General features: G+C 60.5%; 54 protein-coding genes and 1 pseudogene (2 of these 55 only partly in view). 30 read left to right on the top strand and 25 right to left on the bottom strand.

Going from position 1 to position 57,671, the window contains the following annotated elements:
• From eutC to P3G59_RS25635, 9 genes are all read left to right on the top strand, one after another.
• Positions 1–205, top strand: the final stretch of a protein-coding gene (gene eutC / locus P3G59_RS25595; RefSeq protein ID WP_277759454.1) for an ethanolamine ammonia-lyase subunit EutC. 620 nt of this gene lie to the left of the window's left edge; 205 of the gene's 825 nt are visible here — the last part of the coding sequence; its start codon lies off the left edge, out of view; its stop codon occupies positions 203–205.
• A gap of 115 nt (positions 206–320) precedes the next feature.
• Positions 321–782, top strand: coding sequence for a GNAT family N-acetyltransferase (locus P3G59_RS25600; protein ID WP_007910890.1), 462 nt, complete (start codon positions 321–323; stop codon positions 780–782).
• Positions 783–1,093: 311 nt separating this feature from the next.
• Entirely contained in the window at positions 1,094–1,744 is a 651-nt protein-coding gene (locus P3G59_RS25605; protein WP_034153744.1) for a DedA family protein, read from the top strand.
• 4 nt (positions 1,745–1,748) lie between these two features.
• A complete protein-coding gene (locus P3G59_RS25610; protein WP_277759455.1) occupies positions 1,749–2,561 on the top strand; it encodes a zinc-dependent peptidase in 813 nt (270 codons plus the stop codon).
• Between the two features lie 112 nt (positions 2,562–2,673).
• A complete protein-coding gene (gene ppa, locus P3G59_RS25615) occupies positions 2,674–3,201 on the top strand; it encodes an inorganic diphosphatase (protein WP_003205933.1) in 528 nt (175 codons plus the stop codon).
• A 223-nt stretch (positions 3,202–3,424) separates the two neighbouring features.
• The gene (locus P3G59_RS25620) at positions 3,425–4,171 is read left to right on the top strand and encodes a helix-turn-helix transcriptional regulator (RefSeq protein ID WP_277759456.1); all 747 of its coding nucleotides are present in this window, start codon (positions 3,425–3,427) and stop codon (positions 4,169–4,171) included.
• Positions 4,172–4,657: 486 nt separating this feature from the next.
• Entirely contained in the window at positions 4,658–5,833 is a 1,176-nt protein-coding gene (locus tag P3G59_RS25625) for a diguanylate cyclase (protein WP_277759457.1), read from the top strand.
• A 127-nt stretch (positions 5,834–5,960) separates the two neighbouring features.
• Entirely contained in the window at positions 5,961–6,518 is a 558-nt protein-coding gene (locus tag P3G59_RS25630) for a hypothetical protein (protein ID WP_277759458.1), read from the top strand.
• A 62-nt stretch (positions 6,519–6,580) separates the two neighbouring features.
• On the top strand, positions 6,581–7,015 hold the full coding sequence (locus P3G59_RS25635) for a hypothetical protein (RefSeq protein WP_277759459.1): 435 nt from the start codon (positions 6,581–6,583) through the stop codon (positions 7,013–7,015).
• A 24-nt stretch (positions 7,016–7,039) separates the two neighbouring features.
• Here the strand turns inward: P3G59_RS25635 and P3G59_RS25640 are convergent, their stop codons facing one another.
• Genes P3G59_RS25640 through P3G59_RS25665 form a run of 6 tightly spaced genes read right to left on the bottom strand, consistent with a single transcriptional unit; the run spans position 7,040 to position 17,235 of the window.
• Positions 7,040–7,852 carry a DUF2135 domain-containing protein gene (locus tag P3G59_RS25640; protein WP_277759460.1) on the bottom strand — a complete coding sequence of 271 codons (813 nt, stop codon included), beginning with the start codon at positions 7,850–7,852 and terminating at the stop codon, positions 7,040–7,042.
• 3 nt (positions 7,853–7,855) lie between these two features.
• On the bottom strand, positions 7,856–9,475 hold the full coding sequence (locus P3G59_RS25645) for a DUF2300 domain-containing protein (protein ID WP_277759461.1): 1,620 nt from the start codon (positions 9,473–9,475) through the stop codon (positions 7,856–7,858).
• Between the two features lies 1 nt (position 9,476).
• Complete coding sequence (locus P3G59_RS25650; protein WP_277759462.1) at positions 9,477–14,051, bottom strand: alpha-2-macroglobulin; 4,575 nt, start codon at positions 14,049–14,051, stop codon at positions 9,477–9,479.
• Entirely contained in the window at positions 14,048–14,698 is a 651-nt protein-coding gene (locus P3G59_RS25655) for a DUF1175 family protein (protein ID WP_277762204.1), read from the bottom strand. The genes P3G59_RS25650 and P3G59_RS25655 overlap by 4 nt, the downstream gene beginning before the upstream one ends.
• Positions 14,683–16,395 carry a DUF2138 domain-containing protein gene (locus P3G59_RS25660; RefSeq protein WP_277759463.1) on the bottom strand — a complete coding sequence of 571 codons (1,713 nt, stop codon included), beginning with the start codon at positions 16,393–16,395 and terminating at the stop codon, positions 14,683–14,685. Before P3G59_RS25660 ends, P3G59_RS25655 begins: the two co-directional genes overlap by 16 nt.
• A gap of 48 nt (positions 16,396–16,443) precedes the next feature.
• Positions 16,444–17,235, bottom strand: coding sequence for a DUF2135 domain-containing protein (locus P3G59_RS25665; RefSeq protein ID WP_277759464.1), 792 nt, complete (start codon positions 17,233–17,235; stop codon positions 16,444–16,446).
• Between the two features lie 397 nt (positions 17,236–17,632).
• On the opposite strand from P3G59_RS25665, the gene P3G59_RS25670 reads away from it, so the two are divergent.
• The 4 genes from P3G59_RS25670 (at position 17,633) to P3G59_RS25685 (ending at position 22,772) form a co-directional block, all read left to right on the top strand.
• A complete protein-coding gene (locus tag P3G59_RS25670; protein ID WP_003228627.1) occupies positions 17,633–17,875 on the top strand; it encodes an exodeoxyribonuclease VII small subunit in 243 nt (80 codons plus the stop codon).
• Entirely contained in the window at positions 17,872–18,759 is an 888-nt protein-coding gene (gene ispA, locus P3G59_RS25675; protein WP_277759465.1) for a (2E,6E)-farnesyl diphosphate synthase, read from the top strand. The genes P3G59_RS25670 and ispA overlap by 4 nt, the downstream gene beginning before the upstream one ends.
• A 91-nt stretch (positions 18,760–18,850) precedes the next feature.
• Complete coding sequence (gene dxs / locus P3G59_RS25680; protein WP_277759466.1) at positions 18,851–20,749, top strand: 1-deoxy-D-xylulose-5-phosphate synthase; 1,899 nt, start codon at positions 18,851–18,853, stop codon at positions 20,747–20,749.
• 139 nt (positions 20,750–20,888) lie between these two features.
• Positions 20,889–22,772 (top strand): TonB-dependent receptor, encoded by a 1,884-nt coding sequence (locus P3G59_RS25685; protein ID WP_277759467.1) that lies wholly within the window; start codon positions 20,889–20,891, stop codon positions 22,770–22,772.
• 110 nt (positions 22,773–22,882) lie between these two features.
• On the opposite strand, the gene P3G59_RS25690 is transcribed toward P3G59_RS25685, so the two are convergent.
• The 12 genes from P3G59_RS25690 to nrdR form a co-directional block, all read right to left on the bottom strand.
• Complete coding sequence (locus P3G59_RS25690; protein WP_277759468.1) at positions 22,883–23,683, bottom strand: cobalamin-binding protein; 801 nt, start codon at positions 23,681–23,683, stop codon at positions 22,883–22,885.
• The gene (locus P3G59_RS25695; RefSeq protein ID WP_277759469.1) at positions 23,683–24,102 is read right to left on the bottom strand and encodes an MFS transporter; all 420 of its coding nucleotides are present in this window, start codon (positions 24,100–24,102) and stop codon (positions 23,683–23,685) included. Before P3G59_RS25695 ends, P3G59_RS25690 begins: the two co-directional genes overlap by 1 nt.
• Positions 24,099–24,716, bottom strand: coding sequence for a GTP cyclohydrolase II (ribA, locus tag P3G59_RS25700; RefSeq protein ID WP_016984117.1), 618 nt, complete (start codon positions 24,714–24,716; stop codon positions 24,099–24,101). Before ribA ends, P3G59_RS25695 begins: the two co-directional genes overlap by 4 nt.
• A gap of 221 nt (positions 24,717–24,937) precedes the next feature.
• A complete protein-coding gene (locus P3G59_RS25705; RefSeq protein ID WP_277759470.1) occupies positions 24,938–25,690 on the bottom strand; it encodes a transporter substrate-binding domain-containing protein in 753 nt (250 codons plus the stop codon).
• Positions 25,691–25,728: 38 nt separating this feature from the next.
• A complete protein-coding gene (locus P3G59_RS25710) occupies positions 25,729–26,232 on the bottom strand; it encodes a phosphatidylglycerophosphatase A (protein WP_007910933.1) in 504 nt (167 codons plus the stop codon).
• Positions 26,229–27,194: a thiamine-phosphate kinase gene (gene thiL / locus P3G59_RS25715; protein ID WP_277759471.1), complete on the bottom strand. Its 966-nt coding sequence runs from the start codon at positions 27,192–27,194 to the stop codon at positions 26,229–26,231. The genes P3G59_RS25710 and thiL overlap by 4 nt, the downstream gene beginning before the upstream one ends.
• An 18-nt stretch (positions 27,195–27,212) precedes the next feature.
• Positions 27,213–27,713 (bottom strand): transcription antitermination factor NusB, encoded by a 501-nt coding sequence (nusB, locus tag P3G59_RS25720; protein ID WP_277759472.1) that lies wholly within the window; start codon positions 27,711–27,713, stop codon positions 27,213–27,215.
• Positions 27,710–28,186, bottom strand: a complete 477-nt coding sequence (gene ribE / locus P3G59_RS25725; protein ID WP_003228649.1) for a 6,7-dimethyl-8-ribityllumazine synthase — start codon at positions 28,184–28,186, stop codon at positions 27,710–27,712. The genes nusB and ribE overlap by 4 nt, the downstream gene beginning before the upstream one ends.
• A gap of 91 nt (positions 28,187–28,277) precedes the next feature.
• Positions 28,278–29,369, bottom strand: coding sequence for a bifunctional 3,4-dihydroxy-2-butanone-4-phosphate synthase/GTP cyclohydrolase II (gene ribBA, locus P3G59_RS25730; protein WP_277759473.1), 1,092 nt, complete (start codon positions 29,367–29,369; stop codon positions 28,278–28,280).
• A 16-nt stretch (positions 29,370–29,385) separates the two neighbouring features.
• A complete protein-coding gene (locus P3G59_RS25735) occupies positions 29,386–30,051 on the bottom strand; it encodes a riboflavin synthase (protein WP_277759474.1) in 666 nt (221 codons plus the stop codon).
• A 47-nt stretch (positions 30,052–30,098) separates the two neighbouring features.
• Positions 30,099–31,232 (bottom strand): bifunctional diaminohydroxyphosphoribosylaminopyrimidine deaminase/5-amino-6-(5-phosphoribosylamino)uracil reductase RibD, encoded by a 1,134-nt coding sequence (gene ribD / locus P3G59_RS25740; RefSeq protein WP_277759475.1) that lies wholly within the window; start codon positions 31,230–31,232, stop codon positions 30,099–30,101.
• Complete coding sequence (gene nrdR, locus P3G59_RS25745; protein ID WP_007910946.1) at positions 31,229–31,693, bottom strand: transcriptional regulator NrdR; 465 nt, start codon at positions 31,691–31,693, stop codon at positions 31,229–31,231. The genes ribD and nrdR overlap by 4 nt, the downstream gene beginning before the upstream one ends.
• Positions 31,694–31,821: 128 nt before the next feature.
• Between nrdR and P3G59_RS25750 the strand changes: the two genes are divergently transcribed.
• From P3G59_RS25750 to trxA, 3 genes and pseudogenes are all read left to right on the top strand, one after another.
• Positions 31,822–32,286, top strand: a complete 465-nt coding sequence (locus tag P3G59_RS25750; RefSeq protein ID WP_103303777.1) for a YbaY family lipoprotein — start codon at positions 31,822–31,824, stop codon at positions 32,284–32,286.
• Positions 32,283–32,841 (top strand): annotated as a pseudogene (locus tag P3G59_RS25755) (50S ribosomal protein L11 methyltransferase). Before P3G59_RS25750 ends, P3G59_RS25755 begins: the two are co-directional and overlap by 4 nt.
• A gap of 184 nt (positions 32,842–33,025) precedes the next feature.
• A complete protein-coding gene (gene trxA, locus P3G59_RS25760; protein ID WP_277759476.1) occupies positions 33,026–33,898 on the top strand; it encodes a thioredoxin in 873 nt (290 codons plus the stop codon).
• Positions 33,899–33,986: 88 nt separating this feature from the next.
• Here the strand turns inward: trxA and P3G59_RS25765 are convergent, their stop codons facing one another.
• A complete protein-coding gene (locus P3G59_RS25765) occupies positions 33,987–34,346 on the bottom strand; it encodes a hypothetical protein (protein WP_277759477.1) in 360 nt (119 codons plus the stop codon).
• Positions 34,347–34,480: 134 nt separating this feature from the next.
• Here P3G59_RS25765 and P3G59_RS25770 point away from each other — a divergent pair, with 134 nt between their 5' ends.
• From P3G59_RS25770 to P3G59_RS25805, 8 genes are all read left to right on the top strand, one after another.
• Complete coding sequence (locus P3G59_RS25770) at positions 34,481–35,062, top strand: PAAR domain-containing protein (protein ID WP_277759478.1); 582 nt, start codon at positions 34,481–34,483, stop codon at positions 35,060–35,062.
• Complete coding sequence (locus tag P3G59_RS25775) at positions 35,059–36,009, top strand: CHAP domain-containing protein (protein WP_277759479.1); 951 nt, start codon at positions 35,059–35,061, stop codon at positions 36,007–36,009. Before P3G59_RS25770 ends, P3G59_RS25775 begins: the two co-directional genes overlap by 4 nt.
• Positions 36,006–36,572 (top strand): hypothetical protein, encoded by a 567-nt coding sequence (locus P3G59_RS25780; RefSeq protein ID WP_277759480.1) that lies wholly within the window; start codon positions 36,006–36,008, stop codon positions 36,570–36,572. The genes P3G59_RS25775 and P3G59_RS25780 overlap by 4 nt, the downstream gene beginning before the upstream one ends.
• A 158-nt stretch (positions 36,573–36,730) precedes the next feature.
• Positions 36,731–37,330: a DUF2796 domain-containing protein gene (locus tag P3G59_RS25785; RefSeq protein ID WP_277759481.1), complete on the top strand. Its 600-nt coding sequence runs from the start codon at positions 36,731–36,733 to the stop codon at positions 37,328–37,330.
• A 140-nt stretch (positions 37,331–37,470) separates the two neighbouring features.
• Positions 37,471–38,181, top strand: coding sequence for an ABC transporter ATP-binding protein (locus P3G59_RS25790; protein ID WP_016984101.1), 711 nt, complete (start codon positions 37,471–37,473; stop codon positions 38,179–38,181).
• 1 nt (position 38,182) lies between these two features.
• Positions 38,183–39,448, top strand: coding sequence for an ABC transporter permease (locus P3G59_RS25795; RefSeq protein WP_277759482.1), 1,266 nt, complete (start codon positions 38,183–38,185; stop codon positions 39,446–39,448).
• An 11-nt stretch (positions 39,449–39,459) separates the two neighbouring features.
• A complete protein-coding gene (locus tag P3G59_RS25800) occupies positions 39,460–39,978 on the top strand; it encodes a DUF3299 domain-containing protein (RefSeq protein ID WP_277759483.1) in 519 nt (172 codons plus the stop codon).
• Between the two features lie 194 nt (positions 39,979–40,172).
• A complete protein-coding gene (locus P3G59_RS25805) occupies positions 40,173–40,871 on the top strand; it encodes an OmpW family outer membrane protein (RefSeq protein WP_277759484.1) in 699 nt (232 codons plus the stop codon).
• A gap of 379 nt (positions 40,872–41,250) precedes the next feature.
• On the opposite strand, the gene P3G59_RS25810 is transcribed toward P3G59_RS25805, so the two are convergent.
• Both P3G59_RS25810 and P3G59_RS25815 read right to left on the bottom strand, forming a co-directional pair.
• Positions 41,251–42,183, bottom strand: coding sequence for an NAD-dependent epimerase/dehydratase family protein (locus tag P3G59_RS25810; protein WP_277759485.1), 933 nt, complete (start codon positions 42,181–42,183; stop codon positions 41,251–41,253).
• A complete protein-coding gene (locus tag P3G59_RS25815) occupies positions 42,176–43,060 on the bottom strand; it encodes a sugar nucleotide-binding protein (RefSeq protein ID WP_277759486.1) in 885 nt (294 codons plus the stop codon). Before P3G59_RS25815 ends, P3G59_RS25810 begins: the two co-directional genes overlap by 8 nt.
• Before the next feature lie 298 nt (positions 43,061–43,358).
• Between P3G59_RS25815 and P3G59_RS25820 the strand changes: the two genes are divergently transcribed.
• Positions 43,359–47,654 carry a DEAD/DEAH box helicase gene (locus tag P3G59_RS25820; RefSeq protein ID WP_277759487.1) on the top strand — a complete coding sequence of 1,432 codons (4,296 nt, stop codon included), beginning with the start codon at positions 43,359–43,361 and terminating at the stop codon, positions 47,652–47,654.
• Between the two features lie 105 nt (positions 47,655–47,759).
• Here P3G59_RS25820 and P3G59_RS25825 read toward each other — a convergent pair whose 3' ends face one another.
• Entirely contained in the window at positions 47,760–49,853 is a 2,094-nt protein-coding gene (locus P3G59_RS25825; RefSeq protein WP_277759488.1) for a mechanosensitive ion channel family protein, read from the bottom strand.
• 409 nt (positions 49,854–50,262) lie between these two features.
• Here P3G59_RS25825 and P3G59_RS25830 point away from each other — a divergent pair, with 409 nt between their 5' ends.
• The 4 genes from P3G59_RS25830 to P3G59_RS25845 are packed head-to-tail and all read left to right on the top strand — an operon-like array spanning position 50,263 to position 54,240.
• Positions 50,263–51,189 (top strand): DUF72 domain-containing protein, encoded by a 927-nt coding sequence (locus P3G59_RS25830; protein WP_277759489.1) that lies wholly within the window; start codon positions 50,263–50,265, stop codon positions 51,187–51,189.
• A complete protein-coding gene (locus P3G59_RS25835; protein ID WP_277759490.1) occupies positions 51,186–51,983 on the top strand; it encodes an endonuclease/exonuclease/phosphatase family protein in 798 nt (265 codons plus the stop codon). The genes P3G59_RS25830 and P3G59_RS25835 overlap by 4 nt, the downstream gene beginning before the upstream one ends.
• Positions 51,980–53,254, top strand: coding sequence for a cardiolipin synthase ClsB (clsB, locus tag P3G59_RS25840; RefSeq protein WP_277759491.1), 1,275 nt, complete (start codon positions 51,980–51,982; stop codon positions 53,252–53,254). Before P3G59_RS25835 ends, clsB begins: the two co-directional genes overlap by 4 nt.
• Positions 53,251–54,240 carry a lysylphosphatidylglycerol synthase domain-containing protein gene (locus P3G59_RS25845; protein ID WP_277759492.1) on the top strand — a complete coding sequence of 330 codons (990 nt, stop codon included), beginning with the start codon at positions 53,251–53,253 and terminating at the stop codon, positions 54,238–54,240. Before clsB ends, P3G59_RS25845 begins: the two co-directional genes overlap by 4 nt.
• 93 nt (positions 54,241–54,333) lie before the next feature.
• On the opposite strand, the gene P3G59_RS25850 is transcribed toward P3G59_RS25845, so the two are convergent.
• The 3 genes from P3G59_RS25850 to P3G59_RS25860 all read right to left on the bottom strand — a co-directional run bounded on the left by P3G59_RS25850 (position 54,334) and on the right by P3G59_RS25860 (position 57,471).
• Entirely contained in the window at positions 54,334–55,089 is a 756-nt protein-coding gene (locus tag P3G59_RS25850) for an alpha/beta fold hydrolase (protein WP_277759493.1), read from the bottom strand.
• The gene (locus tag P3G59_RS25855; protein WP_277759494.1) at positions 55,079–56,188 is read right to left on the bottom strand and encodes a DUF3182 family protein; all 1,110 of its coding nucleotides are present in this window, start codon (positions 56,186–56,188) and stop codon (positions 55,079–55,081) included. Before P3G59_RS25855 ends, P3G59_RS25850 begins: the two co-directional genes overlap by 11 nt.
• A 281-nt stretch (positions 56,189–56,469) precedes the next feature.
• On the bottom strand, positions 56,470–57,471 hold the full coding sequence (locus tag P3G59_RS25860) for a GlxA family transcriptional regulator (RefSeq protein WP_277759495.1): 1,002 nt from the start codon (positions 57,469–57,471) through the stop codon (positions 56,470–56,472).
• Positions 57,472–57,572: 101 nt separating this feature from the next.
• On the opposite strand from P3G59_RS25860, the gene P3G59_RS25865 reads away from it, so the two are divergent.
• Positions 57,573–57,671: the 5' end (the start) of a cysteine hydrolase family protein gene (locus tag P3G59_RS25865; protein WP_277759496.1), read on the top strand. It continues 456 nt past the right edge of the window; the window shows 99 of its 555 coding nt (coding positions 1–99); its start codon is at positions 57,573–57,575; its stop codon lies beyond the right edge, outside the window.

Here is a 57,671-nt window from a genome sequence, read left to right on the forward strand (position 1 = left end):
CTACCGCAATTGCATTTCCAATGTGCGGCTCGAAGGCTTGAGCTACGGCATGGCGGCGCATCGCTTGCTGTACTTGATGCGAGAAGCTTGTCGCAGACAGCTGTCGGGCGTGAATCTGAAGGACGAAGCACAGATTCAGACGCTGGAGTCGGACGCCGGTGCGGACATGAAAGGAAACTTCCTACTCAGCCCGCCCCCTGCCTGAACCGTTTCCGCATTGCGTTTCTGCGCAGGTTTCAGGCAGGATCGATGCACGGCCGCACGGGTTTCCCATCGCCGTCAGAGCAGTTGAAGACAGCCACTTGAAGACGAGACCTATCATGCGGATTATTCAAGCGACCCTCGAACATCTGGATTTGTTGACTCCGTTGTTCGTCAAATATCGCGAGTTCTACGGTTCCCTGCCTTACCCGGATTCCTCCCGCGCCTTCCTCGAAAAACGCCTGCGCCGCAAGGAATCGGTGATCTATCTGGCGCTGGCCGATGATGACGACAAGAAGCTGATGGGGTTCTGTCAGCTATACCCAAGCTTTTCTTCGTTGTCACTCAAACGCGTGTGGATCCTCAATGATATCTATGTCGCCGAAGATGCCCGCCGCCAACTGGTCGCCGACAACCTGATCCGCACCGCAAAAAAAATGGCCAAGGAAACCCAGGCCGTGCGCATGCGCGTATCCACCAGCAGCAATAATGAAGTCGCGCAGAAAACCTACGAATCCATCGGATTCAAGGAAGACACTGAATTCAAGAACTACGTATTGCCGATCAGCGAAGAGCTCTGAAAATCAAAAGATCGCAGCCTGCGGCAGCTCCTACAGGGCAACGCATTCCAAATGTAGGAGCTGCCGAAGGCTGCGATCTTTTTGCTTTTGCCTGACGCTCGACCGAGTGTTACCGCCCTCATCAAGCTCGACGCCCGCCTGACAAATATTCACACCCCGACATCCCCCGCTACAAAACCAACGCGCTTTTCATCTTTCCGACCGTATAATCCCGATCTTTCCGGCTTGTAAGAAAAACTACACCCCGCTGTAGGCTTACACGAAGTCATCCGCACAGGCCTGCCGAGTCGGGCCGCCATACAGGTGCCCCCATGGATTTCAACCCGCTCGACCTTATCCTGCATCTCGACGTGTACCTCGATTTGCTGGTGAACAACTATGGTCCATGGATCTACGCCATTCTGTTTCTGGTGATTTTCTGTGAAACCGGTCTGGTGGTGATGCCATTCCTGCCGGGTGATTCGCTGTTGTTCATTGCGGGTGCCGTTGCCGCTGGCGGTGGAATGGATCCGGTACTCTTGGGCGGCCTGCTGATGCTCGCGGCCATACTGGGCGACAGCACCAACTACGTGATCGGACGAACGGCCGGGGAGAAGCTGTTCAGCAACCCGAACTCGAAAATCTTCCGTCGCGACTACCTGCAGAAAACCCACGACTTCTATGACAAGCATGGCGGCAAGACCGTAACGCTGGCGCGCTTCCTGCCGATCATCCGAACCTTTGCACCATTCGTCGCCGGTGTGGCGAAGATGCCGTACGCGCGCTTCTTCGGTTTCAGCGTGTTGGGCACCATCCTCTGGGTCGGCGGTCTGGTGACGCTGGGCTACTTCTTCGGCAACGTACCGTTCATCAAGAAAAACCTGTCCTTACTGGTGGTGGCGATCATTCTGCTGTCGCTGGTGCCAATGATCCTCGGCGTGGTTCGCAGCCGTTTCGGCGGCACCAAAGCGCAATCGCACTAAGCCGATGTGGTCGCTGCGCGCCTGGCGACGCCGGCGCCTTCTGGCGAAGCACCCGATTGCCGACGACATGTGGCAACGGGTGCGCCATCACCTGAGCTTTCTGGATGGCATCAGCGCTGCCGAAGATCAGTGGTTGCGCGAAGCCTGCGTGCTGTTCCTCGAAGACAAACACCTGAGCGCCCTGCCCGGCGTCGAACTGCATCAGGAACAACGCCTCCTGCTCGCCGCCCAGGCGCAATTACCCCTGCTCAATCTGGGCGACCTGAACTGGTATCAGGGTTTTCACGAGATTGTTCTGTATCCCGACGACTTCCTCAGCCCGCAACGTCATCGCGATGCCAGCGGTGTCGAGCATGAGTGGGACGGTGAACACAGCGGCGAAGCCTGGCAACAGGGGCCGATCATCCTCGCCTGGCCGGGCGTGATGGCCAGTGGCGGCTGGGAAGGCTATAACCTGGTCATCCACGAACTGGCGCATAAACTCGACATGCTCAACGGCGACGCCAACGGCCTGCCGCCACTGCACGCCGACATGCGCGTCAGCGACTGGGCCGAGGTGATGCAACACGCCTACGACGACCTCAACCGCCAGCTCGATCGCAACCCTGACGCCGAAACCGCCATCGACCCCTACGCCGCCGAGAACCCGGCCGAGTTCTTCGCCGTCACCAGCGAGTACTTTTTCAGCGCCCCGGATCTGTTGCACGAGGCTTATCCACAGGTGTATGCGCAGTTGCGGCTTTTCTACCGCCAGGACCCGTTGAGCCGGTTGCGGCAACTTCAGGCCACAGACCCGGTCTATCAGGCGCACGACTAAGGTCTGCACGACTTTCGGTACATGGCGTCGACGGCAGAATATGCCTATAATCGCCGCCACTTTTTGGTCAATCCGGCCAAGTGTTTTTGGTCAACTACGGGGGCAACGCCCAATGAGCTACAGCAAGATTCCGGCTGGCAAAGACCTGCCGAACGACATCTACGTCGCGATCGAGATCCCGGCCAACCACGCGCCGATCAAATACGAAATCGACAAAGACAGCGATTGCCTGTTCGTTGACCGTTTCATGGCCACCCCAATGTTCTACCCGGCCAACTACGGTTACATCCCGAACACCCTGGCTGACGACGGTGATCCCCTCGACGTACTGGTTGTGACCCCTTACCCGGTTGCTCCAGGCTCGGTAATCCGCGCGCGTCCAGTCGGCATCCTGAACATGACCGACGACGGCGGCGGCGATGCCAAAGTCATCGCAGTCCCACACGACAAGCTGTCCCAGCTGTACGTCGACGTGAAGGAATACACCGACCTGCCGCCACTGCTGATCCAACAGATCGAGCACTTCTTCGCGAACTACAAGGATCTCGAAAAAGGCAAATGGGTCAAGATTGAAGGCTGGGCCGGTGCAGACGCCGCCCGCGAAGCGATCACCAAGTCGGTTGCCGCCTACAAAGGCTAAGCACCAGCGCTACGCGTGAAGCTTGAAGAAAACCCCGGTTGATCCGGGGTTTTTTGTGCTCGGGAAAAGCCGTCTTAAACAGAGTGTTTATGGCGGACTACAGAAAAGTTTTAGCCTGTGTAATTTCCCACAAGATCGTCTTACATCCCGTCGCAAAATTCAGCCCGTTTTTGAACGTCCGGTTTATTCAAACCGCTCTGGCACGGCCGTAGACTCCGTGTTTATGAGAAAGAACACTAGCGGTCCAAGATTCAAGGCACTCCTGGAAGCTGCGAACATCTCGACGACGGGTTTCGCAAAGTTCTGGGGCACGGAAGCCCAAAATGTCCACAACTGGTACACCCGGGGCGTCCCGGCGTATCGCATGGAAGAAGTCTCACGCCTGCTGTCCGTCAACAGCGAATGGCTGAAAACCGGCGAAGGCGCAAAAGAGCTGCCGAGCCTCGCTCCGCCTGCCAGCAACGGCGACAGCTTCGACGCCCACGATCCTCAGGGCGCCTACCGATTTATCCATCCCAACGACATCGAACTGGCCTTCTTCAAAGAAACACCCCTGACCAACGGCTCCGACAAAACCCACGTCATCCAGGACCCGGACCTGTCCATCCGCCTGCTGCGCGCACCACTGGATCAACTGGAAATCCGCCACGCCGACGCCATCTGCGCGCACATGATCGGCAACAGCATGGCCGAACGCATCGAAGACGGCTCCATCGTCGCCATCGACCGCAGCCTGACCCAAGTGGTAGACGGCGAGATCTACGCCATCGAACACGACGGCATGCTGCGCATCAAATACCTGCACCGCATGCCCGGCAACGGCCTGCGCCTGCGCAGCCACAACAGCGCCGAATACCCGGACGAAGTGTTCCGCCCGGCGCAGATCGAAGAGCAACGGATTCACATATTGGGCTGGGTGTTCTGGTGGTCGACAGTGAGCAAGCGGCGGCCGGTGGTGCCGTTTCTATGATCTAACGGCCCACAAAGCCCCCTGTAGGCGTGCGCCTGCTCGCGATGAGGCCCTGATAATCGGTACAAATCTCGAATTTGTTCGACTGCGGTCGCTCTAAACCGCACTTCAGGCTGGGAATCCCAAGCAAAACTCAGTATCCTGCGCCCCACATTTGCGCATCGACCCGCCCCGCGGCTCAGAGAGCGCCCGACGCGGCAGACCAACGTCTGACCAAGTCCCACAGCCGGACGCAGATCCGGATGTACGTTTTGAAGGCTGGCGCGGTTTACCAAAAATAAACCAAGCCAGTCCCCGAGAAGCCGGCCACAAGCCGGCTTTTTAATGTCTGCAAAAAAGCACAGTTACCTTGGTGAGCCCGACTCAACACTTGCCAATCCCAACCCCCTCAGTGCTAAATCCCGCCCAACAACCACCCCCTCTGTTTTTACCCGCATTCCCGCCGCCGGCCGGACTCCGGTATTGAGCCTCACGGGAATCCATGGAATGGCCCTGCATATCCCGACCCTGCTGGTCGTTTCAGTCTTCGTCTTTTTTCTGATGGGGCTTTTGACGCTGCACGCCTGGTATCGCGAAACCCGCGAGTCGCCACTGGCGTACCTCGGCAGCATGATGCTGCTTGGCGCCATCGGCGTGGTATTGGTCAGTTGGCGTGATCGAGGCGTCGACTTCATTCCCATTGTGTTCGGCAATGTTGTTCTATTGCTGAGTGCAGCGATGAACTGGACGGCCATGCGTACGCTGGTCGGGCGCAAGCCTTCGGTGTCCGGCATTCTGGCGGGGGCGTTCGCCTGGCTGACCTTGTGCCTGATTCCCGCCTTTTACGAGTCGATGCCGAATCGGGTTCTGGTCTACTCCTTGCTGGCATTCAGTTACGGCGTGCTGACAACGCTGGAGCTCTGGCGCAGCCGCCACACTCTGGACGTCGCGTTTATGCCGGCGCTGGTGCTGACCGTTTTGCACACGGTGTTCTACGCCGTTCGCAGTGCGACCGATGAAGGGCTGCCGGTGACAAAGGCGCTGCTGGGCAGTGGCGAAGGCGTGCCGTTTTTCTCGTTCATGCTGTTCGAGTCGATGCTGTATGTGATCGGCATCGCCTACATCACGCTGGCGATGGTCAAGGAGCGTGCAGAACTCAAGCTCAAAGCGGCGGCGTTCAGCGATCCGCTGACTGGCATTGGCAATCGTCGCGCGTTCATGATTAACGCCGGGCAGTTGCTTGCCGAAAGTCAGCAACACGGCGAACCGGCAGCGTTGTTGCTTTGCGATCTGGATAACTTCAAGCGCCTGAATGACACTTATGGCCATCCCGTTGGGGATCAGGCGTTGATTGCGTTCGGCCGGATCATGCTCGAGAGCCTGCGCAAGGAGGATGTTTGCGGGCGGATCGGCGGTGAGGAGTTTGCTTGCCTGCTTAACGATTGCGATGAGCAGACCGCACTGGAAATTGCCGAACGGATCCGTCGTTCCTTCTCGCAACTGTCGATTCTTGAGCCTGGATTACTCAGCGTCAGTATCGGCGTGGTGACCACCCGCGAATCCGGTCATGACCTGTCACGCCTGCTCTCGGAAGCTGATCAGGCGCTGTACGGCGCCAAGAATCAGGGGCGCAACCGCGTGCAGACGTTGCGTTCGTTGTACCTGAGCCTTACCGATCATTAAAGCTCAACAAACGACCATTCCAATAAGCCATTAGCACATCCGCCCTAATTGCCCCAGTCGGCACCCACCACTAAATTTCCATTCTGTTTTTGTGCATCACAAAAGCGCCAAGGAATGGAGCAGCACCATGTCATCGTTTTTCAAACTGAGTAAATCCCTCGCTTTACTGACCGCACTATCGTCTGCCACTGCAGCGTTAGCGGAAGAGCCGAACCCCATCGGCGACTGGTGGATCATTTATGGCAACGGCGTCCCGCACAAAAACATCATGTATGTCGCCGACAAAACTTCTGTGGTGCCGTCGACACTTACCAAGGGCGCGCAGATGTTGGCGGTGACGCTGGTGTATGAAGAGCCGGGCAAGCCGATGATTGATGCCTACAACCTGGAAGTTCAGTGCAAGACCAACAAGGTGCGGTTTGTTAATGGCCAGTCGGTGGATCGAATTGCCTACATGCTGCGTCACCTGAAAGTGAACCAGCAATGGCAGCAGCCGAAGGAGTTCTGGGTACAGCGCGCCCTCGCATTCGTTTGCACCCCAGAGAAAAAAGACATGATTGCCGTGGGCAAAATGGAGCATTTGCAGATGATCCAGGGCATGCAGCAAATGTTCTTCAAACTGGCACCGATTCAAGAGAAAGGCCAAATGATGGACAACCTCGACTCGATACTGGGCAACAAGTAACAGCCTGACTGTTTAACTCTCCAGCGCGCTATTTCGTCGCGCACATGACATCGGGAGTCATGATGAATCAATGGACTAAAACGTTACTGACGCTGCTGCTAACAGCCACAGTATCAATGGTGAATGGCTGCCACCTGATTGCGCAGTCGCGCTGGGAAGGACGGGATGTTCAGGAAGCACTCGATTTGTTCGGCAAACCCGACTCAATGAAAAAACAAACCACTGCCAGCGGGGAGAATCTCGCCGTTCTCACGTGGTACAAGTCCTCCAGTTGGACTACCACTGAAGCGGCCGGTACTTCCATGAATCACACCGGCAACGGCATGGTGTACACCGAGTACTACGATACGGTCGGGCATAGCTCTGACTGCAAAGTGGAAGCCACCGTCAATAAAGCCAAAAAGATCGTGCTGTTCAGGATCGAGGACGGCAAGATCATTCACGGCAAGTGCATCAACGTTCCATTCGTACCCGGTTACATTCCGCCCGGATTCTAGTGCTGTCCCTGAGCCAGTACCTGCTCAGGGATAACTGAACGACTTCACCAACGTCAGCTCACCCACCGCACGCATCGGGATCAGAAACGTCTCCATCTTCTCGCTGGGTGTGCCTTCTTCGGTAATCACCGTCACCTGCGCCGTGGTCAGCGGCTGCATCGCCTCATCGCCGCCATCCTCATCCCCGCGATACCCACCGCCGTAGTAATTCACATACACCAGATACTGGCCCTTGATCGGCGCCGGCATGGCGAAGATTTCCGGGCCGTAGCCGGTGGTGACGTCGACGTCGAGCGCGGCGCCGTTGGCAGCGGTGCGGTTGCCGTACCAGATATGCGCGCCGTCGGGGGTGACGAGGTGCAGGTCGAGGTCGGTGCCGTCACTGTCCCACGCCAGCAGTACGCGCAGTTTGGCCGGGGTGGCGCCGCCGCTGCTGTTGAGGAACTGTGTGCGGTGGCGTTGCTGGCCGTCGGGGCTGCGCACTTCGACGCTGTTGCTGCCGTTGGGGAAGGAAAACGGGCGATCGAAGTGGCCGCTGTCGTCGATTTTCAACGGCATGCTGACGCCGTTGACGATCAGACGGCCGGGTTCGTTGTCCTTCCGCGCAGCTTTGATCTCGCCGCTGATGCGTGCGGTATTGGCCTGGCCGACCGGGGTGTTGACCGACGAGGCCGGGTAGTTGACGGTCTGGCGGAAGCTTTCGCCCTCGCCTTCCGGTGCGCCGCTACGCCAGCCGCCAACCGGGGTGTCGAGTTTGACGCTGTCGGCGGCGATGGCCGGCGCTAGCGCGGTCAACGTGCAAAGCAGCAGCAAGACCTGTGGATAACGGAGTGTCATGGTCTATTCCAGCAAAAGGTGACGGGCGAGCCCTTCGATGTAGGTTTCATCCTGGCCGTTGGGGTGTGCGGCAAAGGCCAGGTGCAGATATTCGTGGGTCAGGTCGAGGCGATCCTGCAGGGTCAGTACGCCGCGTACATAGATGCGCTGGCGCTCACGGTCGACGAAGGGACGGCCGAACGCCAGTTTGCACACGGCGAAGGTGCTGACTTCGTTGTAGCCGGTTTCGCTTTCCAGTGTCGGGCGCCAGCCGCGTCGCTGTTTCTGCAGCCAGTCTTGCGCGGCGGGCAATGTTTCGCAGGAGGCGACCGGGTTGTCCCAACGACTGAGGCTGGCGCGCGGATAGGCGTGCAGCAGAATCGCGTCGTAACGTTGACCGGCATTGGCTTGCTCGACGGCTTGTTGCCAGGCGAGTTTGTCCGGGCCGGGCTGATCGGAGTGATAGGTGACGGTGCTGCCGGCCAATACCAGGTCTGCCGTCCATGCAGCGATACTGCGTGATTCGCTGGAGGCCGGACGCGGGGCGACGCGTTGGCGATTGCTGCTGTCGTCGATACTCAGGCAGTCGCCGTTGCGCGTGGCGTTTTGCAGCAGATACGTGCGAATCGCCACGGCCAACGCCTTGGCTGCTTCGCCAGGTTCGGGTTTGGCTTCACGGTCCAGTACTCTCGCGACGTACTCTTCGCGATCAAGCCTTGCGACGAGTTTGTCGTTGAGCAGAAACAGTTCGCCGTCACTGTGGATATCCAGCGCATTGCCGTTGGCGAATTCGACGCGGTAGTCGCCAAGCAATGGGCCGGAAGTCATGACCCGCTCACCGCTCAAAACCCGTGAAACCGGATAGCGCGAGAACAACCCGACTTCAACGCAACGCCCCGCTTCCGCCGGCCATGCTGCTGGCAACACCGTCGCCAGTGCCTGGCCGTAATGCCGCAAAACCATCTGGCTGGTGCCACGGCCCCCTGCCCAGACCGGCGAACCATCAGCCGTCCAGCCAGCGAATCCACCCTGTCGCGATTGCGGATCCTGATCGCCGAGCCAGCTCCAGGTTTTCACCCGCAGACGCCCGCCCAGTTCACCGACGACATTGCCGTCCGCCGCGTTCAGCACCACGTCGAGCAGTACTCGACGCGCCTGATCCTGCGCCGGTAACGAGGCCAGGACCTTCAGCAACTCAACCACGGAAACCCGTTGGGCCGGTTGCAGCGACGGTAAATCCAGCAACCACGACGGCGCTTGCCGCGCCTGCCAATAGCTTCTCCAATCAGCCGCCGCAATGCCCAATCGCGCAGGTTCGAAAAACAACCCGCAGGATTTCACCAGCGCCTGATCACGCTCGATCTTGCCGCCCGCCGCGCAGCAATAAACCTCGTCCTTCGATTGCCCGCGACATTCATACGCCGGTTCCCGCGCACCGGTGTCCACCAGCCACGCATAGACAAACAACTTCCACAGACTGCCCAGTGGCGTATCCAGTGATGATGGCAACGGTTCACGGGCGATCAGTTGCATCTGACTCAACGACAGCAACTCGCCCTTGTACGCCACGCGCAACGGCTCATCCTGCGCCGTCGCCAGCGCAGGGATCACACACATCAGCAGCCACAGCAGCGGCCGGGTCATGTCAGTTGACCGTGACCTGACCGAGGGAGGCTTTCGCTTCCTGGGCCTGATGCTGCGGCGCGTACACCTGGGTGAAGCGCACCGGCGGCAGGTTGAACTGGCCCTTCTGCGAGAAACGCACCAGATGGCGCAGGCGCAATTCGCCGCTCAGCGCATCGACAGGCACCGCGTAAGCCAGTTGACCCGGTTCGAAGCGCGCTTTCTCCAGCGCGGCTGGTTCGGTGCCGTCCTTGCCCTGCAACTTGATGCCCCACGTCGTGCGCTCGACATCGGCGCCCGGTGGCAGCGGCACTTCGAGCATGCCGTAGCGCAGCGGTTTCGGCGCTTTGCTGGTGAGGATCACTTCGTCCAGATACAGGCTGTCGCTGGACAACGGCTTGGTCCCGACCGGCTTCAGTTTGAAGGTGAACGCCTCATCACCCGGCACCAGTCGCGACAGGCGACGAGTGATGGTCACGGCCATCGGATCGACCGCAGGTTGTTGGGTCTGGAAGCTCAACGCCGCACGAAGCGGACGCTCTTGTGTGCCCGACACGGTCAACACGCCTAGCACTGGCGACGCGCCCTGCCAAGTCCAGTACATCTCACCGGTTGCACTGTAGTTTTTCTTCCAGCCTTCACCCGGCGTCAGGGCAATGGTCGGCGACGCTTGGGCGATGCTGCGTTGCAGCCAGGTCAGCGCCAGCGCACGTTCGAGCGTTGATTGCTGTGGCAGCAGACGTTGCAGCAGCGCCTGCGCACGGGCCTGATCGAACGGTTGCAGCGACAGGTTCAGCGCTTCGGCAAACGGCTGCGAACTGACGGACAGACGCTGTTGCGCAGCAGCCACTTGGCGATTGAACGCATCCGGCAAGGCAACTTTCGACTGCGTGGCCAACGAAGCGGTCAATACCCGCGCCGCCGCCAGACCGAGCGCCGAATCCGGGTCGCTCATCACCAGACTGTCCTGACCATCGTCCATCAGCGTTTCGGCGTTGCCCTCACCCGCCTTGGCCAGATCCTCCATCAAACCGCTGAGCAACGTGTTCACCGGTAAATGCATCTGCCTGGCGAACGACAGAATCAGCGCCCGTTGCAGCAATGGCGTGTTCGGCGCTTGCTTGGCGTACACCTCCAGCACCCGCTGCCAGTGCTCCGGCGGCAAGGTCAGCGCCAACACTTGGCTGGCGTTCCAGTCGGCGTAGTACGCGTAGGCAGTGAGGAACGCATCCGGCTCACCGTCGTAGCCCCACCAGGTGAAGCTCGCCGACGGCCCGGCCATTTGCACCAGACGCAGACGACTGTTCTGCATGATCAGGCGCAAGCGATCGCGGATCTGCGGATTCGACGCCAGCGATGGGTAAGCAATACTCAGTGGCAGCAATCGACTGGCCGTCTGTTCAACGCCGCCGTACGGATAACTGAGCAGATCGTCGAGTGCGGAACGGAACAGCGCTTGCGGACTGTCATCCAGGCGCAGGCGAATGTCCGTGGCGTCGCCTGGCAGGCTCAGCGGTGTATCACCGCTGGCCACGTCGAGGCTCTGGGTCTGCGTCACTTGCCAGCCATCACCGGTCGCGCTCAGGCGCACGGCGAGGGAATCCGCAGTTTTGCCGTCCTGAACCAACTCCGCCGTCCACTCGCCGGAAGCCAAGGCGAACGCCGGCAGCGGCAGGTAATTGATGCCGTTGTTCAGGGTCACCGGCAGGCGTTGTTCGGCGCCAGCGTAATGCGTGACCAGTTCAGCCTTGACCGGTTTTTCGGCCTGACTGAACGCGAACACGCCGAGTTGCGGCTGATCGCCCTTACGGAATTTGCTCGGCCCGCTCCACTTCAGGTACAGCGGTTTTTCCGAACGGACGAACTGCTTCTTCTGCCCGACCTGACCGTCATCGGCGATGGCGCGAGCAGTGATGCGCCAGCGGGTCAGCGAGTCCGGCATCTTGAAGGTAAAGCGGGTTTTGCCATCGGTACCGGTCAACAACTCCGGCTGCCACGCAGCGGTGTCGACGTCTTCCCGGCGCGGCCGCTCCAGCACTTTCACCCCGCGCTCGCTGCGGTTGGCTTTACCCGGCGCGCCTGGGCTGCCCGGCAGCGCCACGTCGTAGCTGATGAACGACAGGCTGGCGCTGGTGCGCACGTTGTTGCGGCGCGGGTGATAGAAGAACTGGTCAATGGTCGGCGCAACTTCCGGTTGCAGCGCGTAGACCATTTCGTCGACGACGCTGACGGTCAGATGCGCCGGCACCGCTTTGCCGGCGAACTGCGTGGTCAGGTCAACCGTGACCGTATCTCCTGGCAGATACAGCGCTTTGTCGGTGCTGATCGCTACGTCGATTTGCGGCGCGACCACTTTGATCCCGGCGTTCTGGAAGCTGTACTGACCGCCCTTGGTGTAAAGCACGGAGAAGGTCAGGTTCGGCGCAAAGTTGTCCTTCACCGGGATGCGCGCGCGGTATTGGGTATCGCTGAGTTTTTCCAGTTTCAGCCAGTCACCACCCTTGGCCAGCAGCGCAGTGGCTTCGACCTTGTCGCGCTCCAGCGACAGCAACGCATCGCTGACCGGTTCCGGGAACGTGATCAGCGCCAGGGCTTCATCGCCAGCCTTGTATTCGGGTTTATCGAGGACGATTTCTACGGTGCCCGGCACCGCTTTGACGCCATCGCCGGTAACCGAATGGCCGGTGGCGCCGAGGACGCGACCGTGTTGATCTTTCAGCGAAAGGTTGTAGGTACCCGGACGATCAAAGGTCAGGTTGAAGCCTTTATCTTTGGCCGCCAGTTTGCCTTCACCCGTAGTCTGATCTTCGAGACGAACCCAGCTATAGCTGCTCGGCACGACGGCCTGGCTTGGCTCACTGCCAGCTTCATTCAGATAACCGAACGCAACCTTGTCGCCGACCGCGCTGAAGCGTTGCGGCGCGCTCAAACGGAAGCTCGCCGCACCACGGTCGATAAGGATTTCCTTGGTGGTTTTGACCCGATACGCCGCGCCATCGCTGGCAAACACGGTGAGCATGTAGCGGCTTGGTTTGTCAGCGGCCGGCAGGTCGAGGCTCGCGTTGCCCTTGCTGTCGGTGGTCAGTTCGGTGCTGGTCAGTTCTACCGGGAATTGCCCGAGGTATTGCAGCTCGTTGTCGACCATCGACAATTGCTGGGCACGCAGGCTCAGGGTCAGTTTGGCGTTGGCCACCGGTTTGCCGTCGGGGTATAGCAACACCAGACTGCCTTTGACCGGCTCGCCGGTACGGTAATCCTGTTTGGCCAGGTTCAGCGAGATCTCGAAGTGCGGCTTGATGTACTCCGCTACGCGGAAAGCGCTGCTGTAAGCCTGATCCTTGTAGTTGAAACGAATCTCGTAGCCGCCTGCTACCGCGTTGTCCGGCAGCTGGAAACGGCCCTGAGTACCGGCCTTGGAATCAAGTTTCAGGTCGAGGTGTTGCAGCTCGGTGCCGGTGGCGTCGAGCACGCTGACGGTCACATCCGCCGCGCCTGGCAACACCGAATCCCGCGCATTCTTGAACTCGCGACCGACGATTTTCAGCGACACCCAGTCACCCGGGCGATACAGCGGCCGGTCGGTGAAGGCATAGAGTTTGGTGTCGTAGATTTCGCTGTCGTAATAGAAGTTTTCCGAGACGAACACGCCGCCCTCTTCGTCCTCGCCGATGACGAACGAACGCTCGGGGCTGACGTGCTTCAGGCGCAGCAAACCATCGGCATCGGTGGCACCGCTGCTCATCACGCCGAGGCCGTCGGTCCACAGCACATTGACCTTCGGCACCGAACTGCCTTCGTGTTTGCGCGCAGCCCAGACCAGCAATTCATCGCCGGCAATCTTGCTCACCGCGACGGTGTTGGAGACGAAGACCATGGTGGTCGCGCGGTACTTGCCGATCAGCGCTTCGACCAGATACAGACCCGGTTTCAGATTGCCCAGCGGGATATAAACGTTGCCCGGCGCAACGCTGACGAAGTCGCTGGAAGAACCGGCCAGATTGACGCCGGCCGGTGGCTGAATCGGCTTGGCCTGCCACAGCGGATAGCGGAACTGGCTGACCACCGGCAGACCCGGGATCAGCGCAAATTGCGGCTGCGCGTCGTACGGCGTCGGTGCGGCGATGGCGTTGCCCATCTTCAGTTCCGGCACCTCGTCGGTGACCTGTTTACGCGATTCATAGGAGAACGCGCGCTGCATCACCCGACGGGATTTGCGGTACCAGTTGTCCCACAGGTACGCGAGGGTGTTGGACAGGCCTTCGCCCTTGAACTGGCCATCGCTGACCACCCGGTGCAGGTTCTTCTGGCGCTTGAGGAAATCCAGCGGTTTGTCGATGCGGTACACGCGAATGTCGGCGCCGCCATAGGGTTCCATGCGGAAACGGCGATAGTCACGGCCCGGCGCTTCGAGGCGCACCATTGCCTGTTCGTCGGCAGCGAAACTGCTATCGGCGAGCAGGAAGAAGCTTTCACCGGAGACCGGCGTATAGCCGCTCGGCTCGACCGAATCTTCGGCGCTGACGGTAGCCACTGGCAGCAACAGCGCCAGCAGCAAAGGAATTCGGGAGCAGAGTCGCAACATGCGGGCACCGGTCATTGGGAGAGAAAGTTCAGTCGATAGACGCCGATGAAGTTGGGGTTGGCTGCGTCGGGTATCCATCGGGTGTCCTTCCATGTCATGAGTTGCTGCAGGCTTGCCGAACGCATGCCGTTGTCAGTCGGGGTGGTGGTGCCAGTGTGATAGGCGATGTAGCGGCCCATCCAGATCATCAGGTGCTGGTCGTCGCCCTGATCGAAAAACATCAGATCACCGGGCCGCGCCTGCGACACGTCGCGGCTGACCAAGTGGCTGTTGAACTGAATCAGTTTGATCGCGTTGACGTACGGCCCGACCTTGCCACCGCCCTGCTGCCATTGCTGGGCGAGCTTGCGTTGCTCATCGCTGAGCGACAGCTCCGGCGGCAAATAGCGATTGGACAGGCCATTGTTGCGCAGCCATTTGTCGTCGTGGACTTTCAGCGCTTCGTTGGCGGCGAAACGTACCAGCCCGGCACAGTCCTGCTGATACCAGCGCGGACTCGGGCCTTGGCTCAGTTGCTCTTGGGCAATACGCACGAACCAGGCGCGGAATACCTGGGATTGCGCCGGATCCAGCGCCGGCGCTTCAACGGCGCGGGCGCTCGCGCTCAGCAACAGCGCGAGCAAGCCGAGGCTGCGAATCAGTGTCGTCACAGCGCTTTCCATTCCAGCGGCAGCCATTGCCAGTGGCCGTCAGGTTCGCTGCCTTCGGGCAAGGTCAGGGCATATTTGCCATAGCCACCGAGGGTGCGCAGCTTGGGGATCAGGTAGGTTTGCGCGGCGTTGTAGAACACCGGCTCCATGTCCTGCGGCAGGCTGTCGAGGGTTTCCTGCTGCATCAGTTGCGCCATCGAGTCCGGGCCGAAATAGATCGGCATCAACACATCTTTTGGCAGCACGTCGGCCATCGGCGGGAAGCGTTTGTCGAGGGTTCCGAGGGCTTTGTCGACGAGTTTGTCGTCGAGGGAAAACAGCAGCGTCGAACCGTGACGGGCGAGGCTGACTTTCATGAACGCCTTGCCAGAAATCGCGTCCGGGTTTTCCGCCGTCTTCGCCGCATACGGACCGAAGTTGGAACTGACCTGACGCTGCCAGACGTGGTTCTGGCTTTCCTGCCTCTCGACCACCGGGAAGACGTTTTCGTCGACGTTGGCCTCGAACGCACCGACCATTGACCCGAACAGTTTGCCGAGATCGCCGTCGAGCTTGCTGCTGTCCTCGTCTTTCAGACTGGCCACCAGCAACGGCGTGTACAAACGCGAATCAGCGTACCAGCACAGGCCTGCCGCGCCAGCCACGTGTTCGGTGAGGGTTTGCGCCACGGCCTCTTCGGCGCCGAGTTTCACCAACAGCGGCTTCTGCGGCTCGGCCGCGACCGGCAGGGTTACGCAGGCACTGGCACCCAGCGGCATGGCTTGCCAGACCGGTTTGAAATCGAAGTCTGGCTGGTTATCCAGTTCGTCCATGGCCAGGTAGCTGTGCCAGCCCTTGTCGTCCATGTCGAAACGCAGCCCGGCGAAATTCGGGATAAAGCGTTGATAACCCATGGCCAGTACGCTGGAGTTAACCGACAGGCGCTGTTTGGTTTCCGCGGTTTTCGCCGGCAGGCCGAACGCTTCAGGGAACAGTTTTTCGCCATTGAGCAACGCCGCCAGCGCTTGTGGCGAGACGTGACCGGACTCTTCAGACACGCCGCTTTCCGGGTCGGAATACTTGGCCGGATTGGACAGCACCACCAGTTTGTCGCCGTGGGAGGCGAACAACAGGGCTTTGCTGGCGTTGTAGGTCAGTTGGTACAGCGGCACGCTATCTCCGCCAACTTTGAGTTCGCCCATTTGACTGAGCTGCGTGTCGTCCAGCGCGACTTTCGCCAACGGTTCGAGCAGTTTCGCCAGACCGCCACGATCCATTACCAGCAGGAAATCCTTCAAGCGACCATCCGCCCCGCGCCACAGCGCGACATCGGCCGGTTGATCGAAAAGCTGCTCGATCAGGCTGTCCTGCAACTTCAGATCATGCTCGTAGATGATCCGGCGCAGACTGCCGATCAAGCCAAGGCGATCAGCATGGGTCTCGTAATAGAAGACGAAATCTTCGGTCAGCGTGGCCTTCAGGAACGGCACGGTCAGCAGGTCTTTGGGCAACTGGCTCAGGGAGCGAGTCTCCAGCAACGCATCCGGACGGCTCAGGCCAAGCTTGTCACTCGCCAACTCCGCCGGCGGCGCCTTGGGCTTGAGCAGCAGCCAGCCAAAACCACCCGCCACGCCGGCCACCAGGCACAACCCGGCCAGCAGCAACGGCCAGCGCCGCGAAGGTTTGGCCGCTGGCGTATCGGCAGCCGAAGTCACAGTGTTATCGCTCATCTTCTCGCTCATTTCCCAAAGCTCAGGATTTCATCCGTGGCGGAATGCTTAATAGTTGAAAGTCTTGACCAGCAGCAGATCACCGATCGCCCGCAGCGGCACGATGAACGTTTCGCGTTTTTCGTCGACGGTGTTTTCGTTGAGCACCAGCGTGATTTGCGAGGTGATCACCTCGTTCTGGTTGCTGGTCTCCTCGAAGTTATAGCCGCCGTTACCGAAGTTGCCCCAATAGTTGACGTAAACCAGATAGGTGCCATGCAGCGGCGCGGTCATGGTGAACATTTCCGGGCCCGGACCATCGACGCCATCCGGGTCCAGACCGCCGCCATTGCTCAGTGCCGGCTGCGCCCAGAAGGCATGCTGACCGTCGGGCGTGACAATGTGCAGATCGAGTTCGGCTTTTGGATCGTCCCATCCCAAGACAAGACGAATCCGCGCCGGCGTGCGCAGGTTATTTGCTTCATAAAATTGCACGCGCTTGAGCGACTGGCCTTCGGCGCTGATCACTTCGACGCTGTTGGAGCCGGCGCCGAACGCGTACGGCCGGGCGAAACGCCCATCGTCGTCGGTGTACAGATTCAGTGGATTGCCATTCACCGCAAGGCTGTGCGGCGGGCGCATGTGCCCGATGGCCTTGAGCTGGCCCTGGATCATCGTGCGATTGCGCTGGATGCCGCGATCGATCGGCGGCGTCGGGTAGGCGACTTGCGGGTTTTCCGTGCGATCGAGCAGACCGTGATAGCGCCAGCCACCCACCGGTTCCGCCAGCTCGGCCGTCGGCGCGGCCCACAGCGCGGGCGCACCGGCCAGGCCGATCAGCAGCAAAAGAAATGAACGCATGTGATGCCTCCTGCCATGCCTGAACGAAACCTTGCACCCGATCCTCGGTACTTCACAGCGGTGAAAACTGCGTTTCGTCTGAAAGACCCGTGACTATGGGGTCGTAGAAGGCGCGAAGATTAGCCATTTGGCAGTTTTTTAACAATCGGATACATGTGCATTTGCGGTGGGAATCACGCAGTTTTATTGGCCGTGAGCCGAATAGCACGGTTATTCGACTCACAAAATGAGCCGAATAAGCCTGAATAACCACAAATCCTGTGGCGAGGGAGCTTGCTCCCTCGCCACAGAGGTTTATACGGCCCTTGGCGATACCTGCGCAGGCCCTGCTCATTTGCCCATACCCCCCCTATCTGCTAGTGTCGCGCCGGTTTAACGTCAACCGGAAATCGCCGCCATGGCCCGCAAAAAAGCTGCACTGGATTTCGAACAGTCCCTCGCCGACCTGCAAACATTGGTCGAGCGTCTGGAGAACGGTGAATTGTCGCTGGAAGACTCGCTGACCGCTTTCGAGCAGGGCATCGGTCTGACCCGTGACTGCCAGGCAGCGCTGGCGCAAGCCGAGCAGAAGGTGCAGGTGCTGCTGGAGCGCGATGGCGAACTCGCCGAGGAACCCTTCGACGCGGAACAGCCAGAATGATTGCAGCGTATACGGCGACCAGCCAGGCCCGGGTCAACGTGGCGCTGGAGACCCTGTTCAACGCACCGTTGCCGGAATTGGCGCGGCTTTATGAAGCCATGCGCTACAGCGTGATGAACGGCGGCAAACGCGTGCGTCCGCTATTGGCCTACGCGGCATGCGAAGCGCTCGGTGGCAAGGCTGAACAGGCCAACGGCGCAGCCTGCGCGGTTGAGCTGATCCACGCGTATTCGCTGGTTCACGATGATTTGCCGGCGATGGACGACGACGATCTGCGTCGCGGCCAGCCGACCACTCACAAGAAATTCGATGAAGCCTGCGCGATCCTCGCCGGTGACGGCTTGCAGAGCCTGGCGTTCAGCGCCCTGCTCGACCCGCGCCTGAGCGACTGCAGCAGCGACATCCGTCTGCAAATGGTCACCGCCCTCGCCCAGGCTGCGGGCCCGGCGGGCATGGTCGGCGGTCAGGCCATCGACCTCGGTTCGGTCGGCCTCAAGCTCGATCAACAAGCCCTCGAACAGATGCACCGGCACAAGACCGGTGCGCTGATTGAAGTCAGCGTCAAACTCGGCGCCCTTGCTAGCGGCCGTGCCGAGCCGGATGAACTGCGTGCCCTGCAGACTTATGCACAGGCTATCGGCCTGGCCTTTCAGGTGCAGGACGACATTCTCGACGTCGAAAGCGATACCGAAACCCTCGGCAAACGCCAGGGCGCCGACATTGCCCGTGACAAGCCGACCTACCCGGCCCTGCTCGGTCTCGACGCGGCCAAAGCCTACGCGCTGGAACTGCGCGATCAGGCCCTGCACGCCCTGCGACCGTTTGACGCGGCAGCCGAGCCCTTGCGCGAGCTGGCCCGGTATATCGTCGAGCGCCGCAGCTGACGGCGAATCCGCCAAAAAAGACCAACGCGTGGGCAGGGGGCGATGCATCAGGTAAACTGCCGCATCTTCTATACCTATAACGATTCGCCTGATGCCCACGACGTTTCATGAGATTCCCCGCAAGCGCCCGACCACGCCCCTGCTCGACCGCGCGAATACGCCGGACGGCCTGCGCCGGTTAGGCGAAGCCGAGCTGGAAACCCTGGCCGATGAGTTGCGCCTGGAATTGCTCTATACGGTCGGTCAGACCGGTGGGCATTTCGGTGCCGGCCTGGGCGTGATCGAGCTGACCATCGCGCTGCATTACGTCTTCGACACGCCGGACGACCGGTTGCTGTGGGACGTTGGCCATCAGGCGTACCCGCACAAGATCCTCACCGGTCGCCGCGAGCGCATGGGTACGCTGCGCCAGAAGGACGGCATCGCTGCCTTCCCGCGCCGCGCCGAGAGCGAGTACGACACCTTTGGCGTCGGCCACTCCAGCACCTCGATCAGCGCTGCGCTGGGCATGGCCATTGCCGCCCGCCTGCAGAACAGTGATCGCAAGGCAATCGCCGTGATCGGCGACGGCGCGTTGACCGCCGGCATGGCTTTCGAGGCGCTGAACCACGCGCCGGAAGTGAACGCCAACATGCTGGTGATCCTCAACGACAACGACATGTCGATCTCGCGCAATGTCGGCGGCCTGTCGAATTATCTGGCGAAGATCCTTTCCAGCCGCACTTACGCAAGCATGCGCGAGGGCAGCAAGAAAGTCCTGTCGCGCCTGCCCGGCGCCTGGGAAATCGCCCGTCGTACCGAAGAATACGCCAAAGGCATGCTGGTCCCCGGCACCCTGTTCGAAGAGCTGGGCTGGAACTACATCGGCCCGATTGATGGCCACGACCTGCCAACGCTGATCGCCACGCTGCGCAACATGCGCGATCTGAAAGGCCCGCAGTTCCTGCACATCGTCACCAAAAAAGGCAAAGGCTTCGCCCCGGCGGAAGTCGACCCGATTGGCTACCACGCCATCACCAAACTCGAACCACTCGACGCCCCGGCCGCTGCGCCGAAAAAGGCCGGCGGGCCGAAGTATTCGGCAGTGTTCGGCGAGTGGCTGTGCGACATGGCCGCTGCCGATCCACGCCTGGTCGGGATCACCCCGGCAATGAAGGAAGGCTCGGATCTGGTCGCGTTCAGCGAACGCTTCCCGCTGCGCTATTTCGACGTAGCGATTGCCGAACAACACGCCGTGACATTCGCGGCCGGCATGGCCTGCGAAGGCGCAAAACCGGTGGTGGCGATCTACTCGACGTTCCTGCAGCGCGGTTATGACCAACTGGTGCATGACGTCGCGGTGCAGAACCTCGACGTGCTGTTCGCCATCGACCGCGCCGGTCTGGTCGGCGAAGACGGCCCGACTCACGCGGGCAGCTTCGATCTGTCGTACCTGCGCTGCATCCCGGGCATGGTCATCATGACCCCGAGCGATGAGAACGAACTGCGCAAAATGCTCACGACCGGCCACCTGTACAACGGCCCGGCGGCAGTGCGTTATCCGCGCGGCAACGGCCCGAACGCAACCATCGAAAAAGACCTCGAGCCGATCGAAATCGGCAAGGGCATCGTCCGTCGTCAGGGCAGCAAAGTCGCTCTGCTGGTGTTCGGCGTGCAACTGGCCGAGGCGCTGAAAGTCGCTGAGAAGCTGGATGCCACCGTGGTCGACATGCGCTTCGTCAAACCACTGGATGAAGCGCTGGTACGCGAGATTGCCGGCAGTCACGAGTTGCTGGTGACTATCGAAGAGAACGCGATCATGGGCGGCGCCGGTGGTGCAGTCAGCGAGTTCCTGGCACGGGAGAACATCCTCAAGTCGATGCTGCACCTGGGCTTGCCGGATATCTACGTCGAGCACGCCAAACCGGCGCAGATGCTGGCCGAGTGCGGGCTGGATGAGGCCGGGATCGAAGCGTCGATTCGCGAGCGTCTGGCCTTACTCGACAAATAAACGCATTACCCTTGTGGGAGCGAGCCTGCTCGCGAAAGCGGACTGTCAGTCAATACATTGCTGACTGATACACCGCATTCGCGAGCAGGCTCGCTCCCACATTTGATTTGTGTACACCTGAAACACCAGTGGACTGTCCATGAACCTCTCGCGCTTCGCCCTGCCCTTCTTCCTGCTGCCAGCCGCCAATGCGTTCGCCGACACCTTCGAACGCGACCAAGCGCTGAAGCTGCCTGACGTGCTGATCTCAGCCAACCGCCAGGTCGAAGCCCGCAACGACAGCAGCGCCGCCAACACCGTGTTCACCCGCGAAGACATCGACCGGCTGCAACCGAGCGATGTGCCAGACCTGCTGCGGCGCGTGCCGGGCGTACAGGTGGCGCAGGCCGGCGGGCGCGGCAGTCTGCCGGGGATCTACATTCGCGGCACGCAGTCGGCGCAGAGTCTGGTGCTGGTCGACGGTCAGCGCATCGGCAGTTCGACTTCCGGCGACAGCAACCTGCAGCATCTGAACATCGAGCAGATCGAGCGCGTTGAAGTGCTGCGCGGTTCGCGTTCGGTGATTTACGGCAGCGATGCGATTGGCGGGGTGATCCAGATCTTCACCCGCCGTGGTACCGAGCAGGGTTTGCAGCAACGGATGCACGTCGGTTTCGGCAGCAACCAGAGCTGGGAGCGCAGTGTCGGCTTGTCCGGTGGCGATGAGAAAACCCGCTTCAACCTTGGCGCCAGTCTGGATGAAACCGCCGGGGGTGACCGAACCCACGAGTCGTATCCCAGCGATGGCGATCACGATGCTTACCGCAATAAATCTGTCAGCCTGAGCCTCAGCCATGCGCTGACCGATGACATCGAAGTCGGCGCCAATCTGCTGGATAACCGTGGCAAGGGCGAGTTCGACAATCCGTTCGGCCGCTTCGACATGACCACGTTCGAGTCTGTACAACAGCAGCCTTACAGCGATTTCGACGTCAGCAGCGTCAGCAGTTACATCGACTCGCGGGTCAACGAAACCTGGAAAACCCGCGTCGAATTCGGCCATACCGAGAACCGCGAGAAGACCCTCGACAAGCTCAGCGACGAACGCACGGTGTTCAACACCTACCGCGACTCGGTGAACTGGCAGAACGACCTGACCCTCGATGCACGTAACAGCCTGATCCTCGGCGGCGACTGGTACGAAGACCGGGTCAACAGCAGCACCGCGTTCGATGAGGACAGCCGCTGGAACCGCGCCGCGTTCATTCAGCATCGTTATCAGGCCGACAGCTTCTCCACCGAACTGGGCCTGCGCCATGACGACAACCAGCAGTTCGGCAGCCAGAACACCTGGAGCGGCACGTTCACCCTGCCGCTAAACCCGGACAATGATCTGTTGCTGAGCTACAGCGAAGGCTTCCGCGCGCCGACCTTCAACGACCTGTACTACCCGGACTTCAGCAACCCGGATCTGAAACCGGAAACCTCGAAAAGCTACGAGTTGCAATGGCGCAGTCAGTTAACCGATAGCAGCCGTCTTGAAGCCTCGATTTACCGTACGGATCTGGAAGACGCGATCATCTTCGGCAGCAATTCACGCCCGGAGAACGTCGCGTCGGCGCGAATCAACGGCTTTGAAGCGGCGCTGAAACAGGAGCTGTTCGACTGGCAGAGCAACCTTGGCGTATCGATCATTGATCCGCGAGACCGCGACAGTGGCCACACCTTGGCGCGTCGTGCGCGGCGTACGTTGAGTTGGGACCTGGATCGACAGTTTGATCAAGTCAGCCTCGGCGCCAGTTGGCAGGCGGTCAGCAGCAGTTATGACGACCTGAAAAATGAAAACCCGCTGGGCGGTTATGCGTTGTTCGGCTTGCGCAGCAGTTGGGCACTGACCCGCGAGATCAAACTGGATCTGAAGGTCGATAACGTTTTCGACAAAGGCTACAGCCGCGCCAATTACAGCTATGACGGCAGCCAATACGGGTATCGCGAGGAAGGACGGGTGTGGATGTTTGGCGTCACCTGGACTCCACAGCTTTGATTTGAATCTTCGGTGATTTGACTGGCCCCTTCGCGAGCAGGCTCGCTCCCACATTTGGAATGCGATCCCCCTGTGGGAGCGAGCCTGCTCGCGAAGAAGTCACTCCGATTTCAGCGGTCAGGCGCGATCAATTGGCAGAGTTTGGCGGTGGCGCTGATCATTTGGCCACTTGGGCGTTCAAGGCCTTTGTCGGTGACCAACAGCAGCTTCCCCTCTTTGACCGCCGCCACTTGCGGCCACGCCTTCCAAGCATTCAGTTGCGCCTGATCCCCCGCCAGAATCACCTCGGGATTGCGCTGCAGCACCGCCTCGATACTCACCTGCGGCGCCGGCAGACTCAGATCGCCGAACACATTACGCGCCCCGCACACCTCCAGCGCATCGCTGATGATCTGCCCGCCACCGACGGTGTACAGCGGTTTGTCCCAGACCTGATAAAACACTTTCAACGGCCGGTCCCGGCGATAGCGCTGACGAAGCTGACCGAGCTGATCGCGCAGTTCTGCGGCCAGTTTCGCCCCGCGCTCGGGCCGGCCCAGTTGCGCAGAAATGGCTTCGATCTGCGCAGAAAGCTGGTCCAGACTGTGGGGTTCGGCGACATAAGTCGGGATATTCAGTCGCTTGAGTTGATCACGTTGCGCCGGGCCGACACTGCCGGGCCAGAGCAACAACAGATCGGGTTTGAGACTGAGCAGTCGCTCCATGTCGAGCTGGCCATAACGACCAACGGAAGGCACGCCCGCAAGCGCCGCCGGGCGCTCGCCGGCATCCAGTACACCGACTAGCAGGTCGGCGGAATCCAGCTCAACGACGATTTCAGACAGAGACGGCGCGAGGCTGACCACGCGCGGACTGGCCAGCGCCGGGACGCTGACGGCCAGCAGCAAAACCGCCAGCCAGAGACCGCGCATCAGCCGAGTTGACGCGGGATACGGTAGAGGTAGAACAGCACCGCCGTGGACAACGCCAGCAACATCAGCGGTACCGCTTCGAGACCGACAAACACCGCCAGTGCACCGATCCAGGCCGGCAAGGCAGCCGCGAGAAAAGCCGTGCGACGACGGGCGGCGAGGGCAATCCACGCGGCCGGTTCATCCGCGGTATCGAGGGCTTTTTGCGTGGCGATCAGCGCGTGTTTGTAACGGCCGAAAAACTTCAGGCTGACAAACATCGACGCGACGCCAGCAATGAAAAACGGCATCGCCAGTACCGGCAGAATCCCCTCGCCCTGACCGAACAGTGCGTTGAGGACGAACAGCGGCACCAGCGCCAGTGCGAGGTATTTCCACCAATCGACTGACAACCGGCGTCGCACCTGCCCCCGCGTCACGCGCGATCAACCTCGCCCTGATGCTCGTTGCCCATCATGTGGTCGAGCTTGCTGGCCTTGGTCGCCAGGTAGAGCTTGTTGTGCGGGTTGTGACCGGTGTGCAGCGGCACACGCTCAGCGACGGTGATGCCCATGTCGGTCAGGGCTTTGACCTTGCGCGGGTTGTTAGTCATCAGACGCAGGGATTTCACGCCCAGATGTTCGAGCATCGGCAGGCACATGGCGTAGTCACGCTGGTCGGCGGCAAAGCCCAGACGCTCGTTGGCTTCAACGGTGTCGGCGCCGCCGTCCTGCAACTCGTAGGCACGGATCTTGTTCAGCAGACCGATGCCGCGACCTTCCTGACGCAGGTAGAGCAACACGCCACGGCCTTCACGGGCGATGGCTTTGAGGGCGCCTTCGAGTTGCGAACCGCAGTCGCAACGCTGACTGAACAAGGCGTCGCCGGTCAGGCATTCGGAGTGCAAACGGCCGAGTACCGGGGCACCATCAGCAATTTCACCCAGGCTCAGCACAACGTGCTCGCGACCGGTGGCTTCATCGAGAAAACCGTGCATGGTGAATTGCGCAAAAGGCGTTGGCAGCTTGGAAGCGGCGACAAAGACGACAGGCACCGGTGTGCTCCTGATCTAAAGAGTCTGAAAATTCGCAGGCCGGCATTGTAACAGCAGGTTCCTACAGACGCTTAGGCTGAATTATCGGGCATAACGATCAAAAAGTTTGATCACTCCCGATCGACAGGGATCCCTGCAGGAGCTGTCGAGTGAAACGAGGCTGCGATCTTTTGATCTGGCTTTTAGAATCAAGATCAGAAGATCGCAGCGTGCCGCAGCTCCTACAAGGGATTCGTCGCGCCCGTAGCGAACGGATACGGCTGCTTCCACTTCTCGAAGATCGGTTTCAACTCGCCGCTCTTCACCAACGCCTCCATGCGCTGGTCATACAGCGCCATCAGCGCCCGCGCCTGTGGCGTGTCGGCAAAGCCGAGGAACAACGGCAGCTCGGCCAAGTGCGAATAGCGATACTGCGCCGGATCGGCTGCGGTTTTCACCACGGCTTCAATCTCGGTCAGCGCATCGATGTAGTAATCCGCCCGCCCTTGCTTGAGCATCGACAGAATGCCGGTGCGCCGCTCGATCTGGTTGTAACGCTTGATATTCGGCAGGTAGTTTTCGTAGCGATAGCCCCGCACCCAAGCCAGGCGATACTTGCCCAGCGTCGCCTGGGTGGGCGCCGGATTGCTCGCCAGCCCCAACGCATAGATGTGATCGGAATCAAAATTCCAGCGCGGGTACAGCACTTGATCGGCTTCATCGCGATAAGAGCCGACCAGCGCATCGACCTCTTTCAACTGCACCAGCCCAACCGAACGGGTGTACGGCACCGTGCGAATGTCCAACTTCACCCCGACCGGCTCGAACACCTTGCGCAACACGTCCCAGCCCAGACCATGGCCGTCAGCGGCGGTGTAGTCTTCCCAGTCTTCGCTGGCCAGATGGATGACCGCCGGCGTCGGCGCAGCTTCCTGCGCACCGGCCACTGTGCCCAGCAAAGCAAAAAACACCAGCGCCAACCAGCGTCGAGCCATCCCTAGTCCCCTCACTTGCCCCCTGATATCCCTTGGAATCAGGCGAAAATCCACACCAGGCCCTGCATGGCCAGCCAGGCGAACACACCGGCCAGTACGTCGTCGAGCATGATGCCGACGCCGCCATGCACATGCCGGTCGATCCAGCGAATCGGCCATGGCTTGAGAATGTCGAAGAAGCGGAACACCAGAAAACCCGCGAGCAACCAGTACCAGCCTTCCGGCACCAGCCACAGGGTGATCCACATCCCGACCATCTCGTCCCAGACGATGCCTTCGTGGTCGTGTACCCGCAGATCGTCAGCCACTTTGCCGCACAGCCAGAAGCCGAACAGCATGGTGATCCCGAGCATCAGCCAGTAACCCCAGTCGGGCAACATCTGCCACAACGGAATAAAGGGTAGCGCAACTAACGAACCCCACGTGCCCGGGGCTTTCGGCAGGGTGCCGGAACCAAAGCCGAACGCGAGGAAATGCCAGGGATTACGCCAGACCGACGGCGGAACGAATTCGGCCGGAACCTGTTTCGGGTGATCTGTCACGGTGTCTCCTGAAAATGTTGATAACCGCGGATTTGCGGGGTGATGTCGTGCCCTTCGCGGTCCAGCAAGACCACGCCCTGCCCCTCTGCGACGCGACCGATCACATGGACCGGCCAGCCATTGGCCAGCAGCGCCGGCAACTCGATGGACGGCAGGGTGAACGCCAGGACGTAATCATCGCCACCGCTCAATGCTGCACGCTCGGCACCGCGCTGACCGAGAAATGCCACTAATGCATCCGACAGCGGTACGCGCTCGCGTTCAATCTCAAGCCGCACCTTTGAAGCCAACGCAATGTGGCCACAGTCGGCGAGCAAGCCATCGGAGATATCCAGCGCTGATGTGGCTTTGCCACGCAGGGCCTGGCCGAGGGCGAGTTGCGGTTGTGGCGACCAGTAATGATCGAGCAGCGGTTGGGCGATGTGAGCTTCGGCCTCACGCTGACCGAGTACCAGAGGCAAGGCGCCGGCCGCATTGCCCAGCTCACCACCGACACATAACAAGTCACCCGGTTGCGCGCCACTGCGGGTCAGCGCCTGACCCGCAGGCACGCGACCAAACACGGTAACCGTCAGGCTCAACGGCCCGCGCGTGGTATCGCCGCCGACCAGCGCAACGCCGCAGCTCTGCGCCATACGGTTCAAACCGTGGGCATAGGCTTGCAGCCAATCGGCGGTCACCGTCGGCACAGTCAGGGCAAGGGTAAAGGCAACGGGCGTGGCGCCCATGGCGGCCAGATCGCTGACCGCAACGGCCAGCGAGCGCTGACCGAGCAGAAACGGATCGCAGGGGTCGGCGAAATGCACACCGGCCACCAGCGTATCGGTAGAGATTGCCAACTGTTCCCCGGGGGGAACAGCGAGCAAGGCGCAGTCGTCGCCGATCCCCAGAGCAACGCCTTCGCCGCCCTGCGCACAAGGCGCGGCGGCGAAGAAGTTGCGGATCAGCTCGAACTCGCCCATTGAAGTATCAAGCGCGTTTCAGCGCTTGAACGCCTTCACTTCAGCTTCACGCAGGCGCGGGGCCAGCTTGTCGAGCACACCGTTGACGAACTTGTGGCCGTCGGTGGAACCGTAGACTTTCGCCAGTTCGATCCCTTCGTTGATCACAACGCGGTACGGCACGTCGACACGCTTGAGCAGTTCCCAGGTCGACAGGCGCAGTACGCACAGTTCAACCGGGTCCAGCTCTTCGATGGCCAGGTCCAGGCACGGCGCCAACGCAGCGTCGATCTCGGTCAGATTGGCCGGAACACCGTGCAGGATGTCGTGGAAGTAGCTGGCATCGGCGAAGGTGAAATCGTTGTCGACGCGAAACTGCGCTTCGATTTCGTTCAGCGAAGTACTGGCCATGTGGCGCTGATACAACGCTTGAGTCGCCAACTGACGGGCAGCGCGGCGCTTTTCACTTTTCGAAGGCTTGCCGGCGTCCGTTGGACGCGGATCGCGCGGATTGAAACGATCGCTTTCGTCGCTAATCACTTGGCCTCCAACTGCGCCAGCAGGCTGACCATTTCCAGAGCGGACAGGGCAGCTTCGGCACCTTTGTTACCGGCCTTGGTGCCGGAACGTTCGATGGCTTGCTCAATGGAATCAACGGTCAGGACGCCGAAAGCGACCGGCACGCCGAACTCCATGGACACCTGGGCCAGGCCCTTGGTGCATTCGCCCGCCACGTATTCGAAGTGCGGAGTACCGCCACGAATGACCGCACCGAGGGCGATGATGGCTGCGAATTCACCTTTCTGGGCGACTTTCTGCGCAACCAGCGGGATTTCGAAGGCGCCAGGTGCGCGGATGATGGTGATGTCGCTTTCGCTCACGCCGTGGCGAACCAGGGCATCAACTGCACCGCTGACCAGGCTTTCAACGACGAAGCTGTTGAAGCGGCCCACTACCAAAGCGTAGCGGCCTTTAGGGGCGATGAAGGTACCTTCGATGGTCTTCAGGGTCATTCGTCAGTTCTCTTAAAGAGCCGGGACGCGTCTGCTACGCGTCCCTCAGTGATTTATTTGCCGCGAATTCGGGTCCGGAAACAACCGGTCATTATTCGGAGGGCACGTATTCTACAACTTCCAGATCGAAACCGGATATCGCATTAAATTTCATCGGTGCAGACATCAAACGCATTTTGCGCACACCGAGGTCTCGCAGGATCTGCGAACCGGCACCGACAATGCTGTAAGTCGTCGGTTTTTTCGGCGCGGCCTGATCGCCGGTTTCACGGATATGCGCAAGCAACACGTCGCCATCGAGCGGGTGACCGAGCAACAGCACCACACCGCTGCCCGCCTCGGCAACCGCAGCCATGGCGGCGCGCAGGCTCCAGCGCCCCGGTTGCTTGACCATCAACAGGTCGCGCAGCGGGTCCATGTTGTGCACGCGAACCAGCGTTGGCTCTTCGGCGCAAACAGTGCCCAGGGTCAGCGCCATGTGCACGTCGCCTTCCACCGAATCACGATAGGTCACCAGGTTGAATTGGCCCAGTTCGCTGTCCAGTGGCTGCTCGGCAATCCGCTGAACGGTACGTTCGTGGATCATCCGGTAGTGAATCAGGTCGGCGATGGTACCGATCTTGATGCTGTGTTCAGCGGCAAACGCTTCGAGTTCAGCACGACGAGACATGGTGCCGTCGTCGTTCATCACTTCGCAGATCACCCCGCTCGGCTCGAAACCGGCCATGCGCGCGAGGTCGCAGGCAGCTTCAGTGTGGCCGGCGCGAGCGAGGGTGCCGCCGGCCTGTGCCATCAGCGGGAAGATGTGGCCCGGGCTGACGATGTCTTCAGCCTTGGCGTCCTTCGCGGCAGCCGCTTGCACGGTGCGCGCGCGGTCAGCGGCGGAGATGCCGGTGGTCACGCCTTCGGCGGCTTCGATCGAGACGGTGAACTTGGTGCCGAAACCGGAACCGTTGCGTGGTGCCATCAGCGGCAGCTTCAACAGTTCGCAGCGCTCGCGGCTCATCGGCATGCAGATCAGGCCACGGGCGTGCTTGGCCATGAAGTTGATGTGCTCGGCCTGGCAGCATTCGGCGGCCATGATCAGGTCGCCTTCGTTCTCGCGGTCTTCGTCATCCATGAGGATGACCATCTTGCCTTGGCGGATATCTTCAACCAGTTCTTCGATGCTATTGAGCGCCACAAGGCACCCCCTTCAGTCAGGATTTGAGGTAGCCGTTGGCGGCCAGAAAGCTTTCAGTGATCGTGCCGCCAGCGCTCGGCTCTGCGGCCTTGTCGCCCAAGAGCAAACGCTCCAGATAACGAGCCAGCAAATCGACTTCCAGATTCACCCGGCGACCTGGCTTGTACGAAGCCATGATGGTTTCGCTCAGGGTGTGCGGAATGATCGTCAGCATGAATTCAGCGCCATCGACGGCGTTCACGGTCAGGCTGGTGCCATCAACCGTGATCGAGCCTTTATGGGCGATGTACTTGGCCAGCTCCTTCGGCGCGCGGATGCGAAATTCCACGGCGCGGGCATTGTCGCTGCGCGAGACGATTTCGCCGACGCCGTCGACGTGGCCGCTGACCAGATGCCCCCCGAGACGGGTGGTCGGGGTCAGGGCTTTTTCGAGATTGACCGGGCTGCCGCTTTTCAGGTCATTCATGGCGGTGCAGTCGAGGGTTTCGCGGCTGACGTCGGCGGCAAAGCCGTCGCCCGGCAGCTCGACCGCCGTCAGGCAGACGCCGTTGACCGCGATGCTGTCGCCGAGTTTGACGTCGCTCAGGTCGAGCTTGCCGGTGGCGACGTGGACCCGCACATCACCGCCCTTTGGGGTCAGTGCACGGATACTGCCGATGGATTCGATGATGCCGGTAAACATGGGGTTCTCCTTGAGAACTAAGCCAGCGCTAACGCGATGGCCGGGAATTATACGCTCGACCGTTGAGCAGGGATGGCAGTGACTCGCCAGTCATCGCCCACCGCGCGAATTTCGCTGATTTTCAGCTCCGGGGCATCCTTCATATGGGCCAGCGGCCAGTCCAGCAGCGGACGCGCCGAAGAACCGAGGAACTTGCCGGCGATGAAGATCACGAATTCGTCCACCAGACCGAGCTGAGCGAAAGCCCCCGCCAGACGCGGGCCGGCTTCGACCAGCACCTCGTTGACGCCACGGTTGGCCAGTTCAATCAGCAATTGATGCAGATCGACCTGACCGTCATCACCTGGCACGATCAGGCACTCGGGGCCGTGAGCGTATTGCTCTTCGATCGCGACACAGGTGGCGACCAACGCCGGACCGGCCTTGAAGAACGGCGCATCGAGCGGCACGCGCAGGCGCCCGTCGATCAGCACGCGCAATGGCGGACGGCTCATCGCCAGCGCCGTTTGCTCGCTGTCCAGACCGAGTTCGTCAGCGCGTACGGTCAAACGCGCACCATCAGCCAGCACCGTGTCGGCGCCGGTCAGCACCACGGCGGCCTGAGCGCGCAGACGCTGGACGGCCGAACGCGCGGCCGGGCCGGTGATCCATTGGCTCTCGCCGCTTTCCATCGCCGTGCGACCGTCGAGACTCATGGCCAGCTTGACCCGCACGAACGGCAAGCCGTGTTCCATGCGCTTCAGAAAACCTTGATTGAGCTTGCGCGCCTCGGCTTCGAGCACACCACTTTCGGTGGCGATACCGGCATCGGCCAGACGCTGCAAACCACGTCCGGCGACTTGCGGATTCGGGTCGCGCATCGCCGCCACGACTCGACCAACACCGGCATTCACCAGCGCATCGGCGCACGGCGGCGTGCGGCCATGGTGGCTGCACGGTTCGAGAGTCACATACGCAGTGGCGCCCCGGGCCAGTTCACCGGCGGCGCGCAGCGCGTGGACTTCAGCGTGCGGTTCGCCGGCGCGCTCATGCCAGCCTTCGCCGACAATCTGCCCGTCGCGCACCACCACGCAGCCGACCCGCGGATTGGGATGCGTGGTGTAGTGACCTTTGCGCGCCAGTTCCAGCGCACGCGCCATGAAGTGGGCGTCGAGGATGGCCTGCTCGGCGACGGTGGTCATTCTTTCACCGGTTCGCGGGCGAGGCGGTCGATCTCTTCGCGGAATTCGTTGAGGTCCTGGAAGCGCTTGTACACCGACGCGAAGCGGATGTAGGCGACTTCATCAAGCTTTTGCAATTCGGCCATGACCAGTTCGCCGACCACAAGGGATTTGACCTCGCGCTCGCCGGTGGCGCGCAGCTTGTGCTTGATGTGAACCAGAGAGGACTCGAGGCGCTCGACGCTCACCGGACGTTTCTCCAGCGCGCGCTGCATGCCGGCGCGGAGTTTTTCTTCGTCGAACGGTTGGCGGCTGCCGTCGGTTTTGATCAGGCGCGGCAACACCAGTTCGGCCGTCTCGAACGTCGTGAAACGCTCGCCGCAGGCCAGGCATTCACGCCGGCGGCGCACCTGTTCGCCCTCGGCGACCAGACGCGAGTCGATGACCTTGGTGTCGTTGGCACCGCAGAAGGGACAGTGCATGGTGGCTGGCAACAAAAAAAGGGAGGGCCATGGTAGCGCATCCCGGTGGCAAGACAAGCCATAGGCTTTGCGGTATACAGAACGGCATGATCGTTTGATCCATGGATTTCATTTTGCTGGAGCATCCAATGCCGTTACGTCCGCTCGTTTTGCTCAGTCTTTTCAGCCTGCTGGTGGCCTGTGGCAGCGATGCACCCAAGCCTCAGCCGCCGACGCCCGGCCCTGCGCCACAGCAAGCGCAGAAAAAAGCCAAAGAAGCCGCCGACCTTGGGCCGCTGCCGGCCTATCAACGGGAATTGAGCGGCACCCTGCAAGGTGTGCCGGCCGGTGCCGAAGTCGAACTGGCGCTGCTGGTGATCGACGAGAAGGATCGCCCGCAACAATTGCTCGCCAGTTCCAGCCTGATCGGCAACAACCAGATTCTGCCGTTTCGCCTGCGCTTCAACCCGGACGCCTTCCCCGCCGGCGCGCGGGTTGAGCTGCGCGGTCGCGCCAGCCAGTCCGGCCAGTTGATCCTGCATCTGCCGTCGCAGACCATCACTCAGCCGACCACGCAGGCGCTGGGCCAACTGCAATTTGTCAAAGCACCATGACTGCACCGCTCGACCTGCAACAGGCGTTAGGTGAATTGCTTGGCGACGCCAGACTCAAGGTCTGTGCGTTGCCGGACACTGATTTACAGCTATGGCTGATCGATGGCGACAACATGGATCGCGAATTCAGCCAGGAAGAAATTCAGCGGATTCTGCACGAGCCACCGTACTGGGGTTTTTGCTGGGCCAGCGGTTTGGCGGTGGCGCGGTATCTGGTGGAGTTCCCCGAGTGGGTGCGCGGCAAGCGCGTGCTGGATTTCGGCGCCGGTTCCGGCATTGCCGGGATCGCGGCGGTGAAGGCCGGGGCGCTGGAGGTGGTGGCATGCGATCTCTGATCTGATTCTGGTGGCGGACGTGTTGTATGACCGGGCAAATCTGCCGTTGCTCGATACGTTTTTAAGCCGTGGGCAAGAGGCATTGGTGGCGGATTCGCGGGTTCGGGATTTTCGGCATCCGTTGTATGAGCGGATTGAACTGCTTGAGGCGATGACCTTGCCGGATCTGGCCGAGCCGGAAGAATTCAGACATGTCAGCCTCTACCATGCGCTGCGCTAGCTAAAAGCATCGCCAGCAGGCTGGCTCCCACAGGTTTTTTGTGAACGACACAGATCCAATGTGGGAGCGAGCCTGCTCGCGAAGGCGTCCACCCATGCAATACACCTCTCAAACCCTGCCCCGCTTCCGGCCAACACCCGCCAAGCCGTATAGTTGCCCCATCCACGCTTTGACGAGATCCCCCATGAGTGAGCAAACGCCGTACATCTTCGACGCCACGACTGCCGATTTCGACCAGTCGGTGATCGAGGCCTCTTTCAACAAACCGGTGCTGGTGGATTTCTGGGCCGAGTGGTGTGCGCCATGCAAGGCGCTGATGCCGATGCTGCAAGGCATCGCCGAGAGTTATCAGGGCGAATTGCTGCTGGCCAAGGTCAACTGCGACATCGAGCAGGACATCGTCGCCCGTTTCGGTATTCGCAGCCTGCCAACCGTGGTGCTGTTCAAGGACGGTCAACCGGTCGACGGTTTTGCCGGTGCGCAACCGGAATCCGCCGTGCGTGCCCTGCTTGAGCCGCACGTGCAAATGCCACCGCCGGCCGCCGCCGATCCGTTCGAGCAGGCTCAGGCGTTGTTCGATGACGGTCGTTACGCCGATGCCGAAGCGGCGCTGGTGGTGATGCTCACTGAAGACAACAGCAACGCCAAAGCGCTGATTCTCTACGCGCGCTGCCTGACCGAACGTGGCGAACTGGACGAAGCGCAAACCGTGCTCGATGCGGTCAAAAGCGATGAACACAAAGCCGCACTGGCCGGGGCCAAGGCACAGATCAAGTTCCTCGGACTTGCTCGTGATCTGCCGGACGCCGCCGATCTGAAAGCGCGCCTGGCGAAAGATCCACAGGACGACGAAGCGGTGTATCAACTGGCGATCCAGCAATTGGCCCGCCAGCAATACGAAGCGGCGCTGGAAGCATTGCTCAAGCTGTTCATCCGCAACCGCAGCTACAGCGAAGGCCTGCCGCACAAAACCTTGCTGCAGGTGTTCGAGCTGCTGGGCAATGATCATCCGCTGGTGACGGTGTACCGCCGCAAGATGTTTGCTGCGCTTTATTAAGATCAAAAGATCGCAGCCTGCGGCAGCTCCTACACTGGGATGATGTGAACATCTGTAGGAGCTGCCGCAGGCGGCGAGCTTTGGCGCTTTACTCGATCCAGCTGTAGAGCGGCGTATCCCCGCCGCTCACCACTTTCACATCGGAACTATGGCGCAAGCGCACCAGCAAGCGTTTGCCCGCCACCGCACTGCCGGTCAGGCCTTCCAGTTGATCAAGCAGATCCGGGCCGCTGAGCTGTCCGGCCTTGCGCAACAGATCCTTGGCCAACTGCCACAAGGCATCGTCCTGATTCAGCGGTTTCGCCGCCGGGGCTGCCGCGACCGCTTCAGATTGAGCAACCGGCGCCTGCCCGTTCAGCGCCGAACCAAGCTTCGCCCAGTCGCCTTCATCCAGTTCCACCGTCAAATCCACCGGCACGTCGCCGACGGTTCCGCGTATCCGCAACATTGAGTCCGCTCCTGCACTTTTCTGACCTGCATGCTCCCACGGGACTTGTGCAACGCCAAGTAAAGGCGCCAAACGCAACTGGCAATTGTTGGGTAATCGACTACATTGGTCTCTTTTTCGCGGGAAGGATCCCAATGTCTTCAGGACGAAAACTGGCCTCAAAAGGAGGCCCGACCTCTACGGGTGGCGTGGTACTTGAGGGAAATGAAAACCTCAATATCGAAGGAAAAATAATCGCCTCCATCGGACAACTCGCCAGTTGTCCGGTTTGCGGTCCCGGCAAAGGTCCGATCGTGGCGGTGGGCGAAAGAACGCTGATATTGCCTGCTGGCCCCGCTGCGTTGGTAGATGATTATGTCGCCTGCGGCTGCCCGCCCATGTCCAACAAACTGCTGCCTCAACAACACAGTGGTTTCGCCGGAATAGGCCGCCCCGCCCCTATCGACATGGGGCCACCGATTGTTGCGCTGACTTCGTATCGTTACCTGCAGGTAATCATCGAACGCTTGGACGACGGCGAAAAGCCTGGACTGTCCTACAAACTCAAGGACAAAAAAAAGGTGGCTGTCTTGCAAGACAGCACCTGCAGCGCCACGGGTGAAGGCTGCGAACACAAAGTAGAAAACCACGCGGATTACGACACTTTGTTGGTCGGTGAAGATTCCGAGTGGACGTTTTATGCCTACGAAGAACCGTTGCAACAGGATCTGTCATGAAATCGGAAATCAAACTGATCTTTAAAGACTTTCTGATGCAGCCACCAAAAGGCATCAAGTTTCAGATGCTGGTGGATGGATCGATCATCGACGACAACATTATTCAGAACGATGACAAACCGCGCATTTACTCGCTCATATCTGACAAGGGACAAACCGGCATTACCCTTTCGGGTACAACGACATTGCCATCAATAAAAACCCGAGAGAGCCACGAAGTTACTGTTCAGATCGTCGGCTCATCGGGAGCGACAAAGGCGATGCACACAGCCACGCTGACCGAAGGCAAATCCCTGTCGATCGTCGCTGTTTCACCGTGGGTGAAGGTACCCTTGTCCACAAGCGGCGCCGTTTCCAATGACACCTTTTACGAGGTGGAGTACGGGGTCAAACGAAAAAATGAGACCCGTACCGTGAAAGTGGTCATCCAGGATATGCCGCGCCGAATATTGATGGAGGCGCTTTCACACCGAGGTTCGACCGTATGGGCCGGTAACAAAGTTAAACACTCTTTACCGCATCCAACACTTAAGAAAAGCGTGGAATTCCGGGCGGAATCAAACAAGTGCAATGTGTTCGTCTATGACGTATTGACCGCAATCGGTGTCAATGTGGCGATGATCGAACATGGCTCTTCAAAGTATGTTCCGGGTTATTCCAAAGTGAGTCCGCCGACCGCAGGAGAATGGGCAGACGAAACCCGCTTGCTTAATAGCTGGAACGCCGAGAAATCACCGCTTCCCGGAGACGTCGGTGCGTATGCTGTCAATTACACTGATGCCAGCGGCCACGTAGGTTTTGTTCTGACCCAAGGTGTCTGCATTTCTGCAGGCTGGGACAAAATAGAAGTCAACGATGTCGGTTTTCGAATCGCATCTGGCAATGCCGCTCGCGATGACCACGACTTCTCCATCTTCCGACGCTACAAATACAGCAAACCACAATGAAACGTCTTTTCTGGATAATCCTGACTGCTTCACTTTTACTGATTGTGGCATGGCGATTTTTGTCGCCCGCCAACCTTTCAGCCTGTACCTACAACGACATAGCGCCGGGTCCGCTGACCGCTGTGGTCAGCAATTACTTTGAGGGCAATAGCCGCATCGACTGGCGGGATATGGTCGACCGTTTCGACATACTTTCTACTCCAGAAGGCCAAAAAATCGCTGGCCAACCAGAGCCGTACACGTGCGAAGCACTGCAGATACTACAAAGCCCGGCGTTCAGTCAGAGTGAAAAAATCTTCACCACTGCGTTGATGTTCCAGTTGCCGATAGGCCAATACATGGCCTTCATGGATCGTACCCATCAACTCTATGCAGAGGGCAAAATAGATCAGGAGGTCATGAAAGTGGTGATACGTCCACGCGGAACAGCCATCAATTACTGGTGGCTGCCAGCATGGCGCCAGCGCTTCACTCGCGATGCCCCGAGCGTACTTGATGCAAATCTGATCAATTATGTGCTATCGGGCCATTACTGGTTCGACTATCCCGGCGCAGGCTTCTGACTCTAAAAGTGTGACTTCCAATCTAAGCACCGCCCCGGAATCTACCTTGGGCGGTGCTCAGTCATGTCTTGCGCAAAGCGGAGCGCACGGGCACACTCTGCGCACTTTCGTTATAAGATTACATAACAAACTTTTCACTTTACTTCCCGGAGACCGCCATGCGTCGTCTGCTGCTCGCTTTGCCGTTTGCCCTGTTGCCGCTGGCCATCGCCCACGCCGCCGATGAACATGACCATGACCATGAACACGGTAGCCTCGGCGCGCATGAACATGGCGTTGGTCGACTGAATGCTGCGCTCGATGGTCAGACCCTCGAACTGGAGCTGGAAAGCCCGGCGATGAACCTCGTGGGTTTCGAGCACGTTGCGACCACGGATGCCGACAAAGCCAAAGTTGCCGCTGCCCGCGCGCAACTGGAAAAACCGCTGGCCCTGTTCAGCCTTCCCGCCGCTGCCGGTTGCAAGGTCGTCAGCCAGGAACTGGAAAGCCCGCTGTTCGGCGACAAGCCCGATGCCGATGACCATGACCATGACGACGATGAAGCGGACAAGGACGGTCACGAGCATCACCACGACCACAGCGAAATCCACGCGCATTACCAATTCAGCTGCGCTATGCCGGGTGCGTTGAAGACCCTGGACCTGGCTAACGTCTTCAATACCTTCCCGGCGACACAGAAAATTCAGGTACAACTGATCAGCGCGAACGGCCAGCAAGGCACGGAAGTAACTGCCAAGACTGCGTCGCTGAAATTCTGATCACTCATTGAAAATCCCCTGTAGGAGCTGTCGAGTGAAACGAGGCTGCGATCTTTTGATTGTAAAAAAACAGGATCAAAAGATCGCAGCCTTCGGCAGCTCCTACAGGAGGCTCTGTGTCCAACCATGAAACTGGTGCCATGACCCAAGCACTCATCGAACTGTCCGACCTGGGCTTCAACTGGCCCGGTCATCCGCCATTGCTGGACATCCCGGCGTTTCGTCTGGAAGCGGGCGAAACCTTGTTCCTCAAAGGCCCCAGCGGCAGCGGCAAGACCACCTTGCTCGGTTTGCTCGGCGGTGTGCAGAAACCCGGTCGCGGCAGCATTCGACTGCTCGGCCAGGAACTCACCGAACTTTCCGCCGGCGCCCGCGACACCTTCCGTGTCGATCACACCGGCTATATTTTCCAGCAGTTCAACTTGCTGCCATTTCTCTCGGTACGCGAGAACGTTGAGCTGCCGTGTCACTTTTCCAAGCTGCGCGCGCAACGGGCAAAACAGCGCCACGGTAGCGTCGATCAAGCCGCCGCCACCCTGCTCGCCCACTTGGGTTTGAAGGATGAAAGCATCCTCAGTCGCCGCGCTGACTCGTTGTCCATCGGTCAACAGCAAAGGGTTGCCGCCGCGCGCGCATTGATCGGTCAGCCAGAACTGGTCATCGCCGACGAACCGACCTCGGCACTGGATTACGACGCCCGGGAAAACTTTATTCGCCTGCTGTTCGCCGAATGCCGCGAGGCCGGATCGAGTCTGCTGTTCGTCAGCCACGACCAGAGTCTGGCGCCGCTGTTCGACCGTCACCTGTCCCTGGCCGAACTCAATCGCGCCGCCACGTCTGCCGAGGTCTGAGATGTATCTGTTTCGTCTGGCCATGGCCAGCCTGGCCAACCGCCGCTTCACCGCTTTGCTCACCGCATTTGCGATCGCCCTGTCGGTGTGCCTGCTGCTGGCCGTTGAACGAGTACGCACCGAGGCCAAAGCCAGTTTCGCCAGCACCATCAGCGGCACCGACCTGATCGTCGGCGCACGCTCCGGCTCGGTGAACCTGCTGCTGTACTCGGTGTTCCGCATCGGCAATGCCACCAACAATATTCGCTGGGACAGCTTCGAGCACTTTGCCAACAACCCGAAAGTGAAGTGGGCAATTCCGATGTCCCTCGGCGACTCCCATCGCGGTTATCGCGTGATGGGCACCACCGAAGCCTATTTCGAGCATTACCAGTACGGTCGCCAGCAACACCTGCAATTGGCCGACGGTCGCGCGTTTACCACCGATCCGTTTGAAGTGGTGCTCGGTGCGGAAGTGGCCGAGGCGCTGCATTACAAGCTCGGCGACCAACTGGTGCTGGCCCACGGCGTGGCGGCGATCAGCCTGGTCAAGCACGACGACAAACCGTTCACCGTGGTCGGCATTCTCAAGCGTACCGGTACACCCGTGGATCGCACCTTGCACATCAGCCTCGGCGGCATGGAGGCGATTCACATCGACTGGCATAACGGCGTACCGGCGCGAGGTAACGGCCGAATCAGCGCCGATCAGGCCCGCAACATGGACCTGACGCCGCAAGCGATCACCGCTTTCATGCTTGGCCTCAACAGCAAGATTTCGACGTTTGCGCTGCAACGCGAGATCAACGAATTCCGTGGCGAGCCGATGCTGGCGATTCTGCCGGGCGTGGCCTTGCAAGAGTTGTGGAGCCTGATGAGCACCGCCGAAAAAGCGCTGTTTGTGGTTTCGCTGTTTGTGGTGCTGACCGGGTTGATCGGCATGCTCACGGCGATTCTCACCAGCCTCAACGAACGGCGGCGCGAGATGGCAATTCTGCGTTCGGTGGGTGCGCGGCCGTGGCATATTGCAAGTCTGCTGGTGTTGGAAGCTTTTGCTTTGGCGCTGACCGGGGTGATCGCCGGCGTTGCGTTGCTGTACATCGGTATCGCCGCTGCGCAGGGTTACGTGCAGGCCAATTACGGCTTGTACCTGCCGCTGGCGTGGCCGAGCGAGTATGAATGGACGCTGCTCGGTGGCATTCTGGCGGCCGCGCTGCTGATGGGCAGTGTGCCGGCCTGGCGCGCTTATCGCCAATCTTTGGCCGATGGCCTGTCGATCCGTTTATGAGGATGTTCACCATGCCCCGCGCCGTACTCGCGCTGCTGTTGCTGATCGCCCTGCCCGCATGGGCCGCGGCGCCGAAAGACCTGACGTGGTCGGAAATGATCCCGCCGGATGCCGCGCCGGAAGTGCCGAACATGACACCTCTGCACGACATGTCGAAGATGAGCGACGCGCTATCGGCGGAGTCCGCGCCAGCAGCGAAGCAGGACCTGCCGAACGCGCCGGTGGTGCAATCACTCGACGGTCAGAACATTCGTTTGCCGGGCTACATCGTGCCGCTGGAAGTCAATGAAGAAGGACGCACCACGGACTTTCTGCTGGTGCCGTATTTCGGCGCGTGCATCCATGTGCCGCCACCGCCGTCGAACCAGATTGTGCATGTGAAAAGCGAGTTGGGCGTGAAGCTTGATGAGTTGTATCAGCCGTACTGGGTCGAAGGACCGTTGCAGGTCAAGGCGTCGAGCAGTGAACTGGCGGATGCCGGGTATCAGATGGATGCCGACAAGATTTATGTGTATGAGCTGCCGGAGTAAATCCCGGTAGTTTCAAGATCAAAAGATCGCAGCCTTCGGCAGCTCCTACAGAGGATCATGTTTCTCTGTAGGAGCTGCCGAAGGCTGCGATCTTTTGCGGCCTCCACTGTTTCATTGAGCTGAGTCAAAAGACCGTATCAGTTGGCTTCGTACCATAGGACATCAGACATTTTTAACGTCCTTTCGGAGCCCCCATGAACAAGTCCTTGCTCAGCGCCTCGCTGTTTGCCCTCGCGCTCGCAGCCCCGCTCGCCCACGCCCACGAAGCCGGTGACATTCTCATTCGCGCCGGTGCGATCACCGTCAACCCGAAGGCCGACAGTTCCAGCGTCAAGGTCGATCAGGGCCCGTTGAGCGGCACCAATCTGGGCGGCAAGGCGACCATGAGCAGCGACACCCAACTGGGTCTGAACTTCGCCTACATGCTCACCGATCACGTCGGCCTCGAACTGCTCGCAGCCACGCCATTCGAGCACGACGTCAAGATCAAGGGCACTGCTCTGTCAGCGGCCAATGGCAAGCTCGGCACCCTGAAACACCTGCCGCCAACCCTCAGCGTCGTCTACTACCCGCTGGACTCGACGTCGCCGTTCCAGCCGTATGTCGGTGGCGGTATCAACTACACCTGGATCTATGACGAACACGTCGGCAGCGAAGCCAGCGCCAACGGCTTCAGCAACTTCAAGGCGCAAAACTCCTGGGGTCTGGCCTGGCAGGTCGGTGCCGACTACATGCTGACCGACAACATCATGCTCAACGCCCAAGTGCGTTACATCGACATCGACACCCGCGCCACCGTCGAGAACAACGCCGTTGCGCCGGGCACTCGCGCACGGGTCAACGTGGATGTCGATCCGTTCATCTACATGGTCGGTTTGGGCTATAAGTTCTAAGTCGATTGACCGAACGTTCACGTGGTGGTGAATGAGGCTTGGTGGTGAGCAGGCATAGAACTGACGGCGACCTTACGCAGTCGATCGGGGGATAACATCCCCTCGCCACAGGAGTAGCGACATATTCCGGCCGTGAAAAAGGCGCCTGTCAAAGGGCGCCTTTTTCATGTCCGCTGCAAACCTGTGGCGTGAGTCAGATTTCCCCCCTCACCCCAGCCCTCTCCCTCAGGGAGAGGGGGAAAGGGAGCCGATTTGTGGTGTCTTCAAAACCTGAGCTCGACTCGATATTTCAGGTCGATGTATCTCGTCCAGACACCTCGGTCAGTCCCCTCTCCCTCTGGGAGAGGGTTAGGCGGGCGGCGTTCCGATGAGGGGACTTTCAAGAGCGCCCCAACAACCGCGCCAACCCCACGCTCATCGGCGTCTGCTGCGGCAGCTTGAAGCGCTCCAGCAAACGAGCGTTATTCGCCCGCGAATGACGGATGTCACCAGAGCGCGCCGGTCCGTAGTTGACGGGTGGCAGCTCACCGACCACCGCTTGCAGGGCTTCAAGCATCTGCTTGAGGCTCATCGACTGATTCCAGCCGACGTTCACCGCACCGACTTCGACCTCAGACTTTTCGATCGCCTGCACCAGCAGATCGACCAGGTCTTCGACATACAGAAAATCGCGCGTCTGCTCACCATCACCGAACACGGTAATGGGCAGGCCTTTCTGCGCGCGTTCACTGAAGATGCTGATCACTCCGGAATACGGCGAGGACGGATCCTGACGCGGGCCGAAGATGTTGAAGAAGCGGAAAATCACTGGCTCCAGGCCATGCTGGCGGCGATAGAAATCGAAATAATGCTCGCCCGCCAGTTTGTCCGAGGCATAAGGCGTCAGCGGGGCTTTGGGCGTGTCTTCATCAATCGACTCGCCCTCGCCATTGTTGCCGTACACCGCTGCGCTGGAGGCATACAACACACGTTTGACCCCGGCCAGACGCATGGCTTCGCAGACATTCAGCGTGCCGATGAAGTTGCTCTGGTGAGTCTTCACCGGGTCATCCACCGATGCTTGCACCGACGCCACCGCCGCCAGGTGAGCGACAGCGCTGCAGCCTTGCATGGCCTTGGCCACCAGCGACGCATCGGCGACATCACCGACAATCAGCTCGACCTTGGGATTGTCCAGCGGCAGGTTGCTGCGCTTGCCCGTCGACAAATCGTCGAGGATGCGCACCGAATGGCCTTGAGCAAGCAAGGCATCGGTCAGGTGCGAGCCAATGAAACCGGCTCCGCCGGTGATTAAAACAGTCCCTTCAGCCATGACGGTAGAACCTATCCAGTAAGCCCGGGAGTGCGGCACGCCAGGCGCGCGGCTTGATCCCGAAAGTGTGCAGAATTTTCTTGCAGGCCAGCACGGCATGTTGCGGCTCTTCGGCAGCGTCCGGCCGCGCGGCATGAGCCTGAGCAGTCGGAGCTTCGATGGCCAGGGCGTGCAGGCTGCGCGCTTCGGTCAGAATCGCCTGGCCCAGCGCCAGCGGCGTGGTCGCCTCGTGGCCAGCGTAATGGTAAGTGCCCCACAGCGGCGCGGCGCAATCGAGTTGCTTGAGCACCGAAATGATCACTCGCGCGGCATCGTCGACCGGGGTCGGATTGCCACGGCGGTCATCGGCCAGGAGCAATTCATCCGGTTGCTCGGCGCGAGCGAGGAAACGCCCAAGGGTGCCGTCCGGACTGTCATCGAGCAGCCAGCCGAAACGTAGCAGTACATGCTGCGGGCAAGTGGCGCGAACGCTTTGTTCGATGCGCCACAACGCCTGACCGCGCAGACCCAGCGGCACCGGTTCGTCTTTTTCGCTGTACGCCGTGGCACGCGAACCATCGAACACCCGATAACTGGAAGGCTGGACGAGGACGATGTTGTGGTGCTGGCACAGTTCGGCCAGACGTTCGATGGCACGTTCCTGCCCGGCCATGCGGCTTTCGCTGACGGCCTCGGCCTGGAACCAGTCGAAATAGTAGGCGAGGTTGATCAACGCATCGGGACGGGTGTCGTCGAGCAGTTGCGTCAGGCTCGCGGCATCCCAGCCGTCTTCGGGCGGGCGGGGGGCGAGGAAACCGATGTCTTCCTCTGCACCGAGGCGAATCAGCGCCTGCCCAAGGGCATTTCCGCCGCCCAGTAACATAAGGCGCATTCGCATAGAGTCAGCAGGCCCAGTCTGATTGGAACGATGGCTTTAGCGACGGATCTCGTGGAACCGTCGTCGATAATTACCGGAATCGTTGCATTTTGCGGGTTTAGTGCGCAACCGTCATCCGTAAAGTGTAGATCGCCGGGATTTGTGTCGCCTCGACTGGCGCCATCGCGAGCAGGCTCACTCCTACAATTGAAATGCATTCGCCCTGTAGGAGCGAGCCTGCTCGCGATTCGGCCCCGCCAGACGCTGAAGATCCCGGCGGTACTTGCATCTTCCCGCCCGCGCCCGCATAACTTAAGCCATGAATCTGCCCATCCCCACGGACGCGGCCCTGGCAGGCTTTCACCCCGCCGTCAGCGCCTGGTTCAGCAAGACCTTCCCGACGGTCACCGCCGCCCAGGCCCGCGCATGGCCGCTGATCCGCCAGCGCCGTTCGACGCTGATCGCCGCCCCCACCGGCTCCGGTAAAACCCTCACCGCGTTTCTCGCCGTGCTCGACGATCTCGTGCACCGAGGCCTGGAAAACCCCGATGGCCTGCCCGACGAAACGCTGGTGGTGTACGTCTCGCCCCTCAAAGCGCTGTCCAACGACATTCGCATCAACCTGCAACATCCACTGGCCGGGATAACCGAACAACTGCGGCAGATGAGTCTGCCCGAGCTGCAAATCACCACCGCCGTGCGCACCGGTGACACACCGCAAAAAGAACGCGCGGCCATGCGCAAATCGGCGCCGCATATTCTGGTGACCACGCCGGAATCACTGTACGTGCTGCTCGGTTCCGAATCCGGACGCAAAATGCTCGGCACCACACGCACCGTGATCATCGATGAAATCCACGCCATGGCCGCCGGCAAGCGCGGCAGTCACTTGGTCCTGAGCCTTGAAAGACTGCAAGCGTTATGCACCGAACCGCTGACCCGCATCGGCCTGTCCGCCACCCAGAAACCGGTCGAAGCCGTGGCGCAGTTCCTCGTTGGCCATGATCGTCCCTGCGAGATCATCGACATCGGCCACGCCCGGCCACGGGATCTTGGCATCGAAGTACCGCCGGTGCCGTTGTCAGCAGTGATGGCCAACGATGTCTGGGAATTGGTCTACGACCGCCTCGCCGAACTCGCTCGCGAGCACCGCACCACGCTGATTTTCGTCAACACCCGGCGCCTGGCCGAGCGTCTTAGCCGACACCTCAGTGAACGCCTCGGCAAACAAGCCGTGGCGGCGCATCACGGCAGTCTGGCCAAGGAATTTCGCCTCGACGCCGAACAACGCCTCAAGCGCGGCGAACTGCAGGTATTGATCGCGACCGCTTCGCTGGAATTGGGCATCGATATCGGTGAAGTCGATCTGGTCTGTCAGATCGCCTCGCCGCGCTCCATCGCCGGGTTTCTGCAAAGGGTTGGCCGTTCCGGGCACCAGGTTGGCGGCACGCCCAAGGGTCGCCTGTTCGCCACCACCCGCGACGACCTGATCGAATGCGCCGCCCTGCTCGACTGCGTGCGCCGCGGTGAGCTCGACACCTTGCACATTCCCGCCGCGCCGCTGGATGTGCTGGCGCAACAGATCATCGCCGAAGTCAGTTGTCAGGAATGGCCGGAGGACGCCTTGCTGGCGATGTTCCGCCGCGCCTCGCCCTATCGCGACCTCGACGAAAAACACTATCAAGCCCTGCTGAGCATGCTCGCCGAAGGCTACAACGGCCGCCAGGGTATCCGCAGCGCCTACCTGCACCGCGACGCCGTCAGCCGCACTTTGCGTGGCCGGCGCGGCGCGCAACTGACGGCCGTGACCAGCGGCGGCACCATCCCCGACAACGCTGACTACAGCGTGATGCTCGAGCCGCAAGGCCTGAACATCGGCAGCGTCAATGAAGACTTCGCCGTGGAAAGCATTGCCGGCGATGTGTTCCAGCTTGGCAATACCTCCTACCGGATCCTGCGCGTGGAAGCCGGCAAGGTGCGCGTCGAAGATGCCCACGGCCAGCCGCCGACCATTCCGTTCTGGCTCGGCGAGGCGCCGGGGCGCAGCGATGAATTGTCATCCGCTGTCGCACGTCTGCAAGCACAGCTCGACTCGCTACTCGGCGCCAGCCCCGGCGATCTGCAACCGGCGCTCGACTGGCTGACGCAGACCCTCGGCCTCAACCGCGCCAGCGCCGAGCAACTGGTCGAGTATCTGGCCCGAGCCCGGCAGACCCTCGGCGCCCTGCCCTCGCAGGACACGCTGCTGATGGAGCGTTTTTTCGACGAGTCCGGCGGCACTCAACTGATTATCCATTCACCGTTCGGCAGCCGCATCAACCGCGCCTGGGGACTGGCCTTGCGCAAGCGTTTCTGCCGCACCTTCAACTTCGAATTGCAGGCTGCCGCCAGCGAGGACGCCATCGTGCTGTCGCTGTCCACCAGCCACAGTTTTGAACTCGATGACGTCTGGCGTTACCTGCACAGCAGCAGTGCCGAGCATGTCCTGATTCAAGCGGTGCTCGATGCGCCGCTGTTCGGCGTGCGCTGGCGCTGGAATGCCGGAGTGGCGTTGGCGCTGCCGCGCTTTACCGGCGGGCGCAAAGTCGCCCCGCAGTTGCAGCGGATGAAAAGCGAAGACCTGATTGCCAGCGTGTTTCCCGATCAGATTGCGTGCCTGGAAAACCTCGCCGGTGAACGGGAAATTCCCGCTCACCCGTTGATCGAACAAACCCTCGACGATTGCCTGCACGAGGCGATGGACAGCGAAGGCTGGCTCAATCTGCTGCGGCGCATGGAGCGTGGCGAGGTGCGTCTGATCAGCCGCGATCTGCCGGCGCCCTCACCGCTCGCCGCTGAAATTCTCAGCGCGCGGCCGTACACCTTTCTCGACGACGCACCGCTGGAAGAACGCCGAACCCAGGCGGTGATCAACCGGCGCTGGAGCGATCCGCAATCGACTGATGATCTCGGTGCGCTGGATACCGATGCGATTGCCGCCGTGCGTGAAGAAGCGTGGCCGACGCCGAACGCTGTGGACGAAATGAATGAGGCGCTGATGAGCCTGGCGTGCATCAGCGAGGCTGAAGTGCAAGCGAACGAAGGTTGGCGTGCATGGCTGGAAACCCTGACCAGCAGCGGTCGCGCCTGCCGTCTGCAGATCGACTCCGAGCATTGTTTATGGCTCGCCCGTGAACGCCTGACCTGCCTGCAAACGCTTTATCCACAGGCGATTGTGCAACCCGAGTTGGAGGCGTTGCCGGGATTCGCTGAAATCTGGACGTTGGATGAAGCCTTGGTCGAGGTGATCCGCGCGCGTCTCGGTGCGTTCGGCCCACTGCCGTTATCCGCTATTGCCGAACCGCTCGCGTTAGCGCCTGCTCAGGTCCAGCAAGCCCTTGCCCAACTGGAACGCGAAGGCTATGTGTTACGTGGCCAATTCACGCCGAAAATCAATGTCGAGCAATGGTGCGAACGGCATTTGCTCGCGCGCATTCATCGCTACACGGTCAAGCGCCTGCGCCGGGAAATCGAACCGGTCGCGCTGCAGGATTTCATGCGGTTTCTGTTCGACTGGCAGCATCTGTCGCCCGCGACTCGGGGTCAGGGCAGCGCCATATTGCCGGCGATTGTCGGCCAGTTCGAAGGTTACGCGGCGGCGGCTTCGGCGTGGGACAGCGACCTGCTCCCGGCCCGTCTCAAGGACTATTCACCGAGCTGGCTGGATGACCTGTGCCGCAACGGCAAACTGGTGTGGACGCGCCTCAGCGCCCGGCAAAAAATCAGCGGCACGGCGTTGCGCAGCACGCCGATCGTGTTGCTGCCACGCAATCAGGTGGGTGTATGGAGTGCATTGGCTGAGCAGACGCCGGTAAGCGAACTGTCGCCGAAAACCCAAAAGGTTTTTGAAGCGCTGAGCCAGCACGGTGCGCTGTTTTTCGATGAGCTGATTCATGAAGCGCACCTGCTGCGCACCGAACTGGAGATCGCCTTGCAGGAGCTGGTCGGCGCTGGCCTGGTAAACGCCGACAGCTTCGCCGGCCTGCGCGCGTTGATCACCCCGGCAAGCAAGCGCCAGCAGCGCAGCAGTCGTCGCGGGCGCGGCGCGTTTGTGGGTGGGATGGACGATGCCGGGCGTTGGGCATTGCTGCGGCGCGGGGCCGCTGTGGATAACAGCGAGACGCTGGAGCACGTCGCGATGACCTTATTGCGGCGCTACGGCGTAGTGTTCTGGCGCCTGCTCGAACGTGAGGCGGATTGGTTGCCGAGTTGGCGGGAATTGCTGCGAACGTTTCATCGCCTGGAAGCGCGGGGCGAGATTCGTGGCGGGCGGTTTGTCAGTGGTTTGGCGGGGGAACAGTTTGCCTTGCCCGAAGCGATTCCATTACTGCGCGAAGTACGTCGGCGGCCGCATGACGGCAGTCTGGTGGCGGTGTGTGGGGTTGATCCGCTGAATTTGGCCGGGACGTTATTGCCAGGGGTGAAAGTGCCGGCGCTGGTGAGTAATCGGCTGGTGTATCGCGATGGGTTGCCGGCGGCGGCGGAGATTGCCGGCAAGCAGCAGTTCTGGCTGGAGCTGGATCAGGTCGCCATGGAGCAGGTGCGCAGCAAGCTGATCCGGCATTGGGTGAGTTGAACCGACGCCTTCGCGAGCAGGCTCGCTCCCACAGTTTGATCGCGTTCCCCCTGTGGGAGCGAGCCTGCTCGCGAAGGCGTCAGCAGCCCTACACCAGAACATGCTCTATGTCCGCGATTGCTGCGGCACCTCACTCGCCACCACCGCCCCCTCCTGCTGCCGTTTCGGCAACAAAACCTGCTGTGGATAAGTCTGCGCGAAATGCACCTGCGGGCTGTTATCCACAAGCTTCTTCAAACGCTGGTTGAACGCCCGGCTCACCGCATACTGGCCGCCCGACACCGTTCTGAACTGCGCCGTCAGCACCACGCCGTTCAAATCCATCCTGTCCACGCCAAACACATCCAGCGGCCCTTGCAGGTTGTACTTGAGGAACGGGTCTTCACGAATCGAATCGCCCGTCTCGCGGATCAACTCAATGGCCTTGTCGACATCCGTGTCATAGGTGAACTGCACCGAGAAAAACGCAAAGGCAAACTGCCGCGATTGGTTGGTCACTGCCTTGATCTGGCCGAACGGCACCGAGTGCACAAAACCTTTACCGTCACGCAGGCGCAGCGTGCGAATGGTCAACCCTTCGACCGTACCGGCATGGCCCGAGTCGAGCACCACCCAATCGCCAATCGACAGGGTGTCTTCGATGATGATGAACAGCCCGGTGATCACGTCCTGCACCAGTTGCTGCGAGCCGAAACCGATGGCCAGCCCGACCACCCCGGCACCCGCCAGCAGTGGCGCGACGTTGATCCCCAGATTGGCCATGGTGGTGATCGCGCAGATCACCACGAGGATGATTTTGATCGCGTTGCGCAGCAGCGGCAGAATGGTTTTTACCCGCGTACTCGGCTGGCGCACCGCGCGTCTGCTGAGTGGCGGTTTCAGTGCCTCCTGAATCGCCGTGTCGAGCACCACCCACAACAGCCACGTCACCAGGAAGATCAGGCCAATGCTGCTCAACGCGTTGCTGATCGCCCGGCCGACCGTGCTGCTCTGGGCAAAATCAAGCAGCGACACGCCCCAGATCCGCCCGAGGATATCGATGAAGGCAATGGCGATGACGATCCGCAGCAAGGCATGCAAGAGGCTGAGGAAACGTTCCTTGTAGGCGCTGCTGCGCTGGATCGCTTCGGCCTTTCGTGACTTGAACAAGTGCTGCAGGATCGTGCTGAGGAATACCGTGCCGATTAACAAAACCGTGGTCAACAGAGCGCAGCGCAGGGCTTTCTGATTGTCCTCGCCGATGCCGATCAGATTGACCGCCGAGACCAGCACCATCAGCACAATCGGCCAATACCACAGCCCCGAGAAAATCCGCAGCGATTCCTGTAATGAGGGTTGTTTCAAGCGCTGGCTCAGCGAACGATTACGGATCAGATGCGCCACCGGGCGACGCAGGCGAATCACCAGTAAACCGAAAATGATCGAGGCGATCAGCCCGGTGAACACCGCAATACTGCTGGTGATATTGCCACCCAATTGACGAGCGATCTGCGGGCTGGTCAGCGCGTCGCTGAGGGCCGCGAGGAAGCCAATCAGGAACAGCGGACGCGGGCAATAATCACGAATGATCCGCGCCGCCGGACGTTTATGGCCGATGTTGAACATCACCACCACGCACAGCAACATCGAGGTGGAAAAGATGCCGCTGCTAGTGGCGTAGGCCAGACATAGCGCCAGTGCACGGCCTACCGAAGCTTGCAGAAAATGGCTGACGTACAGGGTCAGCGGCAGACAGATCAGCGCCGGCACGGTGTACGGCAGCAAGTAACCGAGCAGGTCCTGACTGCGCTGACGGGTGCGCAGCCATCGCCCCTCACCCAAGCGTTTGGCCAACAGGCTGCCAAGCACGGTCAATAACGCGAAACTGCCGAGCCAGACGCCCGACAGCGTGAGGAAATCCCCGGCGACGCTCCAGCCCGAGCGGTTCGACGGTTGATTGACCAGTTTGTCGACTTCATCGGCGGCACGATCGGCGCGCAGGCGCCAGGCATCGACCAGGTGTTCGTTGAGGTCGAGTTTGTCCTGGACGTCGTCGATGCTCGAACTGATCGCACCGAGCAGCCCGCCCTGCACAATCGGTTCAGGTTTGGCCGCTTCTTCGGTGGTGGCCGGTACGCCCGGCAATGCGGCGGCGTCGATTTCACTGGCGCCGAGAAACAACAGTGCTCCCAGCACCATGGCGATCCTGAACTTGAGCAAAACTCCGATCTCCCGTGACTGAACCTGTAAGGAACTGATCGGTAATTGCACAGCAAGTTCAAGAGCACCCTCACAGAGCATCACCGCGAACCCGATCGTTCCCGCGCTCTGCGTGGGAATGCAGCCAGTGACGCTATGCGTCCCAAAAGCGGACGCGGAGCGTCCATTGAGGCATTCCCACGCAGAGCGCGGGAACGATCAACAAGTCCGGAGTCGAACTCAAATCCTGAGAACCCTGAAGATCCGCTCCCTTCCCCCTCGCCCCCTCTGGGAGAGAGGGTTGGGTGAGGGGGAGCGCTTTTGATCTACGCCTTGGACGTGACCGTCCGTAATGCCATCGAAACTTTCCCGAACCGCTCGCAGTCATCAAAAGATACCGGCAACACGAGGACTTTCGACGGAGGGCGGCATGGCAACGATTCACATCGGTATTTCCGGCTGGCGCTACGCCCCGTGGCGCGGCGATTTCTACCCCAAGGGACTGGCGCAAAAGCGCGAACTGCAATTTGCTTCGCGGGCGGTCAACAGCATCGAAATCAATGGATCGTTCTACGCCCTGCAGCGGCCCGAGCGTTACGCCCAGTGGTACGCCGAAACACCCGACGACTTCGTTTTCAGCGTCAAGGCGCCGCGTTTCATCACCCACATCCGCCGCTTGCGCGAGATCGAAAAACCGTTAGCGAACTTCTTCGCCTCCGGGGTGCTGGAACTCAAGGAAAAGCTCGGTCCGATCCTTTGGCAGTTCCCGCCAAACTTCAAATTCGAGCCTGAGCGCTTCGAACACTTCCTCGCATTGTTACCCCACGACACCGAAGCCGCCGCCACCCTCGCCCATCAGCACGATGCCCACCTGCATGGTCACGCGAGCATGAAATCCTGGCGTAAAAAACCGCTGCGCCACGCCGTGGAAATCCGCAACGAGAGCTTTATCACCCCCGAGTTCGTGCGCTTGTTGAAGCGCCACAACACCGCGCTGGTGATCGCTGACACCGCGGACAAATGGCCGTACCGCGAAGACCTCACCAGCGACTTTGTCTACCTGCGTCTGCACGGCGCCGAAGAGCTGTACGCCAGTGGCTACACCGCACCGGCACTCAAACGCTGGGCCGAGCGCATCGACGCCTGGCACCACGGCCAGCAACCCAAAGACGCCCTCCTGATCGCCCCACGGCTAAAACCGCGCGCGCGCAAATCCCGTGAGGTGTTCTGCTATTTCGACAACGACATCAAAGTCCGTGCCCCGTATGACGCGCGCGATCTGCTGCACCGTTTCGAACTGGATAAAAACCTCGCCACCACCCCCGGTGAACCGGTTGCCGAAGGGGTACTGCCATGAGCATTCCAGAACCGGTTGGCTTCACTGACGAGGGCAGCGTGGTCGCACCGTCAGTGCGCACCTTTACCGTGCTGACGGTGAATACCCACAAGGGGTTCACGGCGCTCAACCGGCGCTTCATCCTGCCGGAGCTGCGCGAAGCAGTGCGCAGCGTGGCAGCCGACGTGGTGTTTCTGCAGGAAGTCCACGGCACCCACGAACAGCATCCCAAGCGCTACAACAATTGGCCGACGATGCCGCAATACGAATTCCTCGCCGACAGCCTCTGGCCGCAGTTCGCCTACGGGCGTAATGCGGTGTACCCGGAGGGCGATCACGGCAACGCGCTGCTGTCGAAATTCCAGATCATCCGCCATGACAATCTCGACGTGTCGATCAGCGGCCACGAAAACCGTGGTCTGTTGCATTGTGTGCTGCGCCTGCCCGGCGACGGTGTCGAGATCCATGCGATTTGCGTGCACCTGGGCCTGCGCGAAAGTCATCGCAACGCCCAGCTTGAATTGCTCATGCAGCGCTTGGCGGAGTTGCCCGACGATGCACCGGTAATCGTCGCCGGCGACTTCAACGACTGGCGCCAGCGCGCCGATGCCCAACTCAAACCCTGTGGCCTGCGCGAAGTATTTGCCGAGCAGCAGGGCAAACCGGCGCGCAGTTTCCCGGCGCGCCTGCCGACACTGCGGCTCGACCGTATTTACGTGCGCAACCTCAAGGCCAGCCTGCCGAAAGTGCTCGCGAACCGACCGTGGTCGCACCTTTCCGACCACGTCCCGCTATCGGTGGAGATCGAACTATGAGCAGCGCGCCGCTGGAGAAATCCGCCGTGGAACCGATAGCCATCACCCCGCCGATACGTGAGCCCGGCCACGTTGATGTCGAGTACAGCTGGCAGGGCAACAACCGCGTCGAGTTGCTGGAAAACGGCGAGGAGTATTTCCCCCGCGTGTTCGAAGCGATGCGCGCGGCGAAGAGTGAAATCCTCCTCGAGACCTTCATCGTTTTCGAAGACAAGGTCGGTGCCGAGTTGAAGGAAGTTCTGATCGACGCCGCCCGGCGTGGCGTGCGTACCACCGTCAGCTTCGACGGTTTCGGTTGTGGCGAGTTGACTACCGGCTATCTCAGCGAGCTGAGCGAAGCCGGCGTGCATTTGCAGATCTTCGACCCGGCGCCGAAACGCCTGGGCATCCGCACCAATTGGTTCCGCCGTTTGCATCGCAAGATCGTGGTGGTCGACGGTCTGATCGCGTTTATTGGCGGGATCAACTTTTCCGGCGATCACCTGGCCGATTTCGGCCCCGAAGCCAAGCAGGATTATGCGGTGCAGGTCCAGGGCCCGGCGGTTGCTGACATTCACCACTTCGCCCTGCTGCAAAGCGGCCGCCCCGGGCGCGCAAGATTCTGGTGGCAACGCCGGCGCCAGCGCCGCGCGGAAATGGCCTTCAACGATCACGACGGTCAGGTACGTCTGGTGTTCCGCGACAACGATCAACACCCCACCGATATCGAGGACGTGTATTTGCAGGTACTGCGCCGCGCCAAACGCCGCGTGGTGATCGCCAACGCCTACTTTTTCCCCGGCTACCGCTTGCTGCGGGAAATCCGTAATGCAGCGCGGCGCGGCGTCGAGGTGAGGCTGATTCTGCAAGGCCAGCCGGACATGCTGGTGGCCAAACTGGCGGCGCGTATGACCTATGACTACCTGCTCAAGGCCGGCGTGCAGATTCACGAATATTGCCAGCGCCCGCTGCACGGCAAAGTCGCCCTGGTCGATGAAGAGTGGAGCACGGTCGGCTCGAGCAATCTCGACCCGCTGAGCCTGTCGCTGAACCTGGAAGCCAACGTGCTGATCCGCGACCGCGCGTTCAATCAGCATTTGTTCGAGCGCCTCGAAGACCTCAGCGAAAACCACTGCAAAGCCATGGATCCCGGCAAATCACCACGGGGGCGCATCTGGCACATGACCGTGGGTTTTCTGGTGTTCCACTTTCTGCGGCATTTTCCGGCCATGGCCGGTTGGCTGCCGGCGCACAAACCAAGGCTCAAGCCTTTTCGAGGTGATACGCCATGAGCCATTCCGAGGCGCATGCCACACCGCATTCGACGCCAGCAGCGCACTCGAAATGGAGTCGCTGGAAACGGCCACTGACACTGCTGTTTTTCCTTGCGCTGATCGTGTTACTGACGATGTTCGCCACGCGCATCGAATGGGCCGAAGTGCTGCAAACCCTCGCCGACTTCAAGGTGCGCACGCTCATCATCGCCGCCAGCCTGACCCTGCTGAGCTTTCTGGTGTACGCCAGTTTCGACCTGATCGGCCGCACCTACATTCGCCAGGACCTGACCTGGAAACAGATTCTGCCGGTGGGGATCATCAGCTATGCGTTCAACCTGAACCTGAGCGCATGGGTCGGCGGTATCGCCATGCGTTATCGGCTGTATTCGCGCCTTGGGGTGAGCAAAAGCAACATCGCCAAGATTCTCGGTCTGAGTCTGGCAACCAACTGGTTCGGCTACATGACCATCGCCGGCGCGGTGTTCAGCAGCGGATTGGTGAGCATGCCGCCGGGCTGGAAAGTCAGCAGCGATGCGTTGCAAGGCATTGGTGTGCTGTTACTGCTGATCAGCGCTGGCTATCTCGCGGCGTGTCAGTTTTCCAGGCGCCGCGAGTGGTCGATTCGCGGGGTGGAAATCAATCTGCCGTCGTTGCGCATGGCCGTCCTGCAACTGCTGCTGGGAGCATTGAACTGGTCGCTGATGGCGGCGGTAATTTTCACCTTACTGCCGAGTAAGCTCGATTATCCGTTGGTGCTGGGCGTGTTGCTGATCAGTGCGATTGCCGGGGTCATCACGCATATTCCGGCGGGCCTCGGGGTGTTGGAAGCGGTGTTTGTGGCACTGCTGCAACACGAGGCTTCGCGGGGCAGTCTGGTGGCGGGGTTGCTGGCGTATCGGGCGATTTACTTTCTGTTGCCGCTGTTGATCACGGTGGTGATGTATCTGGTGGTTGAAGCCAAGGCCAAGGCGCTGCGGATCGAGAAGAAACCCGGACATTAAAATCCAGATCAAAAGATCGCAGCCTTCGGCAGCTCCTGCATTTGGAATGTATTTTCCCTATAGGAGCTGCCGAAGGCTGCGATCTTTTGATCTTCAGGATTGGATAATGCTCAACCGCTCACCCACGACCATCTCGGTAATCCAGTCCACCAGAATCGAGGTGTAGGCCTGCTGCGAAACCGGTTCACTCAGCGCATGATCGGCGCCGTCGATAATCCGGTGTGTCAGTGAATGGGTCTGCTGGCACGCCGCGCGGTAACTCATGATCGCCGCGTGCGGCACGTATTCATCGGTTTCCGATTCCACCAGCAACACATCCCCGGTGAATTGCGAACACGCATGCAATGCCCGGTTAGTGTCAGCGCGCACTAATGTGCTGCGATAATCCCGCAAATCCGCCTTGTCCAAATCACGCTTGGGCGTGTGCCATTGCTCGTCGCGATACAGCGCCGGCACGCGCAGTGCTAGCCAGCGTACCGGGCGCAGCGAAGTCAGGATCGAAGCCAGATAACCGCCATAACTGGTGCCGACCACGGCGATGGCCGAGGTGTCGAGTGCCGGATGCGCCAGCAGGCGATCATAGGCCGCGAGCAAATCACGCAAGTTGTCTTCGCGGGTGACGCGAGTCAGCGGGATGCCGGTGCCACCGGTGTGCCCGCGCAAGTCGAAGGTCAGGCACACGCAACCAAGACCCGCGATGCCTTTGGCGCGCTCAAGATCACGTTCCTGACTCCCCCCCCAACCGTGGACAAACAACACCCCCGGGACTTTCGATTTGGGACTGAGAAATGTCCCGCTCATCTGTTCATCATCAATGTCGATTTGAATGCTTTCGCTTCTAGCCGTCATAGGATTTGACCGTTACGTATTTGAGGAGAAATTCGCTATTCTCAGCCGGGCCGCGATAGACCTCGATAGCATCCGCCGGCAGCGGCTGATCAATGTAGGTTTCCACCGATGACACGCGAATCGCGCGCATCCCCGGATCGTTGACAAAGCTTTGCAGGGCCGCGACTTCAGCACTGCTGGCGCCGCCCATGCGCCAGGATTGTTCGAGCACGCCGCTGCGGGATTTACCGTTGCTGTCCAGGCCCTGGGCGATGTCGTAGTTGCGCCGCGAAGCATAGAAGCGCGGATAAGCCTCATTGGCGGCAGCGTCGAACACCTGTGCCTGCTCAATGGCCAGACGCACAGCGTCGGGCAGGTCGAGTTTCAGCAGTTGGTCATAATCACCCTGCACCACCAGCAGATTCGAGCCGCCGTAGACCTCATCGCCGTGGGCGTCCTTGGTCAAGTATTGATCACCGCAGTAACTCAGCACTCTATCGCCGATGAACGACTGGCCGACGCTGTGGGTGACAACGTCGCTCAAGTCCTGTTCCAGCACCATGCCCTCGCTGAACTGCTGTGCAATATCGGGGCGAGTGAGGACTTCATCGAAGGCATCAAGGCTCTCGATCACCTCCTGGCCACGACCAGCGCAGGCATGAACCGGCTTCATGCGTATCGGACCGCCGTACAGCAGGTGCTCGGCGGCGGGACGGGCATCCTCCAGCGCAAACACGCTGAGGCCATCGAGTACTACATTGCGCACCCGCTCGGAAAACAATGGCGACCAGCCTTGCGGCGCGTGAGCCAGATGACTGCGCAGGCCGTGGCTGATGGCTTTGGTGCAGATGAAGTCGTGCTCGACGAATCCGCCCCACAGATCATCCGGTCCTTTGATGCCGAGTGCGTGAGCGCTGGCCGTGCCGACAATGGTTTGCGTAGGCAGTAAATACAGATCACGACCGTGGTGTTTTTCAGCGTCATAGCTGCCGCCGAATTTGCACCCGAGAATCTGCGCCAGCCAGCGGGCCAGCGCTTTGTTGGTCTGTACTTCATGTTGTGGTGCGTCGTGGCGCACCGAGTGGGCGACGACGATTTTCCTGCGGGGTGTCGGGGTCATGCGTCCCCCTTCCATCGGTTCGATGACTGTAGCGTTGAGAGGTGCAGAGATCAGGCCAACGGCCGCTGCCGGAAATTCCTCGGTGAATCAAAACCTTGCCAGAATCGTGCTGGCACCACGCCTGTTTCAATCTGCACGACCGCCGGTAAAACCCCGGCAAATTGCACGATCTATAGTCCTATAGAGTTCAATGTGGGAGCGAGCTTGCTCGCGAAGGCGCCGTGTCAGTCGACATCAAACTTACAGCCCCCACCGCTTTCGCGAGCAAGCTCGCTCCTACATTAGGTAATGGAGGCTTTCGAGATTGGGGTCACACCAAACCGCGCCCGATAATCGCTCGGCGCCAGCCCGGTAATCTTCTTGAAGATCGCGCGAAACGCCCCCGGATCCTGATAGCCCACCGTCCACGCAATGTGTTCAATCGTGCCGTTGCTGAACTCGAGCATCTCGCGCGCCTTGCCCACCCGCAAATGCTGACAGTATTCGGTGGGTTTCAACCCGCTCGCCGCGCGGAACCGGCGCAGAAAGGTCCGCTCTTCCAGCCCCGCCCGGTGCGCCATCGCCGTCAAGGAAACATCCGTCGCGCCGGTGCTTTGCAGCCAGTGCTGAACCTTGAGAATTGCAGCGTCGCCATGACCGAGAATCGGCGCAAAATTGCTCCCGCACTCACTGGCGCTGTCACTGTGTTCCACCACCAGAAAGCGAGCGGTGCTGGTCGCAATGCTCGGTCCGAGCAGGCGGTTGACCAGACGCAAGCCCAGTTCCGACCACGCCATCAATCCGGCGGTAGTAATCAGGTCGCCGTCATCGACAATCGGCGTATCGGCCTTGAGCCTGATGTTCGGATATCGCTCGGCGAAAGCCTTGGCAGAGGTCCAGTGAGTGGTGGCGCTACGTCCGTCGAGCAAGCCGCTTTCGGCCAGCAGCAGCGAGCCCACGCAAACTCCGCCGAGCGTCGCCCCATGCGCATGCTGATCGCGCAACCATTGCGCCAGACTGACCGGCATTTGCGCCGCCGAAAACCCGCCGATCGATGGCGGAATCAGCACCGCCAGCAATGCGCTGTCGTCTCCTGGATGGCTAGCGTAAATCCGCGTCGGCGGTTGATCACCGTCGACCTGCCAATGGCTCACGCGCAGCACCGGCAGTTGCGCAGCCTGATGTTCGGCGGCAATCCGGTTGGCCACCGCAAACAGGTCGGTCAGACCATGCACCGCCGCCATTTGCGCGCCGGGATAGATCAGCACGCCCAATTCAGCGATGGCGGCCCTTTCTGCGCCCATTGTCAGTTTTCCCCTGTCTATTGTCGGTGCGGCCAATCCTCGAATCGCTGGCCAGCGCCAATACTGAAGCCACTTCCAGCCAATACATCGAGGACACACCCATGGCCAAGCAAGCGCTCATCGTAGTCGATATCCAGAACGACTACTTCCCCCAAGGCAAGTGGCCGCTGGCCGGTGCCGACGCGGCTGCTGACAATGCC

This window comes from Pseudomonas sp. A34-9 (assembly GCF_029543085.1).
Taxonomy (GTDB): Bacteria; Pseudomonadota; Gammaproteobacteria; order Pseudomonadales; family Pseudomonadaceae; genus Aquipseudomonas.

Bases quoted from the DNA above. Each gene is read 5' to 3' on its own strand.
- P3G59_RS25815 (WP_277759486.1), bottom strand. From the start codon at position 43,060: ATGCGAATGCGCCTTATGTTACTGGGCGGCGGAAATGCCCTTGGGCAG.
- P3G59_RS25860 (WP_277759495.1), bottom strand. From the start codon at position 57,471: ATGGGCGCAGAAAGGGCCGCCATCGCTGAATTGGGCGTGCTGATCTAT.
- P3G59_RS25600 (WP_007910890.1), top strand. From the start codon at position 321: ATGCGGATTATTCAAGCGACCCTCGAACATCTGGATTTGTTGACTCCG.
- P3G59_RS25635 (WP_277759459.1), top strand. From the start codon at position 6,581: ATGAATCAATGGACTAAAACGTTACTGACGCTGCTGCTAACAGCCACA.
- P3G59_RS25605 (WP_034153744.1), top strand. From the start codon at position 1,094: ATGGATTTCAACCCGCTCGACCTTATCCTGCATCTCGACGTGTACCTC.
- P3G59_RS25775 (WP_277759479.1), top strand. From the start codon at position 35,059: ATGAAATCGGAAATCAAACTGATCTTTAAAGACTTTCTGATGCAGCCA.
- ispA (WP_277759465.1), top strand. From the start codon at position 17,872: ATGATTGCAGCGTATACGGCGACCAGCCAGGCCCGGGTCAACGTGGCG.
- ribE (WP_003228649.1), bottom strand. From the start codon at position 28,186: ATGACCCTGAAGACCATCGAAGGTACCTTCATCGCCCCTAAAGGCCGC.
- P3G59_RS25780 (WP_277759480.1), top strand. From the start codon at position 36,006: ATGAAACGTCTTTTCTGGATAATCCTGACTGCTTCACTTTTACTGATT.
- P3G59_RS25835 (WP_277759490.1), top strand. From the start codon at position 51,186: ATGAGCATTCCAGAACCGGTTGGCTTCACTGACGAGGGCAGCGTGGTC.
- trxA (WP_277759476.1), top strand. From the start codon at position 33,026: ATGAGTGAGCAAACGCCGTACATCTTCGACGCCACGACTGCCGATTTC.
- P3G59_RS25765 (WP_277759477.1), bottom strand. From the start codon at position 34,346: ATGTTGCGGATACGCGGAACCGTCGGCGACGTGCCGGTGGATTTGACG.
- P3G59_RS25820 (WP_277759487.1), top strand. From the start codon at position 43,359: ATGAATCTGCCCATCCCCACGGACGCGGCCCTGGCAGGCTTTCACCCC.
- clsB (WP_277759491.1), top strand. From the start codon at position 51,980: ATGAGCAGCGCGCCGCTGGAGAAATCCGCCGTGGAACCGATAGCCATC.
- P3G59_RS25735 (WP_277759474.1), bottom strand. From the start codon at position 30,051: ATGTTTACCGGCATCATCGAATCCATCGGCAGTATCCGTGCACTGACC.
- thiL (WP_277759471.1), bottom strand. From the start codon at position 27,194: ATGGGCGAGTTCGAGCTGATCCGCAACTTCTTCGCCGCCGCGCCTTGT.
- P3G59_RS25660 (WP_277759463.1), bottom strand. From the start codon at position 16,395: ATGAGCGATAACACTGTGACTTCGGCTGCCGATACGCCAGCGGCCAAA.
- P3G59_RS25800 (WP_277759483.1), top strand. From the start codon at position 39,460: ATGCCCCGCGCCGTACTCGCGCTGCTGTTGCTGATCGCCCTGCCCGCA.
- P3G59_RS25630 (WP_277759458.1), top strand. From the start codon at position 5,961: ATGTCATCGTTTTTCAAACTGAGTAAATCCCTCGCTTTACTGACCGCA.
- P3G59_RS25785 (WP_277759481.1), top strand. From the start codon at position 36,731: ATGCGTCGTCTGCTGCTCGCTTTGCCGTTTGCCCTGTTGCCGCTGGCC.
- P3G59_RS25705 (WP_277759470.1), bottom strand. From the start codon at position 25,690: ATGGCTCGACGCTGGTTGGCGCTGGTGTTTTTTGCTTTGCTGGGCACA.
- P3G59_RS25750 (WP_103303777.1), top strand. From the start codon at position 31,822: ATGCCGTTACGTCCGCTCGTTTTGCTCAGTCTTTTCAGCCTGCTGGTG.
- P3G59_RS25790 (WP_016984101.1), top strand. From the start codon at position 37,471: ATGACCCAAGCACTCATCGAACTGTCCGACCTGGGCTTCAACTGGCCC.
- P3G59_RS25845 (WP_277759492.1), top strand. From the start codon at position 53,251: ATGAGCCATTCCGAGGCGCATGCCACACCGCATTCGACGCCAGCAGCG.
- P3G59_RS25655 (WP_277762204.1), bottom strand. From the start codon at position 14,698: ATGGAAAGCGCTGTGACGACACTGATTCGCAGCCTCGGCTTGCTCGCG.
- P3G59_RS25795 (WP_277759482.1), top strand. From the start codon at position 38,183: ATGTATCTGTTTCGTCTGGCCATGGCCAGCCTGGCCAACCGCCGCTTC.
- P3G59_RS25665 (WP_277759464.1), bottom strand. From the start codon at position 17,235: ATGCGTTCATTTCTTTTGCTGCTGATCGGCCTGGCCGGTGCGCCCGCG.
- P3G59_RS25810 (WP_277759485.1), bottom strand. From the start codon at position 42,183: ATGGCTGAAGGGACTGTTTTAATCACCGGCGGAGCCGGTTTCATTGGC.
- P3G59_RS25830 (WP_277759489.1), top strand. From the start codon at position 50,263: ATGGCAACGATTCACATCGGTATTTCCGGCTGGCGCTACGCCCCGTGG.
- ribD (WP_277759475.1), bottom strand. From the start codon at position 31,232: ATGACCACCGTCGCCGAGCAGGCCATCCTCGACGCCCACTTCATGGCG.
- P3G59_RS25620 (WP_277759456.1), top strand. From the start codon at position 3,425: ATGAGAAAGAACACTAGCGGTCCAAGATTCAAGGCACTCCTGGAAGCT.
- P3G59_RS25805 (WP_277759484.1), top strand. From the start codon at position 40,173: ATGAACAAGTCCTTGCTCAGCGCCTCGCTGTTTGCCCTCGCGCTCGCA.
- P3G59_RS25685 (WP_277759467.1), top strand. From the start codon at position 20,889: ATGAACCTCTCGCGCTTCGCCCTGCCCTTCTTCCTGCTGCCAGCCGCC.
- P3G59_RS25770 (WP_277759478.1), top strand. From the start codon at position 34,481: ATGTCTTCAGGACGAAAACTGGCCTCAAAAGGAGGCCCGACCTCTACG.
- nrdR (WP_007910946.1), bottom strand. From the start codon at position 31,693: ATGCACTGTCCCTTCTGCGGTGCCAACGACACCAAGGTCATCGACTCG.
- ppa (WP_003205933.1), top strand. From the start codon at position 2,674: ATGAGCTACAGCAAGATTCCGGCTGGCAAAGACCTGCCGAACGACATC.
- P3G59_RS25850 (WP_277759493.1), bottom strand. From the start codon at position 55,089: ATGACGGCTAGAAGCGAAAGCATTCAAATCGACATTGATGATGAACAG.
- P3G59_RS25645 (WP_277759461.1), bottom strand. From the start codon at position 9,475: ATGACCCGGCCGCTGCTGTGGCTGCTGATGTGTGTGATCCCTGCGCTG.
- P3G59_RS25670 (WP_003228627.1), top strand. From the start codon at position 17,633: ATGGCCCGCAAAAAAGCTGCACTGGATTTCGAACAGTCCCTCGCCGAC.
- P3G59_RS25855 (WP_277759494.1), bottom strand. From the start codon at position 56,188: ATGACCCCGACACCCCGCAGGAAAATCGTCGTCGCCCACTCGGTGCGC.
- dxs (WP_277759466.1), top strand. From the start codon at position 18,851: ATGCCCACGACGTTTCATGAGATTCCCCGCAAGCGCCCGACCACGCCC.
- P3G59_RS25640 (WP_277759460.1), bottom strand. From the start codon at position 7,852: ATGACACTCCGTTATCCACAGGTCTTGCTGCTGCTTTGCACGTTGACC.
- P3G59_RS25625 (WP_277759457.1), top strand. From the start codon at position 4,658: ATGGCCCTGCATATCCCGACCCTGCTGGTCGTTTCAGTCTTCGTCTTT.
- P3G59_RS25610 (WP_277759455.1), top strand. From the start codon at position 1,749: ATGTGGTCGCTGCGCGCCTGGCGACGCCGGCGCCTTCTGGCGAAGCAC.
- P3G59_RS25650 (WP_277759462.1), bottom strand. From the start codon at position 14,051: ATGACCGGTGCCCGCATGTTGCGACTCTGCTCCCGAATTCCTTTGCTG.
- P3G59_RS25690 (WP_277759468.1), bottom strand. From the start codon at position 23,683: ATGCGCGGTCTCTGGCTGGCGGTTTTGCTGCTGGCCGTCAGCGTCCCG.